We start from the raw sequence: 56,132 nt of genomic DNA, 5'->3' as shown, positions 1-56,132 counted from the left end.
ACGCGGCCAGATGCAGGTAGGTGAACAGGATCTGGTTGCGCCGCAGCAGGTCATACTCGGTCGGTACCGGCTCTTTGACCTTGAGCAGCAGATCGGCATCGCCCCAGACCTGCTCGGCCGTGTCCGCCAGTTCGGCCCCGGCGGCCTTGAACTCGGCATCGGAGATCGCCGACCCCTCCCCGGCGCCGGCCTGCACCAGCACGTCATGGCCGCGGCGGGTCAGCTCGGCGACACCGGCGGGGGTGATGGCCACCCGAAACTCGTTGGTCTTGGTCTCGGTCGGTACGCCGACTCGCATGATTGCCCCTCGGTTGCCGGTTCACCGTCAAGTGTGAAGAAAGTTCGTAAGCGGCGCAAAAGCTGGGTGTTTGCTGGATATGATCGGCGAATGAGTGACCCGTGCGTGACGGCCACCGTGCGGATCGGGGCCCGGCCCGACGAGGTGTACCGGCTCATCACCGACCTGCCCACGCTGGCCGAGCTGGCCGAGGAAGCGGTGGCGATGGAATGGCGCAAAGGTGACGCGGTGCGGCCGGGCGCGGTGTTCGTCGGCCACAACCGCAGCGGCAGCCGGCGCTGGAGCACCAAGTGCACGGTCACCGACGCCGAACCGGGCCGCCGCTTCGCATTCGACGTGAGCCACACCATCTTTCCGGTCGCCCGCTGGCAATACGACATCGTCGCGGCCGACGGCGGATGTGAGGTCACCGAAAGCACCTGGGACCGCAGGCCCGGGTGGTTCCGCAAGGTCGCCGGCAAGGCCACCGGCGTCAGCGATCGGGTGACCGCCAACACTGAGCACATCCGGCTCACGCTGCAGCGCCTCAAGCAGCGCGCCGAAACCGACTAGCCCACGAACCACCGGAGTGTTTCGATGACGCGACGCGACCCAGCCGTAGCCGTCATCGGAGCGGGCATGTCCGGACTGTGCGTCGCAATCACCTTGCTGCGCAACGGTATCAGCGATGTGACCGTTTATGAGAAGGCCGACGAGGTGGGCGGCACCTGGCGGGATAACACCTATCCGGGGCTGGTCTGCGACATCCCCTCGCGCATCTACCAATACAGCTTTGCCCGCAACCCCGACTGGTCGCACCTGTTCTCGCCCGGCGGCGAAATCCAGGCCTATTTCCGTGACATCGCCGACCGTTACGGGTTGCGGAGGCGGATTCGGTTCGGCACCGAGATCGTCCACGCCCGTTTCGACGACGGCCGGTGGGTGGTGCGCACCGCTGCCGGGGAGGAATTCAAGGTCGACTTCTTGATCTCGGCCACCGGCGTGCTGCATCACCCGCGACTGCCAACGATTCCGGGCTTGGATGCCTTCGGCGGCAATGTGTTTCACTCGGCGCGCTGGGATCACGGCGTCGACGTGGGTGGGCTCCGGGTCGCGGTGGTCGGCAACGGGTCGACGGGCGTGCAGCTGGTGTGCGGGCTGGCCGGGGTGGCCGGCCAGGTCACGCTGTTCCAGCGCACGGCGCAATGGGTGCTGCGGCTGGCCAACCCGCGCTACAGCGGCTTCACCGGGATCACCCGGCGCAAGATGCCGTGGCTCGACGGGTTGGCGTACCGCATCTACAGCCTGGGCTACGACTACTTCGCGGTCGGACTGACCAAGCCGGGCCTGCGCCGCAAGATCATGGCGGCGCTGTGCCGCGCCAGCCTCTGGGAAATCCGCGATCCCGATTTGCGGCGGGCCCTGACCCCCGACTACACGCCGGCCTGCAAACGACTGGTGATGTCGAACGGCTTCTACCGGGCGATGCAGCGCGACGACGTCGAGCTGGTGACGGCGGGCATCGACCATGTCGAAGAGCGCGGCATCGTCACCGCCGACGGGGTCCTCCACGAGGTGGACGTCATCGTGCTCGCCACCGGATTCGACACCCACGCGTTCTTCCGGCCGATGGAACTGATCGGGCGTGACGGCATCCGCGCCGACGACGTCTGGCGCGACGGGCCGCGGGCCTACCAGCCCGTGGCGCTGTCCGGCTTCCCCAACTTCTTCATGATGCTGGGGCCGCACAGCCCGGTGGGGAACCTGGCGCTGACGACGGTGGCCGAATCGCAGGCCGACCACATCGTGGGCTGGATCGAGCGCTGGCGCCGCCGTGAATTCGACACGGTGGAGCCGACGGCCGCGGCGACCGAGCGTTTCAACGCGACGCTGCGCGCCGCGATGCCGGACACCGTGTGGACCACCGGCTGCAACAGCTGGTACCTCAACAACGACGGCGTGCCCGAGGTGTGGCCCCTCACGCCGGCCGAACACCGCCGGATGCTGGCGAACCCCGAACCCGGCCAGTACGACCTGCGCCGGCACGCCGCGGCCCGCTGAAGAACCGCGCCAAAGAACCCAGTACCGGCGGTTTCGCATATCTGGGTCGCGTCCCTATACTTGGGACGCGCCGCAAGGCGGGCGGCGCCCACCGCAAGACCGTGGTCGAGGGCTAAACGCCGAGGTAGGGGGCATGATGCTGACCGTCGACGACCAGGCAGCGGGTCCGCACGACGCCTCGCTGGACCACGAGCGACTGGTGCTCGAGGCGCGCGATGTCGACTTCGACTGGTCGCAGCTGCCGTTCCACTACGTGCCGGGTGAGCCGTTCGCCACCCACGTCCTCAACGTGCTGCACCTGCTGCTGCCGGCCGGCGAAGAGTTCTTCGTCGAGGTGTTCAAGCAGACGCTGCCGCTGATCAAGGACGACCAGCTGCGGCTGGATGTGCAGGGCTTCATCGGCCAGGAGGCCGTGCATTCGCAGGCGCACGCGAAGGTGCTCGCCCACTTCGCCGCGCGCGACATCGACCTGACGCCCTACACCGGCCAGATCAAGTGGCTGTTCGACAAGCTGCTGGGGCCCCGGCCGCACTGGAGCGAGCGCCGCCGGCAGAGCTGGCTGCTCGAGCAGGTTTCGCTCGTGTCGGCCATCGAGCACTACACCGCCATCCTGGGGGAGTGGATCCTCGACTCGCCGGCTCACGACCAGATCGGCACCGATCCGTTGATGCTCGACATGCTGCGCTGGCACGGCGCCGAAGAGGTCGAACACAAGGCGGTGGCCTTCGACACCATGAAGCACCTACAGGCCGGCTATTGGCGGCAGGTGCGCGCCCAACTGGTCGTGACGCCCGCCATGCTGCTGCTGTGGATTCGCGGCGTGCGGTTCATGTACTCGCTTGATCCCCAGCTGCCGCCGCGCACCAAGCCGCGCTGGCGCGACTACTTCTCCGCCGCGCGCCGCGGCCTGGTGCCTGGCCCGCTGCGGTTCGTCCGCGCCATCGGCAACTACTACCGGCCCGGCTTCCACCCCTCGCAGCTCGGCGGGCTGGGGCTCGCCGTCGACTACCTGGCCGTCTCACCCGCCGCGCGCGCCTCGCACTGATGACTGTCACCTCGACCATCACTGCCAGCGACGGCGTCACGCTGGCCGTGCACCGGTACACCGACATCGACCCGGCGCGGCCGACCATCCTGGCGATCCACGGATTTCCCGATAACCACCATGTCTGGGACGGCGTGGCGCACGAGCTGGCCGGCAAGCCCTACAACGTCGTGGCCTACGACGTGCGCGGGGCCGGCGAATCCGCCCGTCCCGCAAAGAGATCCGGATACCTCTTCGCGCAACTGGTCTGCGACATCAGTGCGGTGATCGACAGCCTCGGCGTCGGGCCGGTGCACCTGCTGGCCCACGACTGGGGGTCGATCCAAGCATGGGCGGCCGTCACCGACGCCTCGGTGATGGGCAAAGTCGCTTCCTTCACCTCGATCTCGGGCCCGCACCTGACCTATGCCGGCGCGTTCCTGCGCTCGGCGCGCTCCCCGCGCGCGGCGGCCCGTGTCATCCGGCAACTGATCTCGTCGGGCTACATCGCTTTCTTTTTGTGCCCGGGCGTGCCGGAGCTGTCCTTTCGCTCGCGGGTCGGCGTGAAAGTCGTTGAGGCTCTTGAGAGCATCGGCCGGTCGAGCACGCTCAGCCAGCGCCACGACACCAGGCGTTCGATCACCGATTATGTGCACGGGCTCGATCTGTACCGGCAGAACATGCCGGCGCCGATGCTGACGCCCGGCCGCCCGCTCCCCGAGACCTCCGTCGCGGTCCAGACGTTGGTTCCGCGCCGGGACGTCTTCGTGACCCCCGCGCTGCAGCGGTTCACCGGCGCAATCCCCAAGGGCGGCAGGGTGGTCGAGATCGAGGGTGGGCACTGGGTGGTGACGTCACGCCCCGACGTCATCACCCGGCTGACGACCGAGTGGGTCGACCGCAGCGTCGCCGGCGCGACCGGCGCCGGTGCGACCGAGGTGCGTGGCGAGCGGCGCGAGGTGCGCGGCAAACTGGCCCTGGTCACCGGCGGCGGTGCCGGGATCGGCCGGGCCACGGCGGTGGAGCTGGCCCGGCACGGTGCCCGCAAGATCGTGCTCGTCGATCGTGATCTGGCCGCGGCCAACGAGACCGCCGACGCGGTGCGCGCCGCGTGCGCCGACGCTCCGGTATACCAGGTCGACGTCAGCGACGAGGCCGCCGTGAACGACCTTGCAGCGCAGGTGCGCAACGAACACGGCGTGGTCGACATCCTGGTGAACAACGCCGGGATCGGCATGGCGGGCCGGTTCCTGGAGACGAGCTCGGCGAATTGGGAAGACATCATGGGCGTCAACGTCCGCGGCGTCATCTCGGGCAGCCGGGCGTTCGGGGCGCAGATGGTCGAGCGCGGCGAGGGCGGAACGATCATCAACGTGGCATCGGCGGCGGCGTTCCTGCCGTCGAAATCCATGGTCGCCTACAGCACCACCAAGGCGGCCGTGCTGGCGCTCAGCGAATCGTTGCGCGCCGACTTCGCCGACGAGGGGATCGGCGTCACCGCGGTGTGCCCGGGATTCGTCAACACCAACATCGCCAAGAACACCATCTACGCCGGGATGACCGCCGACCAGCAGGAGCGGGCGCGGGGCAAGGCCGACGCCGCCTACCGACGCCGCAACTTCACCCCCGAGGCGACCGCCAAGGCGATCGTCAAGGCCGTCAAGACGGGTCCGGCCGTGTTGCCAATCGCCGCGGAGTCACGCATCGGCTACGCGATGCGGCGCATCAGCCCCGGAGCTATCCGATTGTTCGCGCGCTTGGACATTCGGCAGAAGTAGGGACTGTTTCGGTGCCGGAAAGCATTTGGGCCAGCAGGCCCGCCGACCTGTACGGGCGGCGCGAGCACGACCGCTTCGGGTCGCTGTTGTGGGGCGTGCGGGCGGTGTTCGAAGGGTTCGCCTCGGTGTCCCGGTGGTCGCCGTCGCGGGTGCGGCCCGTGCAGCGCAAGATGACTGCGGTGGTGACCAAGCGCGAACTCGCCGCGCCGGACGTCGTCGCGCTGACCCTGGCCGACCCCGACGGGGGGTTGCTTCCGTCCTGGACGCCCGGCGGACACATCGACATTCTGCTGCCCTCGGGCCGGCGCCGGCAGTACTCGTTGTGCGGTCCTCCCGGCCGCCGCACCGATTACCGGATCGCCGTGCGCCGCATCGCCGACGGCGGAGGCGGATCCATCGAGATGCACGAGTCCTTCGACGTGGGCGACACATGCGAGTTCGAAGGGCCGCGCAATGCGTTCTACTTCGGCACCGCCGAGCGCGAGGTGTTGTTCGTCATCGGTGGCATCGGGGTGACGCCCATCCTGCCGATGATCCGGGTGGCCGCGCAGCGCGGCATCGATTGGCGCGCAGTCTATTCCGGCCGCAGCCGCGAGTACATGCCGCTGCTCGACGAGGTCGTGTCGCAGGGGCCGGATCGCGTGACGGTGTGGGCCGACGACGAGCGCGGCCGCTTCCCCACCGTGGTGGAGCTGCTGGCCGGAGCGGGACCGGCGACCGCCGTCTACGTGTGCGGGCCCAGCGCCATGCTGGAGGCCGTCCGGATCGCCCGCAACGAACATGCCGGTGCCCCACTGCATTACGAGCGGTTCAGTCCGGCACCCGTCGTCGACGGGGCCCCGTTCGAATTGGAGCTTGCGCGATCACGGCAGGTGCTCGCGGTGCCGGCGAATCGGACGGCGCTCGATGTCATGCTGGATCGGGATCCGACCACGCCCTACTCGTGCCGACAGGGATTCTGCGGAACCTGCAGGGTCAAAGTGCTTGCCGGACAGGTGGATCACCGCGGCCGTGCCGCGACGGGCTCGAAAGAAATGCAGGGCGGCATGCTGGTGTGTGTCTCGCGGGCCGACGGCGAGCGAATCGTCATCGACGCCTGAGGCGGCGCTGCCTTACGGCCGGGACTGTTCGAGGTAGGCGGCCAGCGCGTTGGTCAGCCCCCGGCGCGCCATGTCGAGGTCGGCGTAGGAACCCAGCTGACGTTCCGACACCAACCCGCGCATCGCGCCGGGGATCAGGGCGGCGACCTCGCGGACCCGATCCGGATCGACGGCCAAATCGGCGAACGCGTGCTGGCAGGTTTCCAGCCAGCTCTTGCCCCAGGAGAACAGCTCGGCGGCCGTGCGCGGGTAAAGCCGCTCGAGCTCGTCGGGATCACGCGGCAGCGCGGCCCGCAGGTTCTCGATCGCGCGTGAATCCGGCGAGGCCAGGCCGCGGTAGAGGGTTTCGATGATGGCGCCGACACGCTCGCGCAGCGGGGCGTCCGGCGAGACCGGTGTCGACAGCGTGGAGAACGTCGCGGCACGCCGTTCGGCGGTGCGGTGCAGCACCGCGGCCCAGAACCCGTCGGTGTCGCCGAACTGGTACTGCACCGCGCCCCAGGTCGCGCCGATGTCCTTGGCGATGCGGTTGGCCGACACCGAGCCGGGTTCACCGGAGGCCAGCGAGCGCAGCGCGGCCTCGAGCATGCTTTCGCGAGTCGCATGGCCCCGCCGATTCGGGCGCCGGCCCGCGACGCCGGCCGCGCTGTTCTGAGGGGTCATCCGCCGATCTTATCCATTGCGGCCGGGTCCGACGAGGAGTTTCATAGAGGGTACTTTGATTTTGGGGACGGGCGGCTTATCATTCGTACGCGAGGGAGGGCAGTTCACATGGCAGGGCTCGATGGCTAAGCCACCGTTGTCGATGAAACCGACCGGCTGGTTCCAGGTCGCCTGGTCCGACGAGATCGGCGTCGGCGACGTGCACACAATGAAGTACTTCGACCAGGAGATGGTGGCCTGGCGCGCCGCATCCGGCGAGCTCACGGTGATGAACGCCTACTGCGAGCACCTGGGCGCGCACCTGGGGTATGGCGGCAAGGTCGTCGGCGAGGTGCTGCAGTGCCCGTTCCATGGTTGGCAGTGGAGCGCCGAGGGTCGCAACGTCTGCATCCCGTACCAGGACCGGCCCAACCGCGGCCGCCGCATTCGGACCTACCCGGTGGTGGAGCGCAACGCGTCGGTGTACATCTGGCACGACCTGGAGCGCCGCGAACCCTACTTCGACGTGCCGGACGTGTTCACCGCGTTCGGCGACGGCAGCAGCGCGGACGACTACTACCCGCAGCAGCGGCTCTATCGCGAAAGCCTGGAACTGCACCCGCAATACGTGCTGGAGAACGGGGTGGACTTCGCGCACTTCAAGTTCGTGCACAACACCCCGATCGTGCCGGTGTTCACCCGCCACGACTTCGCCGAGCCGGTGTCCTACGTCGACTTCACCATCACGTTCGAGGGCGACGACGGGCAGAAGATCGAGGACGTCAACAGCGGCGTGCAAGCCATCAACGGCGGTCTGGGCATCGCGGTGACCAAGAGCTGGGGCATGATCGACAACCGCACCATTTCGGCGATCACGCCGATCGACGAGTTCACCTCCGATGTGCGCTTCATGGTCTACATCGGCCACACACCGCACAAGGACCCGGACCGCGCCGCCACCAAGGCGGACGAATTCGGGCGCGAGGTCATCCGCCAGTTCGAGCAGGACATCGAGATCTGGCGGCACCAGCGGTATTCGGACCCACCCGCGCTGGCCACCGACGAGTACGAGGGCTTCACCGCAATCCGCAAGTGGGCCAAGCAGTTCTATCCCGAGGCGTTCGCAACGCAGGAAGGCTCAAGGCAATGAGTACAGCACCGGTTCGCGTCTTTCAGGTTGGAAGCGGCAACGTCGGCACCGAGATGATCAAGCGGATCGCCACCCAGCCCGACATCGAACTCATTGGCGTGCACTGCTATTCGCCGGAGAAGGTCGGTAAGGACACCGGCGAGTTCGCCGGCTTGGCGCCCAACGGGGTGGCCTTCACCGGGACGGTCGAGGAGATCATCGCCGCCAAGCCGGACGTGCTGACGTTCCACGGGGTGTTCCCGGACGAGGACCTCTACGTCAAGGTGCTCGAGGCCGGCATCAACATCGTCACCACAGCCGACTGGATCACCGGCTGGCATCGCGACAAGAATCACCCGCATCCCTCGGGCAAGCCGGTGACCCAGCTGTTGGCGGAGGCCGCCGAGAAGGGCGGCGCAACCTTTTACGGGACCGGGATGAACCCCGGGCTGAACCAGATCCTGGGCGTGGTGTGCTCGGCCGACGTCGCCGACATCGAGAACGTGACCACCATCGAGTCCGTCGATGTGTCATGCCACCACTCCAAGGACACCTGGATCGAGGTGGGTTACGGCCAGCCGGTCGACGACCCCGAAATTCCGTCGAAGCTCGAGAAGTACACCCGCGTCTTCGCCGACAGCGTGTACATGATGGCCGACTGTTTCGACCTGACGCTCGACGAGGTCAAGTTCAGCTACGAGCTCGGCGCGTGCACCAAGGACGTCGACCTGGGCTGGTACACGCTGCCCAAGGGTTCGCTGGGTGGTAACTACATCAAGTACCAGGGCATGGTCGACGGCGTGCCGCGGGTCGAGACGCACCTGGAATGGCAGATGACCCCGCACACCGACCCGAGCTGGAACATCAAGGGCTGCTACATCACTCAGATCAAGGGCGATCCGTGCATCTACAACAAGCACATGATCTTCCCCAAGCCCGGCGTCGACCTGTCCAACCCGGACAACTTCGCCTCGATCGGGATGACCGTCACCGGCATGCCCGCGCTGGCCTCGATCAAGTCGGTGGTGGCGGCACCGCCGGGACTGATCACCAGCGCCGACCTGCCGCTGCGCGGATTCGCCGGGCGGTTCAAGAAGTAGGCCCGTCACGGCGACGCACCGTCGTCGAAGAGGCGTTCGGGATGGTGAAAGTCGTTGGTGCGCGCGCCGCGGTCCAGCTGCGGCGGCGGGATCCACCGGGTGCGGCCTCGTGGCGTTTTGCTTGTCCGCCAGCCTCTTCCGGCCAGCTTGTGATGCGGCGCGCAGGCGAAAGTGAGGTTGTTCGCGTCCGTCGTGCCGCCGGCCGCCCACTCAGCGCAATGATGCACCTCGCACCAATAGCCGGGGGCGTCGCAGCCGGGGTAACTGCAGCCGCGGTCGTGCGCGTATAAGACGATGCGCTGATCCGGTGTGGCAATGCGCCGCGACCGGCCGAGATACAGTGGGCGGCTCGAGTGCTCGTCGAATACGGCGAGGTAGTGGTAGGCGTGGCGGGCCATCCGGATCACATCGCGCATCGGTAGCAGCGTTCCGCCGCCGGTCACCGCGCGCCCCACCCCCGCCGTCAGTTCCTGCAGGGTGGTCGACACGATGACGGTCACCGGCAATCCGTTGTGCTGACCCAGTTTCGGATCGCCCAGCTGGCCTCGCACCAGGGCGTTGAGTGCGTCGTGTTGGCGCTGGGCGGGACTGCGCATGTCGCGGCGGGCGCGCTCATCATCGGGTTGGCCTGTAACGCAAGGCGTTTCGTCGTCGGGGTTGCACATCCCCGGAGCCGCAAACCTGGACAGCCATGCGTCGAGGTTGGCGCGCAGCTCGGGTGAGGCGACCAGCTTCCCGATGCTCATCCCATCGGGTCGTTGGCCGCACCAGCTGAACCCGCGCTGGCGTGCACGGTCGGCGTCGGAGAACGTTCCATCCGGGTTGATCCGCAGGGCGCACTGGTGTGCGAGCTTCTGCAACTGATCGGGGCGCAGCCGACGGGCCTGATCGGCCAGGAATCGCTCGGCGTCGTCCACCGTGGCAGCGGGGACCGAGTCCGGGAGATCCCGGACGAACGTCTGGATCACGCGCAGGTGCTGACCGTCGAGCAGCCCGTCGCGCCACGCCACGGCCGTAGCCGGCAATTGTGGCGGCAGCTCCGCGCCGGTGAGGGTCAAGTGCGGAGACAGCTCGGTGGCGTCGCGGAGCCGACGGCACGCCTCGGCATAGCTGATCCGCAGCCGGTCGGCGACGACTTTGTGGACCGGGCCGCCGATGTCGGCGGGATCCGCCGCCGCCAAACCGGCGATCAGGTCGTGGCTCACCGCGATCTGTCGCCGGCGCGAGGCCTCCATCCGTTCGAGCACGCGCAGCCGGACTGCGGGGCTCAGCGCGTCGAAGTCCAGGCCGCGGATCGCCGCATCGGCGGCATCCTGGGCATCCAGCGCGGCGGCCACCTCAGCGGGGACCTCGATCGAATGCATGTTCGAATGCTACGGGCGCGGCGCGACGAGGGAGGCGGATCGCGCCGCGGTTGTGGATGAACCTCGAACTGTGCACAGCGCGCCCCGGACTCGGATTGCGCGTGGGCGTCGGAGCGTTTTTCGCGACGGCGCTGCGGGTAACCACCCGTGGTGCGCGCGAGATTCGTCATTGCGCCAGCCGCGGTCGCCACGGCCATCGCCGCCATCGCCGCATGCTCATCTGCCACCGGTTCGGCCGACTCCACGCCAGACAGTGCACCGTTCCCGATCGGTCAGATGGGCGTGCCCGTGCATGTGCAGGCGGCCAGCGGCGCGACCGCCGACATCACCGTCAACAGCGCGACGTGGTTCCCGCCGGGATGCACCTCGCATTTCGCGAGTCCGACACCTGGCTCCGCATGCAACGTGGTGGAACTGACTATCACCGCGACGTCCCACCGGTTCTTCAAGCTCGACCAGCACTACATGTTCGCCGGATACGGCGGCGGCAATCAGCCATGGACCCATCCCGACGACGCGCCCCAGCCGTCAACGCTTGCGGTCGACTTCCGCAGGCTCGACAAGATGCCCCCGCTGGTCACGGGCGGCCTACACGACGGGCAGACCGCGCACGGATTTGTCGGCTTCGCGATGCCGACGGCCGGCGAGCTGTACCTCACGATCAACGATCCCGAGCAGCCCGCGCCCTACACCGAAGCGGGCTTCATCGTCCACACCTGATCGCGCGAAACGTACGGTCGAGTCGCCACGCAACAACTCGACGCACACCGCGGCGCAGAAAACGTCCCGGTCTAGGGTGAAGGCCATGCGGGTAGGAGTGCTGGGAGCCAAGGGCAAGGTCGGGTCGGCGATGGTGGCGGGCGTGCAGGCCGCCGAGGATCTGAGCTTGTCCGCGGAGGTGGACGCCGGTGATCCGATGAGCCTGCTGACCGGGGGCAACACCGAGGTCGTCATCGACTTCACCCACCCCGACGTGGTGATGGACAATCTGAAGTTCGTCATAGACAACGGAATTCATGCCGTCGTGGGGACCACGGGCTTCACCGCCGAGCGGCTGCAGCAGGTGCAGGATTGGCTCGCCGACAGCCCGGGCACGTCGGTGCTGATTGCGCCGAACTTCGCGATCGGGGCGGTGCTGTCGATGCACTTCGCCAAGCAGGCGGCGCCCTTCTTCGACTCGGCAGAGGTGATCGAGCTGCATCACCCGCACAAGGCCGACGCCCCGTCGGGAACCGCGACGCGCACCGCGAAACTGATCGCCGAGTCGCGAAAAGACTTGCCGCCCAACCCCGATGCCACCAGCACCAGCCTGCCGGGCGCGCGTGGCGCGGACGTCGACGGCATCCCGGTGCACTCGGTGCGGCTGGCCGGGCTGGTCGCCCATCAGGAGATCCTGTTCGGCACCGAGGGGGAGACGCTGAGCATCCGGCACGACAGCATTGACCGGACCTCGTTCGTGCCCGGTGTGCTGCTGGCCGTGCGGCGGATCAAGGAACACCCGGGCCTCACGGTGGGTCTCGAGGCCCTGCTCGATCTGCAATGACCTGAATCTGCCATGACCTCTGCCATGACCAAAGCGCTGCGCACCCAATTGCTCGTCGCCTTCATGTGCGTCGCGCTGTTGGTGTACTTCGTGCTGTTGGGGCGCGTCGCCTTCGCGATGATCGGCTCCGGGCGGGCCGCGGCCGTCGGCCTCGGACTGGCGGTGTTGATCCTGCCGGTGATCGGGCTCTGGGCGATGATCGCCACCCTGCGCGCCGGATTCGCGCACCAGAAGCTGGCCCGGCTGATCGCCGCCGACGGAATGGAACTGGACACCAGCGCGCTGCCGCGCCGGCCGTCGGGCCGCATCCAGCGCGACGCGGCCGACGAACTGTTCGCCGCGGTGCGCACCGAAGTGCAGGACCACCCCGAGGACTGGCGGCGCTGGTATCGGCTGGCCCGCGCGTACGACTACGCCGGCGACCGCCGCCGCGCGCGCGAGGCGATGAGGACCGCGGTCGAGCTGCAGGGCCGCCAGTGAACGAAACACCGCGCAAGACGCTGCTGATCGTGCACCACACGCCGTCGCCGCATACCCACGAGATGTTCGAGGCGGTGGTTTCCGGGGCCACCGACCCCGACATCGAGGGCGTGGACGTGCTGCGGCGCCCGGCGCTGACGGTGTCGCCGGCCGAGATGCTGGCCGCCGACGGTTACCTGCTGGGCACGCCCGCGAACCTCGGATACATCTCGGGCGCCCTCAAGCACGCGTTCGACTGCGCCTATTACCAATTGCTCGACTCCACGCGCGGGCGACCGTTCGGGCTCTACCTGCACGGCAACGAGGGCACCGAGGGCGCCGAGCGTGCCGTCGACACCATCACCACCGGGCTGGGTTGGTCCAAAGCCGCGGCGACCGTGGTGGTTTCGGGCAAGCCGACCAAGGATGAGCTGCAGGCGTGCTGGGAGCTCGGCGCGACCGTCGCCGCACAGTTGATGGAGTGAGTGCCGTCTAAAACCGGTCAGGGCGAGGGTGTCTCACCGTGTTCCCGGAAGCTTGTCGAAGCGCCCGGAGTGGAGAACAGCGACCTCGGGGCGACCTGGGGCGACGCGGAGGGCTCCACGCTGTGCATCGTCCTGAGAAATGCCGAACCGGCCTGTGGCTCGGGAGTTTCCGATAAGACCTGCGAGGCTCTGGGCCGTGCCGATGAGGCGGTCGCGTCCAACCTCTGGATTAGCTCGCGGGGGAGTTCAATTGGTTCGTACTGGGTAGCCCAATCTACATCGGGCGGAATCAGCTGCGACGTTTCTGTCCCACCGCCGATGGGGGTCCCCGCCAGTTCGGATCCGACGCCGCTGATTTGGCTCAGGGTGTAGCTGTCGGGCGCTAATCTCTGCATCGGCGGAGGCCAGGTTGAAGACGAGCCGTTGCCGTCGCCGTCCTGTGGACCGCTCTTGCTGCCGGTATCGCTTATGGGCGGAATCGGCGTATCCGGCGGGCGCTTGGTGCCGGCGTTGCCGCCGCCGTGGGGAACGCCGGTCGGCTGCCCGGTGTTCGATGGCTGCGTTGACGGTGCCATTGTGCCCGCCGCCTGCTCGAGGTATTGCCGCCACGCCTGAAGATAGCTGAACAGTTGCTGGGCATAGTCGGCCGGCGCGGGTGGCGCTGGTGACGTCGCAGCGGCGGACGGCGCCGCCGGCATGAACGGCGCGGTCGGCATCAACGGCATGAAGGGCGCGAACGGCGGCGCGAACTGACCTCCCGGCGGCGCGGTGGGAAACACGTTCGGGGCGTTCGGAAATGGTGACGCGGCTGCCATGGCCGTCCACTGGTCGAGAATCTGTCGCCAAGCCTGGAGGTAGTTGAGCAACTGCTGGTTGGAATCGGCTGTGGGCGTGAACATTTTCTGACCTCCCGTGAAGGTGGGAATAGGGGACGGAGGGGCACCGAACGAAAGCGCGGCCGGGATGTCCAGTGGATGCGGCAGTGACTGCTCGCAGAACTTCGAATCGATGTTGCGTAGCAGGCGCGTGTCGGCCGGCTCACGATTTTCGCAGTCGAACACGTAGCAATAGTCACCGGCTGGGGTCGGGAATCGAATCGGGCTCGACAGACCTTGATCGAGGAAGCCGAAGGGAAACTCCCAAGCGAGCGTGGTCTTCTCCCGGCGATCGCGACCACCCGATGCCACCCAGACGTAGTGGTCGAGGATGGCGTTGACGGCGTGACGTCCCGACTCGCACGCGGCCTCCATTGAGGTCATCCGGGTAAAGGTCTTGTTCCAAGTGCCCCCGAAGACCACCGAATTGTTGTGTACCTGATAGCCGCCGTGGCGGGCTTGCCAGACGTTCCGCAGCTCCAGGTCTTCGAGCCACCAGTCCTCGGGCGGTGCGCTACTCCAAGACGATCCGTGCGGGTTCCACGGGTCGCTGCCGGGCCGATTGTCCCAGTCGCCGATGATGGGAACGAGGTACGGCGTCTCGTTTTGAACCACGCGACCCTGGCCCTGACCGGGTCCGGCGGCCATTTTCAGGCCGCGATCCAGCGCGTACCACGCGGGCCACGGCATCGCCTCCGCCGCAAGGGATTCGTTGTTGCTCGTGAGGGCGGCAACGATCTGGCGCCACACTTCCGCGGCGAGTTCATCAGGAGCGCAGTCGCGGGCCGCCTTGCCCAGGTGCCGGGAGAGGGTATTGAAGTCCCCGACGTCGACGGACAGCACCGAAACGTGGCCGTCGCGGTCCAGAATCGGTTCCTTCTCCCAGAATCCATGCTGATTGATCGACGAGAGCGCCCACTCCGTGCCGGCGTAGAGCATGTGTCCTCGGAGCAGCTGGAATTCCGTGTCGAAGTAATACTGGATGCCGCACAGCGTTTGGAACCGATCCCAGGGCACTCGTCCGAGCTCGTCCATGTTGTAGGGATTCCGTCGCCGCGGGACCCGTGCCGAGGCGGGTTGCAGCGGACCGTCGGGTGGGGGTGCAGACGTAGTAAATCCGTCGAGCCTACCTACGGTGCCGCCTGTGCCCGCCGCGCGCAGCGGCGCGGTGATGGATTCGGCTGCGGGGGCATCGACGGCGACGACGGTGTAGTCCGGAGTCACCCGCGTACCGTCGGCGAACGTGATCTGCACGCGAGGTCGGAGATGGGGCGGCTGGCTCGGGTCGAAGGCGAAAGAATCGAGGCGACTCGCCACACCGCGCACGAAACGTACGCCAAGCGCGACGAGGTGGTGGTACCAGTTGTCGAACCACACCTCGGTGGTGGGACCGTTGAGTACCCCGTCGGCCTTATCGTCGTGGCGGTCCATGTTCAGGTACAGCTGAAGATAAGTGGTGATGTTGGTCCGTGCGTCCCCCCAACGCGAGTCGAAAGCGGCCAGGACCCTTGGCATCTCGCGCAAGAGCGCGTCGAAACTCGGCGAATAGGAGAATTGCTTGGTCCCGGTCGAGCTGTCGTACCCGACGAAGAAGTCGTAGGCGGAGAGGTTCTGCAATTCGATGGCGCGTCGCAAGGGGCTGGTGGCCAGATAGCGGAGTATCCGGCTCTGGAAGATTGCGAGATCTTCGGCGGTGAAGCCCAATCCGGCGATCTGGCTGAGGATGCCGAGAAACTCGGCAGGACTGCGGGGGAGTTCGCGGGGAAAGACGAGGGAGGGCTTGCCGCCAACCGTCATGCCCTGGGTGATCACCCGCCGGACGTTGTCGTACACGGTGCGGGAAGTCGGCGTCCAGCCGGCCGTACCGCTGTATTGGTAGACCGGAATGCGCTGGAACATGTCCCAGGTGTGTAAGTAGTACGCGGGGAAGAAGCGGAAGCCGTGTTCACCCGCAACCGCTCGGCCGGGAGGACGCGGCTGGCCCCGCCGGCCTGGGAAGGGACGCAGCTGGGCTTGGCTTCCGCCTTGCGGGCCCACCGTCGAGTACTGAGACGCGGCGAGGCCGCCAATCTTGACGGGCGGGTATGTTCCGGCCGGCTGGGCTCCCAGTCCATTCCGTTCGTCGGGTCGGCCCTCGTACACCGTGACGACGAAGCCGCGCTCGGCGAGCTCGTGCGCCGCGGTGAGCCCGGCGATGCCCGCCCCGAGGACCGCCACAGTGGGACGAGGTTCGCCCGATCCCGGGGTGCAGATGCTCTCAGTCATGCTGCCCCCGAACGGAGTTCGGACAGCACGCCGGGCTGCGAGGGCGCCCGCACCGCCGCATGGACGTACGCCAGCAGCGAGTCGTGGGCCCGCTGGACGTCATCGAGCGAACCCCACACGCTCACCGCGCCCGCCTCCACGGCCGCCCCGACCGCCACCCGGGCATCCAGCACGTCAAGGATGGCGGCGCGCGAGGTGATGATCCGGACGGATGGAGTCTGCGCCGCACCGTCGAACACCTGAAGTCGATCACCACCACGCAGGGAAAACACCTCACCGTCGACGTCGAGCTCGACCACCATCGGGCCGAGCTCTGCGACCAGCGCCCGGTAACTGTCGGGCACCTCGTCCTCGAGGTGCTCGACTGAACGCCGCAGTAGCGACGAAACCCGTTCAGCCATGGAGGAACTCGAATACTCCGGTACCGACGAAGTCGAAGTCTTCGCCATTCACTGTGCCGCTCGCCCGAACGGCGCCGTCGGCTTCGCAGAGCACAGTCGATCGGTCGAGGTGTACCTCGCTCGGTTGGGCCAGGCGGGTATAAGAACGCGAGCGGAACTCGGCGTGCACCTTGTCGCCAGCCCGCGTGGCGGTGATCTCGATCCGTTCCGGCACCCCCGGCACCTCGCCGTCCAGTAGCAGCCGCATCGGGGGCGGCAAGACGCAATCGGCCGCGCGGTCGAGCAGGCCGTGGGTGCGCGCCTGCACCGCCGCGTGGCGAAATATCGCGGCGGGCTCGTCGTGGTGCCACACGTAGAGCGATCGGGACAGAGAGCGCTGCCGCCTCCCGTCGGTGATATGCACGGATACCATCGACCACGGGTCTCCGGGTCTGGCCGGCAAAATGGTGCCCCACGTCCAACCAAAGTCGTCGCCCCACCGGAACCGGCCCCAGTTGTGGTCGTGATAGGCGAGGTCGTCCTCAAAACGGTGTTCTCGTCCGCCGATGCGCAGCCATCCGTCGGCGCGCAGCCTCGGTACGAAGAGCCAGCTGACGCGGCCTTCACCCGCCGGTTCGTTGCGGACCACGAATGGCCGGCTCGCCGAGATGAAGTGCAGTTCGCCCCGAATACCGTTGTCAGGCAAATCGATTGCCACGCGATAGCCGTCGGGCACGATGGTCATTCGGTTACCGCCGATGGTCAGTTCACCCAGATCGGCCGAGACGTTCAGAGCGCGCCCGTCGAACCGCTCGATGGCGCCGGTCCATGTCTCGTCGTGAGCGATGATGATGACGCGTGGTGCGAGCCGGACTTCGTCTCCGGCGAGCAGTTCATTGTTGAGGCTGAAGTTGATCAAAACCCGCACGTCCAGCCCGTGAATCACGAAGTGCTGCCACTCCTTGAAACCCGCGGGCCGGGCGGTGGCCAGCACCGGGGCGCGGAGGAAGTCGCTGCGGGCCAGGAGCGCGCTCATCGGAGCCACCGCGTACTCGGGTCCGGGGGTGGTGGCGCGGCACTCGGATTCGGCTGTGCGACAGCCGAATTGGCGAATCCCTCGATCGTCGCTCCGAGGCTCGCAAACCCGAGCAGAAGGTACACGAAGTCGTCTGGGGCGCGGGGGTGCCCGGCTCGGCCTTCGCCGTCTGTGGCCAGGCTGTGCACCACCCGGGCGACGCCGGCAAGGCCGACCAGATAGCCGATGAAATCGCTTTGGTCTGCGAGAGCTTCGCGAGGATCGGTGAGCGTCATGCAAACCCCTCGGGCCGCAGGCGATTCAGAATCGAATCGTCGAGGCCACGCCCGACGACGGCGTCTGCCATCAGATCCACCCAGGCGTCGGGAACGGCATCGGGCGCGGCGGGACCGCCGAGAACGTTGAGGCTCACCATCTCCCAGACGCGCCGTAGGTTCTCCACCGCTTCCGAGGCGGCCAACGCGTCGCGTAGCCGTGCCCCGCGGGGTGTGCTTGCGTAACGGCGGCCCTCGGCGACGAGGAGGTCGTGCAGCCGTCGGGCGGCCGCGGGATTGCCGAGGACCGCTCGGCGCGCCCCCAGGAGTAGGTCGAACACCCTGCGCTGCATCTCGGCGGCTTCGTCCGGCGGGGGCGGCTGCAACTGCGGGGCTTGTTGTTCGATGAGGTCAAGAGTGAGCTCGCGGATCCGCTCGAGTTCCGCCAGCATGCCGAGCGTGGCTTCGGGGTTCATCGGGTCCGCCCGTGTACGTAGTCCACCAGGTCGGCCAGCATGTCTCGATGACGACTGTGCGGCAACCAGTCGAGCTTCGCGAGCGCCACGGCAGCCTTCTGGGCATGCCCGGCGGCGACGTCGCGGGCATGCTCGAGCGAGCCCACGCGGTGCATCAATTCATAGAGCCATTGAATGTCCTTGAGGGCCTTGGGCTCCGACGGATGATGCCCCTGCAGCCGGGCCTCGATCTCCGCCCGACCCGACTGGGACAGTTCACCGCGGGCGGTGAGGCGATCGAGCAGGTTGGTCAGCCCCAACTCGCCGTCGGCGCTCGGTCGGCGCTTGGCCAGAATCGCCACCGCCCGAACCTGGTCCTGCGGTTCGGCACTTCGCAAGGTGTGCAGCAGCATCAGGGTCCGCTTGCCCTCCCAGAGGTCGCCGCCGATCTCCTTCCCGTACTCCTGCGGGTCCGCCCGCAAGTTCAGCAGGTCGTCGGTGATCTGGAAGGCCGCTCCCAGGTGGCGGCCGAGGGATTCCAGCGGAGGCAACCGCTCTGCTCCGGCGCCAGCGGCGATCGCGCCGGCGTGTAGCGGCGTGATGAAGGAGTACCAGCTCGTCTTGAGTTCCACCATCTTGAGATAGTCGGCATCCTGGAGCCGCCACGTGTTGGACCGGACCCACTCGAGCTCCAGCGCCTGCCCGTCGACGGTCAGCCGGGTCATCTTGGCGACGGCCCGCAGGATGCGCAGGGCGGGTCCGAGCCCTACCCGCTCGACGTTGTCCAGTAGCGGTTGTAGCGACAGCGAGAGCATGGCGTCGCCGACGTTGACGGCGATCGGCACGCCATGGTCGATGTGCAGCGTGGGCTTGCCGCGCCGCCACCAGGATTCGTCCTCGATGTCGTCGTGGATGAGAAACGCGTTGTGGTACAGCTCGAGGGTCGCGGCGGTGGGCAATATGGCCTCGAGGTGGCCGCCGAGCCCAAGGCACATCGCGATGCTCAGCGCCGGTCGCAGCGCCTTGCCGCCGCGCAGCGGATAATCGAGGATCAGGTCGTAGAGGCCGTTCGACCCGCGTTCACCCGGACCGTAGAGCCGCTCGATCTCGCTGTCGCAGGCGTCCTTGCAGAGGGCGAGATAATCGTCGAGCGCATGCGGTGCTACTGGAGTGATACTGCCGTCAGTTGTGGACAGCGACGAGGCCGGTGGCATCGGTGATCCTTGGTGCGTAGCGGATCCGCACGGTGAATTGGATTTTCCCCGCGTTGTTTTCGCCGTCGACCTCCAGGCTGGGCAGGAGACTGACGGCAACGTCCACCGGCTCCTCACCGGGTGACGCCTCCGGTGCCGCGCCTTGGGGGATCCGCCGCCGACGGCCGATCAAGAGCAACCGAGGGTCGTTATCCGGAGCGTTGAGCGGTATGGTCCGGTGCAGGGCGTTGATGTTCCCCGCGGTGAGCAGTTGTTGAAGGATCGAGTACCCCCCGGCCAGGTGGTTGAGCCTCTTCAGCCCTGCGGTGTTGGTCACCAGGCAGGACGGTGCGCGATATCCTGTGGTTTCGACGTCCGCGCGGGCATCGATGAGCGCGTCCATCAGGGGCTGAGCAGTGAAGCCTGTCGTGATGGAGTTGCCGGCTTTCGTGTAAAGGTTCGGAAGGACGTCGTCGTCGAGGTCCTTCGCGAGGTCCTTGGTCGTCTTCATCACTCCGGTGAGCAGCGCATCGGGTGTCGGCGCAATCGTCTCCGCGAGTGTCAGCTCCAAAGTTCTGGACTTGGTCGTCACGGTTATGAGGTTCGGGGTTGCCACGATGCCGTCGGGGACACTGATCTGACCAGGGTCGCCGGTGTCCCAGTGCGGGATGGCCTGCCAGGCAACGCTGCACTGCCCGAACGTCTCTTTGACTGCTTGATTGGCAAGGGCCAACCGTTCTGCACTCAGGTACATGGCCGCTCCTTGACCGCCCCCGGCTGTCGGTACAAATCATGTGACAAATACCACACGTCGCGCAATCGGTTCGGCAAAGTTCCGAAAGTGGGGTAGTGCGCTACTTGTTCAGGAGTGCGACCTCTTGACCAGGGGTCATTTCACCGCGCACCATCGCGTCGCAGTGCGCCAGATGCAGCGGAGCGACGGGGTCGTCGGGCAGCAGCGCGCGGCATCGTTCGAAGGCGGCGCGCGCCGCATCGACGTCGCCCGCGTCGAAAAGGGCGAAGGCCTCGTCGAACGCGGGCTGCGCCGCGCGTTTCGCGGCGCGAAGTGCAGCCGAATCCTCGTCGTACACTTCGTAAATCGTCACCGGTCGACGTCGGTTGACCACCATGACGCGCTCCATGCGGCGGACGTTGAACCGCTCGGACGCCCCGAGGCGCTGGTACGTGTGATCAGAGATGAGCAAGGCGGAGCCGTAGCGCTTGTTGGTGCTCTCGATGCGCGCGGCCAGGTTCACCGCGTCGCCAATGATGGTGAGCACCATGCGGTTCACCCCGCCGACCAGCCCGACTCCGACCATCCCGGTGTTGATGCCGATTCCGGCCCGTAGTTCTTCGGATCCGGCTGCTTTTCGCTCTTCGTTGTGCGCGCGCAAGGAGCGCAGCATCGCCAGTCCTGCCCGAACGGCGTCGGGCTCGGATTCGAAGACAGCGACGATCTCGTCCCCGCGGACGTCTTGAATCATGCCGTTATAGCCGATGATTGGGAGCTCGACGGCACGCAGAAAACCCATCGCCAGGTTGCTCGCCTCTCCGACGTTCATGTCCTCGATCATGGTGGTGTAGCCCCGGATGTCGCTGATGAGCACCGTCATCTCGCGCTCGACCCGGTAGCCGTTGCGGACGCGGCGAAGGTCGTCGATGTCGAGGATGCGCAGCAGCTCGTTGGGCACGAATCTCGACTGCGCGTCCATGAGGGACTGTCGGTACTCGTCGGCGGCCCGCAGTCGGGCCTCGAGCTGGAAGTTCCACAGCGGCGCGGCGGCCTGGGCGCACAAGAAGGCGACCGCCTCCTGGTGCTCGGCGACAAAGTTGCCGTCCGGTGCGTCCCGCTCGGCGTAAATCACGCCGATTATTGTGTCGTGCAAGGTGATCGGAACGATGAGGACGGGCGGGGTCCGTGCCTGACGGTCGGCCGCGACGATGGCCGGAGAGCCGCCGTCCAGCACGCGGCGCACGATGTTCCTGTCATAAGACACCTCGGTCCATGGCCCGTCCACGATCGAAATCTCGCCGTGATCGTGGATGGCCCGGACGGCCAAGTTCTCCGCGTCGCCGGTGAGGAGCAGGACGCGGCCCGCACCAGTCGTGTCGGCGACCGAGCCCAAAATGATGTTGGCCAAGGCATCCGAAGTTCGCGCTCCCGACAGCGCGCGCAGTAGCTGATGCGCACCGACAGGGTCGATCCCCGCCGAGCCTTTCTGGACGAGGTCGCGCCTGAGCAGCCAGGGGTGCTCGCGCGCCAGCCAGTCGGTGCGCACCGCGAAACCCAAAGTCAGCCAGCGCTGGTACGCCGACCCCAGCATGTGGTCCCGAAGCCGCGCCCGCCCCGTGTCGCCATACAGCGCCGCGGCCTCCTCGTGGGCGTAAGCGCTGATCATCGGCAGCTGGCTTTCCTCGGCGAGTTCAATCGCCTGATGCAAGTAGCGCTCCGCCTTGGCGTGTTGCCCGCGCGCCCGGGCCCAGGCTCCCTGGAGCAGCGCGTGCGACGCCGCGTAGTTCTCCGGCGCGCTCGCCGCCCACTTGCGGTGCGATGCCAGAGTCTGGCGCACGAAGTGGGCCGTCGAGCGGTCCCGCGGCGCCTGTCGAATCATGCTTAGCGCGCCTACCAGGTAGATGAGTTCTGAGATCGCAGTGCCGGCCATCCCACCGATGTGCTCGATTGCCTCCGGCGTCGCGGCGACTGTGCCCTCATAGTCGCCACACCAGAAGTGCAGGCCCTGCTTCATGGTCGCGGCCGCACCCAGGGCTACCTCGTCGCCCTCGCTGCGGGCCGCCGGCAGCACTTCCCGCTCGTCGTAGCCGCTCTCGCCGGCGAGGAGGAAGGGATCGGCGCCGCGGCCCATCAGATTGAGGCAAAGCTGCTGCACGGCCTGGCAAAGCGCGCCGGCAACCGGCTGGGAACGGATGTGTGGGATCAGGGAGCTGGCGAGGGCGTCGATCTCAGGAAGGGGACGACCGGCCCAGAATGACTGGGAGAGCAGGACCGCGACCAGAAGCCCGGCGTTTTCCTGGTCGCCTTGGTCGAGCGCCTCCTCGACGGCGTCGCGAAGCTCGGCTAAGCCCTCGCGGAGGGGGTGGCGCCAATGGTGGATGTAGTCCAGGTGCATGAACACCGTCTGCGGCCGGGCCTCGCGGAATTCCGGCCGCTGGGCGAGCAGCATGGCTACCTCGCCGAAGCGCTGGCCGCCCGCGTGGTCACCGAGCAGCACCCGGACGATCCCGTAACCGGCAATGACCAGCGGCGAAGACGGCGTGTGGCCGTGGGCCAGCGTGAGATCGAGCTGCTTTCGCACGAGCAAGGGCAGAAGGTTGGGCCGGACCCGGACCGCCATGTTGCATAGCTCGGCAAGAATCCGGTGCAGTGCGATGACCCGTTGGTCATCGCAGTGCGGCAGCTGAAGCAGCCGTTCATTGCTCCACCCGCGCATTGTCAACCTCATCCGGACGACCGCGTTGGCCATGCGTGGCGTGCCCGCGTCTGTCGGCACCCGTTCGCCGAGCTCGGCGAGCGCTTGCAGCCCGATTTCGAGCGCCTCCTGCAGACGGTTCTGCGCGACGCGCCCTTTGAGCCGCAGGTAAGCGATGCGCGCGCGGTCCGGCGGGTCGCGCAGGGTCTCCTCGACCTCGTCGAGTAGCGCATTCAGCGCGGGCACGTCACCCACCAGCAACGCGGCGTCGGCGGCGTCGAGCTGCAGCTGCCGGGTCAGATCGAAGTGTGCGGTCCAACGCTGCCCGCCGAGCAGCGTCAGTGCGTCCCGGCAGTAGTTGAGCGCCAACGGGAATGAAGCCTGGGCCCTCGCCTTCTGTGCCGCCCGCCGCAACACCTCGACGAAACAAACGCGCTCGGCGTCGTCGGTGAGCCCACGCCCGCCGATGCCGAGATGGCGCGCGGCCTCGAACAACCGGTCGTCCTCCCGCTCGACCAGCCACCGACCGATTCGCAGGTGTGTCGCGCGGATCTCGTCGTCGGACAGGGCCACCCGCGCCGCCTCGGTCACCCGATCATGGCTGAAGCGGTACCGGGCGTCGCGGCTGATCGCGTTGGCGATCCGCCGGCCGCCGCTGTCGACGGCCTCCAGCAGACGGAGTTCGAGGCACGACCACAGCGCCTGGGCCACCACCTCGGGCGGCTGCGCGGCCGCCGCGGTGGCGTCGTCCAGGTCGAACTCGCCGCCGAAGCACGACAGCGAACCCAACACCTCGCGGTCGATCGGGCGAAGTTGGTCGAGGTAGCGGCTGAGAAACTCGGCGGCCGTGGCGGAAACCTCGATCGAGGTGAGCACGCGCAGGTCCCAGCTCGGGTTGCCGCCGGGGCCGACCGGGGTCAGCGCGCCCTCGCGTTGCGCGCGGTAGAGCAGCTGACGGACCTGCAGCGGATTGCCGCCGGTCCGATGGTGGAATTCGGCGGCCACATCGGCCAGCTCCACACTCCGGCCGCACACGTCGGCCAGCAGCTCCTCGACGTCCTCGGTGGCCAGCGGTTGCAGTTCGATGGTGGTGAGGTTGTCCGATTTGATGCCCCCGGCGTCCGGGTCGAACTCGCCCGCGCGGTGCCCGCCGACCACCAGGACGTTGCGCAGCGACACCGTCAGCAGTTCGGATAACAGCAGCAACGTGTCGCGGTCCGCCCACTGCAGGTCGTCAATCGCCAGCACCACCGGCCGGTAGGACGCCGTGGTCGAGACCAGCAGGATGGCTGCGCGGTGCAACCGGCGGCGAGCGTCCGCCGCGTCGAGATCGGTGTCGGTCGAGGGCTCACCCAGCACCGGCGCCAATTCAGGCACGAGTGGCGAGAGGACACCCGCAAACCCCGACATCTCGCTGACGAGGTCGGCTCGCCAACGGTCACGCTCGGCCGGGCCGGTGGCCTCCATGGTGCGCACGACCGAGCTCAGCGCGTCGGCCAGCGCCGAATACGGAGCCGGGCCGCCGTCGCGGCACCTTCCGTAGGCGAATACGCAGTCGCGGCGGGAGATCTCGACGCCGAACGCCTGGATGAGCGTCGATTTGCCCACCCCGGGGACCCCGCTGAGCAGGACGCACCCTCCGCTGACCCGTTCGGCCGTCGCCACCGCGTTCCGGAGTTCACCGAGTTCCTGCCGCCGGTCGGCCACCCGGCCGTCGAGATCCAGTACCGGAGTCGTCACGGCCCCGGGCGCTCCGTGCTGAGCGCCGTGCGCCGGATGGCGCCGCAAGGGGATCGCGAGTCCGAGCCCATGCGCATGGCGGTTCCCCTCCAAGGGAGATGTCCACCCACCGGAGTGACGGTCCCGCTGCGGGACTGTGCAGCATCCATTCGGCGGGTCGTGCAGAGCAGCATAGCCCAATACCGGGCGCTGTCCGAGGTTTGCAGAGTCGCCTCCCAGCAAATGGAGTGGCGCACACAGCAACGATGATCGACTAGGCGTGGGTCGGCTTGAACGCGCCGGCGGGCTGGGCCACCGCCAGGGCGGAGCTGGTGCCGATCGGGCCGTGTTGGTCGAACAGCGTTGCGGTGCCGGTGGCGACCCCGGCCGTACCGTAGTGGCTCTGTGCGGCCAGCCCGACGAATTCACCGTCGGGCAGCCGGCTGGCGGTGACGGTGTAGTCGGCGTTGATGTAACGCAATCCGCCTGTGCCCCAATGCGTGAGCGAGCTGGTGATGTCACCGACGAACGCCAGGCGGGTGAACGGCGTCAGGGCGTGGCCATGCACCATCGGCCGAAACACCCGCGCCCACGCGAACTTCTGGGCATGGGACTGCTCCCACTCGCCGGCGGCGATACCGGGGCTGCCCTCGAACGTCGCCCCGTATCCCCAGATGTGGAACGGCATGTCGGTCGGAAAGCCGTCGTGGGCCCTGGGCAGCGGCGGCATCTCGACCGGAAACGACCACACCTGGCCTTCGGGATGCTCACCGCGGCGCAGGAACAACGCGCTGGCGCGCGCGACGGTCGCGTCGCGCTGCATGAGGGCGGCGTCGACCAGCCTGATTCGCCGGCCTTCCCGCTGGACCGAGGTCCGGATCTGTACCGGCAGCAGCAGCGCCGGCCGTATCAGGTCGACGGTCAGCCGGGCGGGCTGGAAGTCGGGGTCGATGCCGGATTGCTCTATGCCCCAACCCAACAGCCCGCCGACGATCTGGCCGCCCATCGCCGCGCCCCACGGGCCCTGGGTCATCGGCCCCGGAACATAGGAGTCGCCGTCTACAGTGAAGAACGCCTCGGGCATGATGGCGGAATCCTGGATCGTCACCGCTATCACGATAGGGCAGCAGGATAGTAAGGACCGGGCATGCCTCCAGTGATCGAAATTCCACGCGGCCCCAACCCGTTCCCGATGGCCGGCGTGTCCCGCGGCCCCGACGGCATACCGCGCTACGAGGGGCTCCCGGCCACCCTGCTCGACATGCTCGCCGAGCACGCCGACGCCCGCCCGGATGCCGAAGCCCTGGTCGAGCTGGGCGGCGACCGGCTGACGTACCGGCAGCTGTGGGACCGCGCGGCGCGCGTCGCCGGCGGGCTGCGCGCCGGCGGTCTGCAGCCCGGCGACCGCGTCGCGCTGCGTTACCCCGCCGGCATCGACTGGGCGCTGGCGTTCTGGGGCACGGTGATGGCCGGTGGCGTTGCGGTGGCGGTCAATACGCGTTCGGCGCGCCCGGAGGTCGAGTTCGTTTTGTCCGACTCCGGGGCGCGGGTGGATCTGGCGCCCGACGCGCCGCTGCCGGACGGTCGGCCGTACGTCACCGAGCGACTGGGCCGCGCCGACACCGCCGCGCTGTTCTACACCTCGGGGACCACCGGCCATCCCAAGGGGGTGCCGACCACGCACGAGGCGTTCTTGACCAACACCGAGAACGGGATCCGTTGTCTGCAACAGCCGCGGAACCTCGGCGACGCGATGCGCACGCTGATCTCGGTGCCGCTGTTTCACGTGACCGGTTGCAACACCCAGCTTCTGGCCGCGGCCCGGCTCGGCGGAGCGTCGGTGATCATGCCCGCGCTCAACCTGGACACGCTGCTCGCCACGCTGACCGCCGAGCGCATCTCGGTCATGGTCACCGTCCCGGCGATCTACTCGCTGTTGTTGCGCCACAGGGATTTTGCCGCGCTGGATACGTCGGGCGTGCGGTGGGTGGGCTACGGTGGCGCCCCGATCGCCCCGTCGCTGGTGCGGTCGGTGAAGAACGCGTTCGGCCACGCCACGGTGTTCAACGGCTACGGCATGACGGAGACGGCGTCGCTGATGACCGTGCTGCCCGACGCCGAGGCCGTCGAGCACGCCGACTCCGTCGGGTACGCGGTGCCGTCGGTGGACCTCGGGGTGATCCCGTTCGGCGACGACCCCGCCGTGGGCGAGCTGGTGGCGCGCGGCGCCAACGTGACCAACGGCTACTGGAACCGGCCCGAGGCCACCGCCACCACCTTCGCTGACGGTTGGCTGCACACCGGCGACGTGGTGCGCGTCGACGAGGCGGGCCGGGTGCACATCGTCGACCGGCTCAAGGACATCATCAACCGCGGCGGCGAGAACGTCTCCAGCGTCGAGGTGGAGGCCGTGCTGCTGGCCGCACCCCATGTCGCGGACGTCTGCGTGCTCGGGGTTGCCGACGAGGTCATGGGGGAGAAGGTGGGAGCGGTGCTGTTCGGCGGCGGCGACGAGATCGACGTGCCGGCGGTGCTCGACCACTGCCGCGGCCAGCTGGCCGACTACAAAGTGCCGCAATATGTCACGGTGGTGGACACCGCGCTGCCGCGCAACGCCGGCGGCAAGCTGCTCAAGGCCAGGCTCCGCGAACAGGTCCAGTGGGGCGAGCCGCTGCGATGAACGCGAGCCTGCTGGTCGCCAACCGCGGCGAGATCGCACTGCGAATCATCCGCACCGCAACCGAATTGGGCATGCGCACCATCGCGGTGTATGCCGAAGACGACGCCGAGAGCCCGCACGTGCACGCCGCCGACGAGGCGATCGGCCTGCCAGGCACCGGCCCGCGGGCTTATCTGGACCAGCCCGCCATGCTGGCGGCGGCGAAGAGCGCCGGCGCGGAACTGATTCACCCCGGCTACGGATTCCTCAGCGAGAACGCTGAATTCGCCAACGCCTGCGCGGCCGGTGGCTACACGTTTGTCGGTCCCGATGCCCGGGTGCTCGAAGTCCTCGGCAACAAGACCGCCGCCCGCGGCGCGGCGATCGCCGCCGGGGTGCCGGTGCTGCCCGCGACCGACGGCCCGAGCGGCGTCGAGGACATCAAGGCGTTCTTCGCCGCCCACGGCGGCGGCATCATGATCAAGGCCCTCGCCGGCGGCGGGGGCCGTGGGATGCGCAAGGTGCACAGCGCCGATCAGATCGACGATGCCTACCAGCGCTGCGCCGCCGAAGCCCAACTGGGATTCGGTGATTCCGCGCTGTTCGCCGAGGCGCTGCTCGCCGACGCCCGCCACATCGAGGTGCAGGTGGTCGCCGCACCGGCTGGACACCAGACGCACGCACACGCGGTCGGCGACCGCGACTGCAGCATCCAGCGGCGCTACCAGAAGCTGGTGGAAATCGCCCCCGCCCAAGGCCTTTCGGATGACCTGCGCCGCGCCCTGCACCGGGCGGCGGTGCGGTTATGCGCCCGCGTGGGGCTGCGCGGGCTGGCCACCGTCGAATTCCTGGTCACCGGCGACGAATTCGTCTTTCTGGAGGTCAACCCGCGAATCCAGGTCGAGCACACCGTCACCGAGGAAACCACCGGGCTCGACCTGGTCGCCATGCAACTCGCCATCGCCCGGGGTGCGTCGTTCTACCAGCTGGGGTTGCCCTCCGGAATCGCCTCCGACGGACTGGAAGTCATCGGCGAGCCGGCCGCCCGCCGCGGCATCGCCATCCAGCTCAGGGTGAACATGGAGACGTTCGGGCCCGACTTCTCCGTCGCGCCCTCGGCGGGCACCCTCACCGTGTTCTCCCCGCCCAGTGGTCCCGGCGTGCGCGTCGACACCTATGGCCGGGCGGGATTGGCGATAAGCCCGCAGTACGACTCGCTGTTGGCCAAACTCATCGTCTTTGTGCACGCGTCATCCGCCGGGCACGGGTCATCATGGCGGGCCGCGGTGCGCAAGGCCCGCACCGCCCTGGCCGAATTCAGCATCGAGGGCGTTCACACGAATGTCACCTTCCTGCGCGAGCTGCTGACCGACGACCGGATCGAATCCGGTTGGGTGAGCACCGGTTTCCTCGATGAGAAGCTTCCCGAGCTGGCCCAGGCCGCGCTGTCACACCAGCAAGAACCCCGGGCGGCGACGATCGAACTGTATCCCGGCGAGGATGCGCTGCGCGCCCAGTTGGCCGGCACCGTCATCGAGGTAGCGTCCGAGGACGCCGAATACGCGGCGGGCAGCCAGCTGGTTGTCCTGGAAGCGATGAAGATGCAGCACGTGCTCGTCGCGCCGGACGCGCTGCGGACCGTCCGGATCCTGGTGACACCCGGTCAGGTGGTCGGGACCGGAGATCCGCTGTTGGTCTTCACCCGCACCGCGGCCGCCGGTGACGGCGAATCCGTCTCGGCAACAACGGATCTCGATCGCCCGCGAGCCGATCTCGACGAGGTCGTGCGCCGGCATGCCTTGACCCTCGACGAGGGCCGCGAGGCCGCCGTCGCCAAACGGCACCAGCGGGGACGCCGCACCGCCCGGGAGAACATCGCCGATCTGGTCGATCCCGACAGCTTCGTCGAATACGGTGCGCTGGCGATCGCGGCTCAGCGCAGCCGGCGCTCGGAATCCGACTTGATCGTCAACACCCCGGCCGACGGCCTGGTCGCCGGGCTGGCCACCATCGGCGCGGACCGGTTCGGGCGGGACGCGGCGCAGGCCGTCGTGGTGTCCTACGACTACACGGTGCTGGCCGGCACGCAGGGCATGCGCAACCACGCCAAAACCGACCGCGTGTTCGATCTCGCCGCGCGAAAGCGCTTGCCCGTCGTGCTATTCGCCGAGGGCGGCGGCGGCCGGCCGGGCGACACCGACGTCGGCGGCGCCGCCGGCCTGGACGTGCCGACCTTCCGGATGCTCGCGGCGTTGAGCGGCGAGGTGCCGCTGGTGTCGATCGTCTCGGGCCGTTGCTTCGCCGGCAACGCGGCGCTGGCGGGGGTGTGCGACGTGATCATCGCGACGCCGGACGCCAACATCGGGATGGGCGGTCCGGCGATGATTGAGGGCGGCGGACTGGGCGTGTATCCGCCGGAGGCGATCGGGCCGATCGGCGTGCAGCGCCGCAACGGCGTGGTCAGCCTGGTGGCCCGCGACGAGGCCCATGCGGTCGCGCTGGCCAAGCAATATCTCTCGTACTTCCAGGGCCCGCTGAGTGACTGGTCGGCGCCGGATCCACGGCTGGCCCGGCATGTGGTGCCGCAGAACCGGTTACGCGCATACGACGTGCACCGGGCGATCGAGTCGACCGTCGACATTGGCTCGGTGCTCGAGCTGCGGGCAGACTACGGCGTGGGGATTGTCACCGCCCTGGTTCGCGTGGAGGGGGTACCGTACGGGCTGATCGCCAACAGCACCCACCACCTGGGCGGCGCGATAGACGCCGAGGCGGCCGACAAGGCCGGCGACTTCCTGGCCTTGTGCGAATCGTTCGGGTTGCCGGTGATCTCGCTGTGCGACACACCGGGCTTCATGGTGGGGCCCGACGCGGAGAAGGACGCGGCCGTCCGCCGCTTCGGCCGGATGTTCGTCCTGGGTGCGCGGCTGACGGTACCGCTGGGAATGATCATCCTGCGCAAGGCTTATGGACTCGGCGCGATGGCGATGGCCGGGGGTTCATTCCGGGCGCCGCAGTTCACCATCGCCTGGCCGACCGGCGAGATCGGCGGCATGGGTCTGGAAGGCGCCGTCCGCCTGGGATTCAGCAAGGAGTTGGCGGCGGTCGACGATCCGGCCGAGCGCCAAGTCCTGTTCGACCGCCTGGTGGCCGCGGCCTACGAGCACGGCAAGGCGCTGCGGGCGGCCACCACGTTCGAGTTGGACGACGTCATAGACCCAGCAGCCTCCCGGGCCTGGATCACCAGGCTCTCGGGAGGCTGAGGGGTAGAGCGATCAGGCGTGGCCGGAGCCGCAGCCGACGCCGGGCAGACATCCCTGCCCGCCCGGAATGCCACCGGGTCCCGCGTTCTGCCCGCCGGAGCCGCAGCCGACGCCCGGGACGCAGCCCTGGCCACCAGGTCCGCCGCCCGGACCGTTGAACTGGCCGCCCGAGCCGCAGTTTCCGTTGGCGTCGCAGCCGCCGCCGCCCGGGTCGTCCTTGAAGGTGACGTGGGTCGGGGCGGGGGAGTTGGCCGCCAATCCGGTGACGTACACGTCAGCCGCGGCCACGGGGGCGGCGGCGATAGCCGCAGCAACAGCCCCGGCAACAACCAGCGGTTTCATGAGTGCCAATTTCGATAACATGCGGCTGGCATACCACCTCAACACGTGTCCAAAACATCGCGAATAAAATTCGACAGCACGAAGTTCCCGCTGCCGCACGGCGGCGTCACCGCGACGGAAGGCCTGACCACATGACCTCGCAAGATCTGACCGGCCGCACCGCGATCATCACCGGCGCGTCGCGTGGAATCGGGCTTTCGATCGCCCAGCAGCTGGCGGCCGCGGGGGCCAATGTGGTACTCACCGCGCGCAAGCAGGAGGCCGCCGAGGAGGCCGCCGCCCAGGTGGGCCAGCAGGCCCTCGGCGTCGGCGCGCACGCGGTCGACGAGGACGCCGCGCGGCGCTGCGTGGAGCTCACGCTGGAGCGCTTCGGCAGCGTCGACATCCTGGTCAACAACGCCGGAACCAACCCGGCCTACGGTCCGCTGATCGACCAGGATCACGCCCGTTTCACCAAGATCTTCGACGTCAACCTGTGGGCCCCGCTGTTGTGGACTTCGCTCGTGGTCAAGTCTTGGATGGGCGAGCACGGCGGGTCGATCGTCAACACCGCCTCCATCGGCGGTCTGCATCAATCGCCGGCGATGGGCATGTACAACGCCACCAAGGCCGCGCTGATCCATGTGACCAAGCAACTGGCGCTGGAACTTTCGCCGCGCGTCAGGGTCAACGCCATCGCGCCCGGGGTGGTGCGCACCCGGCTCGCCGAGGCGCTGTGGAAGGACCACGAGGACCCGCTGGCCTCATCGATCGCGCTGGGGCGCATCGGTGAACCCATCGACGTGGCCGGGGCGGTCGCCTTCCTGGTGTCCGACGCGGCCAGCTGGATCACCGGCGAGACCATGGTGATCGACGGCGGCCTGCTGCTCGGCGCCGCGCAGGGCTTCCAGTCCGCGCCGGGCGGCGGTCAATGACCGCCGTCGATACGGCCGACCTGGACGCACGGGTTCAGGCACTGCTCGACGAGCACGATCCGGCGACCAGCGACCCGCGGGATTTCCTTGGCGCGCAATACGATGCGGGGCTGGCCTGGGTGCACCTGCCGCGCGGCTTCGGCGGGCTGGATCTGCCACGCACCGCCCAGGAGCGCGTCGATGCCCGGCTGGCCGCCGCCGGTGCGCCGGTGGGCGGCACGCCGAAGAACTACATCGGGATGGGCATGGCCGCGCCGACCATCGCCGCGTTCGGCACCGACGACCAGAAACGAAAGTTTCTGCGCCCCTTGTTCACCGGCGAGCAGATCTACTGCCAACTGTTCAGCGAGCCGGGCGCGGGATCCGACCTTGCCGGGGTGTCGACCCGCGCGGTGCGCGACGCGGATAACCCTCAAGACTGGATTGTCAACGGCCAGAAGGTGTGGACGTCGCAGGCGCAACACGCGCAGATGGCGATCCTGGTGGCCCGCACCGATCCGGCCGTGCCCAAACACGCCGGCCTGACCTACTTTCTCTGCGACATGACGCAACCCGGCGTCGAGATCCGGCCGTTGCGCCAGATCACCGGCGAGGCCGAGTTCAACGAGGTGTTCCTCACCGACGTCCGGGTGCCCGACGCGAATCGGCTGGGCCCGGAGGGCGGCGGCTGGCGGGTCGCGACCACCACCCTGAACAACGAGCGGGTGGCGATCGGTTCCCGTGCCGGGGCGCCGCGGGAGGGCGGCCACATCGGCAAGGTCACCGCCGCGTGGCGCGACGAGCCGGCGCTGCGCAACCCCGCCATGCACGATCAACTGATGCGGTTGTGGGTGGAGGCGGAGGTCCTTCGGCTCGCCGGCGAGCGGCTGCGGCAGCAGGCCGCCACCGGTCAGCCGGGCCCGGAGGGCGCCGGCATGAAGGTGGCGTTCGCCAAGCTGGCGCAAGCGATTTCGGGCTTCGAGATCGAGCTGCACGGCGAATCCGGCCTCTACTACGACGACTGGACCATGCGCAGGCCCGAGACGGTCGACCTGACCGGCCGCGGGCCCGGATACCGCTACCTGCGGGCGCGCGGCAACTCGATCGAGGGCGGCACCTCAGAAGTCCTGCGCAACACCATCTCCGAGCGGATCCTGGGCCTGCCGGGCGAACACCGCGTCGACAAGGACGTCGCCTGGAAGGACCTGCCCCGATGAGCGCGCACACCACCGACCTGCTGTACTCCGACACCGAGGAGGCGTTGCGGGCCGGCGTGCGCCAGCTGTTCGCCGAGCGGTGTCCACCCGAAGGCGTGGCAAGCCTGTATAACGCCGAACCGCAAAACTTTTCGGGCGTGTGGCGCACGCTGGCCACCGAGCTGGGCGTTGCCGGCCTGCTGGTTCCGGAGTCGCTGGGCGGCGCCGGCGCGAGCGCCCGCGAGGCCGCGGTGGTCATGGAGGAGATCGGCCGGGCCGTCGCGCCGGTGCCGTTTTTGTCCAGCGCGGTGCTCGCCACCATCGCGCTGCTGCGGGCCGGTGACACCGACACGGTGTCGGCGCTGGCGCAGGGCGAGCTGACGGCGGCGCTGGTGGTGCCGCTGTCGAGCGCGCCGGGCGACCCGGTCCCGCTGGTCAGCGGCGACTCGGACGGCCTGAGCGGATCGGTTACCGGCGTGACCGGCGCCGACGCCGCCGACGTGCTGGTGGTCCCGGTCGCCGCGCCCGCCGGGCTCGAGCTGCACACCGTCGCCCGCGGCGCGGCGGGGCTGCGGGTTTCCCCGCTGCTCGCGCTGGATATGACCAGACCCGTTGCCGCCGTGTCGTTTTCGGGGACACCGTCGTCGCGCGCCGGCGCGGGCGACGAGCCCGTCATCGAAGCCATCCGGACCGGGGCTGCGCTGCTCGCGTCCGAGCAACTCGGGGTCGCCCAATGGTGCTTCGAGACCACGCTGGAATACGTCCGGCAACGCCGGCAGTTCGGCCGCACGATCGGCTCCTACCAGGCGATCAAGCACCGGTTGGCGGACCTGTGGTTCGAAATCGGCGCGGCGACCGCAGCGGCCCGCTACGCCGCCGACACCTGCGCCCGGGACGGCGCGGACGCCGACGCCGCGGCGGCCATCGCCCAGGCCTACTGCAGCGACGTCGCCGTGCGTGCCGCCGAGGAGTGCATCCAGCTGCACGGCGGCATCGGCATGACCTGGGAATATCCCGCACACCTGTACCTCAAGCGCGCCAAGAGCGACCAGTTGGCATTCGGCACCGCATACCGTCACCGCGCCCGCCTGGCCGAATTGGTGGACCTGCCGGCGTTCTGACGTTGCCACCCGCGGCGCGGGCGCGCGCCGTGCCTGGGCTCGCGGTGATTCTTACCTGCGGGCCCGCCAATGACGGCAAACGGCCCCTCGTTGCGTGGCCGGACGGCGCGCCGAGGATAGAGTTTTGCGACCACCCGGGTGGAAGTGGGAGCGGTGCGATGCGAGTGTTGCTGTCGGCGTACGACTCGCGCGGGGGCGTCGAGCCGCTTGCCGCGCTCGCGCTGCAGCTGCGGACGCTCGGCGTCGACGCGGGGGTGAGCGCGCCGCCGGACGCGGAATTCGTCGAGCTGCTGGCCCGGGTGGACATGCCGGTGCTGCCCTTCGGCGAATCGCTGCGGGCGATGAAGACCGGGGCGCTGCCGTCGGAGGAGGACCTCCGCCGGCACCTGGACGCGCTGATCGCCGTGCAGTTCGACACCGTGGCCGCCGCGGCCGAAGGGTGCGACGCGCTGGTGGTGGCCGGTTTCCCGCCGGCTGCGGCCGCCGCCCGCTCGGTGGCCGAACGGCTGGGCATCCACTACGTCTATGTCACCTACCAGCCCACCATCCTGCCGTCGCCGCACCACCCGCCGCCCGCCTACGCGAACGGGCCCTTCCCCCCGGGCATGGTCGAGAACCGGGTGCTGTGGCAACTGGATGGCCGGCACATGCAGGAGCTGTTCGGCGCGACGCTCAACGCTCACCGGACCGCCATCGGGCTGGCGCCGCTGGACAACCTGCGCGACTACGCGCTGACTGAATCGCCCTGGCTGGCGACGGACCCGATCCTGGATCCCTGGCGCCAGCCCAGCGACCTCGACGTGGTCCAGACCGGCGCGTGGCTGCTGCCCGACGAACGGCCCCTGCCGGCCGAACTGGTGGCGTTCCTGGACGCGGGAACGCCGCCGGTCTATGTGGGCTTCGGCAGCATGCCCATGCGCGCCTCCCACGACGTCGCCGGGGTCGCCATCGACGCGATCCGCGCGCAGGGCCACCGCGTCCTGGTGTCCCGCGGCTGGGCGGAGCTGACCCCGATCGATGACGGGGCCGATTGCCTGGGCGTCGGCGACGTCAACCACCAGGCGCTGTTCACCCGGGTCGCCGCCGTTGTACACCACGGCGGGGCGGGAACCACCACGACGGCCGCCCGGGCCGGCGCGCCGCAGGTGGTGGTGCCGCAGGGGGCCGATCAGCCCTACTGGGCGGGCCGGGTGCGCGACCTGGCCATCGGCGCCGCCCACGACGGTCCGGCCCCGACCACCGAGTCGCTGTCGGCCGCGCTCAAGGCGGTGCTGACCGAGCGGACCCGCGAGCGGGCGCGCTCCGTGGCGGCGACGATCCGCACGGACGGGGCGGCCGTGGCCGCGACCGTGCTGCGGGCGGCGCTAACGCGGTAGCGCCGAGGCGAACACCTGCGTCATCGCGTCCCAATGCCGCTCGGCTGCGGCGGCGTCATAGGGCCCGTTGTCCGGGACCGCGAATCCGTGGCCGGCCGAATACCACTCGATCGTGTGCTCGACGCCGGCCGCCGTCAGCGCCTTGTCGAGTTGCTCGGCGTGATCGGCGGTGAACGACGCGTCGTTCTGGGCGCCGCCCACGTACACCGTGGCGGTCATCCGGTCGGCGAGCAGGTGTGGGCTGTCCTCGGTGTCGGTCACCAGGCCGCCGCCGTGGAAGGACGCCGCGGCGGCCACCCGGTCGGGCACCCGGCCGGCCACCATGAGCGACGTCCGGCCGCCCATGCAGTAGCCGCACACCCCGAACCGCTCGCCGAGCACCTCGGGGCGGGCGGCCAGGTAGTCGAAGAACGCGGTCGCGTCGGCGGCCATCCGGTCCGGGGTGACGCTGCCGATCATCGAGAACAGGCGCCCGCGTTCCTTCTTGTCGGTGAAGACCGTCGCCATGTCGAACGGCGCCCAGTCCGGGGTGCGGTAGTAGACATCCGGCAGCAGCACGGCGTAACCGAACCCGGCCAGCTTGGCGGCCATCTGCTCGAAGGTGTCACGCACGCCGCCGGCGTCGGGATACATGACCACCCCGGGCCAGGGGACTTGCGATTCGGGGCCGTCGGGGGTGAACAGGTGCACCGTGCAGGTGCCATCGGGTGTGGTGACGACGTCGATGATGTTCGGCATGGCACCCGTTCTACTCCGCGGGCCTAGAGGCGAAACATCCGCGTCGACCCGCCGCGCCCGGCTTCGCCGCGCTCGCGATCGCCGCCAAACATCCGCGTCGACCCGCCGCGCCCGGCTTCGCCGCGCTCGCGATCGCCGCTATTCTGACGGCGTGCCGATCCCGACTCCCTACGAGGACCTGCTTCGCCGGGTGCTCGAGCAGGGAACGGCCAAATCCGACCGGACCGGCACCGGGACCCGCAGCCTGTTCGGTCAGCAGCTGCGCTATGACCTCTCGGCCGGCTTCCCGCTGCTCACCACCAAGAAGGTGCACCTGAAATCGGTGATCTACGAGCTGCTGTGGTTTTTGCGCGGCGACTCCAACGTCGGCTGGCTGCACCAGCACGGGGTCACCATCTGGGACGAATGGGCAAGCGACACAGGCGATCTCGGGCCGATCTACGGCGTGCAGTGGCGATCCTGGCCGACGCCTTCGGGCGAGCACATCGACCAGATCAGCGCCGCCCTCGAGCTGCTGCGCACCGACCCCGACTCGCGGCGCATCATCGTGTCGGCGTGGAACGTCGGCCAGATCCCGCAGATGGCGCTGCCGCCGTGTCACGCGTTCTTCCAGTTCTACGTGGCCGACGGGCGGCTGAGCTGCCAGCTCTACCAGCGCAGCGCCGACCTGTTCTTGGGCGTGCCGTTCAACATCGCCAGCTACGCGCTGCTGACGCACATGATGGCCGCCCAGGCCGGCCTGGCCGTCGGCGAGTTCGTGTGGACGGGTGGGGACTGCCACATCTACGACAACCATGTCGAACAGGTGCGCCTGCAGCTGAGCCGCGATCCCCGGCCGTACCCGGAACTCGTTCTGGCGCAACGGGACTCGATCTTCGACTACGTCTACGAGGACGTCGTCGTGCAGAACTACGACCCGCACCCGGCGATCAAAGCCCCCGTCGCCGTATGACCGCCGCATGACCGAGGTGGGCCTGGTGTGGGCTCAGTCGAGCTCCGGCGTGATCGGGCGCGGTGGTGACATCCCCTGGAACGTGCCGGAAGATCTGTTGCGGTTCAAAGAGGTGACCATGGGTCACCCGGTGATCATGGGCCGGCGGACGTGGGAGTCGTTACCGGCGAGGGTGCGCCCCCTGCCCGGGCGCCGCAACGTCGTGCTATCCCGCGACACCGGCTTCGTCGCCGACGGGGCGCAGGTGGTCGGATCCCTGGAGGCGGCGCTGGCCCAAGCCGAGGGCGATCCGCGGACCTGGGTCATCGGCGGCGAGCAGATCTATTTGCTGGCGCTGCCGCACGCCGCCCGCTGCGAGGTCACCGAGATCGAAATCGATTTGCGCCGCGATGACGACGACGCCCTGGCGCCGACGCTGGACGACACCTGGGTCGGTGAAACGGGGGAGTGGCAGGCCAGCCGCTCGGGGCTGCGGTATCGCTTCCACAGCTACCGGCGGCCCGCCGCGCACCCGGGCGCGCCCCCGGGCTGACCTGACATACTCGGACGCGGGGGTCGGTCGCACAGGGTCAACCAGGCGTTCGAAGAGAGAAGGGGGAATTGGCAGTGATAACCGAACCCGTGAAGACGTTCTCTCGAAAATTCATGGGCTACGACACCGCCGCGGTTGATGCCCACATCGAGATGCTGACCACCAAGCAGCAACTGCTGCTTGACGACGTCGAGAGCCTCCGGGCCCGGCTGCAGGAATCCGCCGATCAGACGGCCGCGCTGCGCAAAGAGGTGGCCGTGCTCACGGATACCTCGCCCTCGCCCCACGCGGTGCAGCAGCGGATGGCGAAAATGCTGAGCCGCGCGGTCGACGAGGTGGCCGAGATGCAGGCCGAGGCGCGCGCCGAAGCGGATGCGGTGATCGCGGCGGCCGAGGCCGAGGCTGAAGCCGCGGAACGAAAGCGCGACGAGGTGCTGGCCGACATGGCCGCGCAGCAAAAAGCCCTGGAAGCCGAGTACGCGGAGACCAAGGAGCGGCTCGACGCGGAACTGGCCGAGATGCGCGCCGAGACCGAATCGGCGATCAAGAAGGCGCGCCAGGAGGCCGAACGCGAGTGCGAGCAGCTGCTCGGCGACGCGAAGAAGGGCGCCGACCATTACCGGGAGAAGGCGCAGCGCGCGGTGGACGAGGCGACGGCGCGGCGCATCAAGATCCTCGAGCAGCTGATGGGCGTCTACCACGACCTCGACGAGGTGCCGAAGGCCCTCGAGGCGGCCTACGCCGAACAAAACGACTCGGGCGACGAGGCCGTGCTGAAACCGCTGGACCGCAAGGTCCGCGCGGGCTGAGTCGCGCTGGCGTGGCCTGCCGGGGTTGTCGCACCCAAGAGGTATTCTCTGCGCCGTGCCAACCCGCAGGCTATCGGCCGACCAAGCCCGCCGGATAGCCGTTGCAGCCCAAGGTTTTACCGAGCCCCGGCCCGGCGGTGAGATCACCCGGGCGCACCTGAAGCGGCTGATCTCCAGAATCCAAGTGCTGCAACTGGATTCGGTCTCGGTAGCGGTGCGGGCGCATTACGCCCCGGTGTTCAGCCGGCTCGGCCCCTACGACCGCGACGTGCTCGACCGCGCCGCCTGGGGCCCGCGGTCCGCACGGCTGCTGGCCGAATACTGGGTCCACGAGGCCGCGCTGATGGCCGTCGAGGACTGGCCGCTGTTGCGCTGGCGGATGCGCCAGTACTCCCACGGCCGCTGGGGCACCCACATCGTCAAGGCCAACCCGCAACTCGCCGACAAGATCGTCGCCGCCGTCGCCGAGCTCGGACCGAGCACCGCCGGACAGATCGAGGCCCACCTCGAGGCCGGACCGCGTGGGCCCAAAGGAAGCTGGTGGGGCAACCGCAGCGACACCAAATGGGTGGCCGAGGCCCTGTTCTCCGCCGGGGTGCTCACCACCGCCACGCGGGTGGGCTTCGCCCGCCACTACGACCTGGTGGAGCGGGTGTTGCCGGCCCGCGTGCTGGCCCGCGAGGTCGACGACGACGAGGCGATCCGCGAGCTCACGCTGCGGGCCGCCACCGCGCTGGGCGTGGGCACCGAGGCCGATATCCGCGACTACTTCCGGCTGTCGGCCGCCCAGGTCAAGCCGGCGATCGCCGCGCTGGTGGCCACCGGTGACCTCGAGCCCGTCGACGTCGACGGCTGGTCGGCGCCGGCCTATCTGCGGGCGGGCCGCGCGGTGCCCCGCACCGACCGCGGCACCGCGCTGCTGTGTCCGTTCGACCCGCTGATCTTCTTCCGTCCGCGCGTCGAGCGCCTGTTCGAATTCCATTACCGCATAGAGATTTACACGCCGGCCGCCAAGCGGCAGTACGGCTATTACGTGTGGCCGCTGCTCATGGACGGGCGACTGGTGGCGCGCGTCGACCTCAAGGCCGACCGCGCCGCCGGCACACTGCGGGTCCTCGGCGCGTTCGGGGAACCGGATGCGCCCAGGGATCGCGTCGCTGCGGCGCTGGCCGGTGAACTGCAGTCCATGGCGGCCTGGCTGGGCCTGGGTGGATTCAGTGTCGCCGGGAACGGTGATCTGTCCGGTGACCTGCGCGCGGCGGCCAAGCGGGCCGGCTGATGGCGGCGTCGACGTCCAGGGAACTCAACGCCACACTGTGGAAGGCGGCCGAGAAGCTGCGCGGCTCCCTGTCGGCCGGCCAGTACAAGGACGTGATCCTGGGGCTGGTGTTCCTGAAGCATGCCTCCGCCTCACACTGGAAAGTGTTGGCGGACAACGTAACCTCCGAAGGCATCGGCCGGCTAGCCGATGAGGCGATGGACGCCGTGATGACGGCGACACCGGCGCTGGCCGGGATGCTGCCCCGGCTGTACGGCAACCTCGACCGGCGTCGCCTCGGTGAGCTGGTGACCGTGCTCGACGGCGCCCGGATCGGTGACCGCGACGGCCGGGCCGGCGACCTGATGGGCGAGGTCTACGAGTACTTCCTGGGCAATTTCGCGCGCGCGGAAGGGCGGCGGGGCGGCGAATTCTTCACCCCGCCCAGCGTCGTGCGGCTGCTAGTCGAGGTGCTCGAACCGACCGGCGGGCGGGTGTATGACCCGTGCTGCGGCTCGGGCGGGATGTTCGTGCAGACCGAGCACTTCGTCGCCGAACGCGACGGTGACCCCGCGAACGTCACCGTCTACGGCCAGGAAAGCGTCGAGCAGACGTGGCGGATGGCGAAACTGAACCTCGCCGTGCACGGCATCGACGGCTCAGATCTGGGCGCCCGGTGCGCCGACACGTTCGTCACCGACCTGCACGCCGGCGTGCAGATGGACTACGTGATGGCCAATCCGCCGTTCAACATCAAGGATTGGGCCCGCGACGAGAAGGACCCGCGCTGGCGCTTCGGCGTTCCGCCCGCCACCAACGCGAATTACGCCTGGATCCAACACATCCTGTCCAAGCTGGCGCCCGGCGGCACGGCCGGTGTGGTGATGGCCAACGGTTCGATGTCGTCGAACGCCATGGGGGAGGGCGACATTCGGGCCCGCATCGTCGAGGCGGATTTGGTGTCGTGTGTGGTCGCATTGCCCGCGCAACTGTTCCGCAGCACCGCGATACCGGTGTGCCTGTGGTTCTTCGCCATGGACAAGGCGCACCGATCCGGGCAGGTGCTGTTCGTCGACGCGCGGGGCATGGGCCAGCTGGTGGATCGCGCCGAGCGCGCACTGACCCGCGACGAGATCGTCCGGATCGCCGATGCCTACCACGGGTGGTCCGGCGCGGCGTCGGCCCTCGCCAAAGGCCTTGCGTATGAGGATGTTCCGGGATTCTGTCGGTCCGTGCCGGTGGACGACATCAGGGCGGCGGGCTACCCGCTGACCCCCGGGCGCTATGTGGATGCGCCGGCCGTGCCGGATGACGGCGAGCCGGCCGCCGACAAGATCGCGCGATTGACCGGCGAGCTGCTGGCCGCGCTGGACGAATCGGCGCGCGCGGACCAAGCGGTGCGCCGTCAGGTGGAGCGGCTGCGGTGAACACCGTCCTGGGCGATCACCTCGATTTTCGCAGCGGAAGCAGCGCGCCCCGGCGGGCGTCCGGCGGCGGGGTCCCCATCTATGGGGCCAACGGCGCGATCGGTTACGCCGCCGAGCACAACGCCAGCGGGCCCGTGATCGTGCTGGGCCGCGTCGGGTCGTACTGCGGCAGCCTGCGCTACTGCGACTCCGATGTCTGGGTCACCGAGAACGCGCTGGTGTGCCGCGCCAAGGACCCCCGAGAGACCCGGTATTGGTACTACGCCCTGCACACCTGCCGGCTGGCCGACCACCGATCCGGGTCGGGGCAGGCCCTGCTCAACCAGAGGATCCTGAACGACGTGTCGGTGCCGACGGTCGCCGCGGGCGAACGGCGTCGGATCGCGGAGGTGCTGGGCGCCCTCGACGACAAGATCGCCGCCAACGACCGGGTGACCGGGGCGGCCGAACGCCTGATGATCGCCCTCGCCGAAGCGGCGCCGGGTCGGGTGCGGCTGTCCAGTTTGGCGAGCCGGTCGACGGTGATCTGCCACGTCAGCGAATTCGACGAGCGCCTCGCCCACTTCAGCCTTCCGGCGTTCGACGACGGCGCGAGACCCCGCCTGGTCGACGCCGCGGCGGTGCGCAGCGCCAAGCTGCTCCTGACGGAGCCCTGTGTGTTGTTCGCCAAGCTGAACCCGAGGATCCCGCGGATCTGGAACGTGCCGAGCCTGCCGTCGCACATGGCGGTGGCCAGCACCGAGTTCGTGGTGCTGCACCCACAGGGCTGCGATTCCTCGGCGCTGTGGTCGGCGCTGCGGCAGCCGGACGTCTCACTGCGGCTGCAGCGGCGGGCCGCGGGGACCTCGGGCAGCCATCAACGGATCCGGCCCGGCGACCTGCTGGACGTGTCGGTCCCCGACGTGCGCCTGCTGAGCCCGGCGGCGTTGCGGACGATCAGCGATCTGGGTGCGCTGTGTCACGCCGGGCGCGCCGAGAGCGCGCGGTTGTCGGCCTTGCGCGATGCGCTGCTGCCGTTGCTGGTCTGCGGGAAGGTGCGGGTCTCCTCGCGCCACTCCGTGGCGCGCATCGTCGCCCGGCTAAGGTGAGCGCCGTGGCCGAGATCGCGCCGCTGCGCGTGCAACTGATCGCCAAGACCGACTTCTTGGCGCCCCCGGACGTGCCATGGGACACCGACGCCGACGGCGGTCCCGCGCTGGTCGAGTTCGCGGGCCGGGCCTGCTACCAGAGCTGGTCGAAGCCCAACCCCAAGACCGCGACCAACGCCGGCTACATCAAACACATCATCGACGTCGGGCACTTTTCGGTGCTCGAGCACGCGAGCGTGTCGTTCTACATCACCGGCATCTCCCGATCGTGCACCCACGAGCTGATCCGGCATCGGCACTTCTCGTATTCGCAGCTGTCGCAGCGCTACGTCCCCGAGAAGGACTCGCACGTGGTCGTGCCCCCGGGACTGCAGGACGACCCGGAACTGCAGCAGATCCTGGCCGCGGCCGCCGACGCCAGCCGTGCCACCTACACCGAGCTGCTGACCAAACTGGAAGCCAAGTTCGCCGATCAACCCAGCGCCGTCTTGCGTCGCAAGCAGGCCCGCCAGGCCGCCCGCGCCGTGCTGCCCAACGCAACCGAGACCCGCATCGTGGTGACCGGCAACTACCGGGCGTGGCGCCACTTCATCGCGATGCGCGCCAGCGAGCACGCCGACGTGGAAATCCGCCGGCTGGCCATCGAATGCCTGCGCCAGCTCTCGGGCGTGGCGCCCGCGGTGTTCGCCGACTTCGAGATCTCCACCCTGGCCGACGGCACGGAGGTCGCGACCAGCCCGCTGGCGACCGAAGCCTGACGCGAAGTCGCGCGACGGCGCGTCTACGCGGGTGCTAAATACCTTGCTGGGGCCAGGTAACCTGAACACCGTGAGCACCGCCGGATTCGACGCCCCAGCGCGGCTGGGAACCGTGCTGACCGCGATGGTCACACCGTTTCGGCCCGACGGCTCCGTCGACACCGCCGCGGCCGCCCAGCTGGCCAATCACCTGATCGACGCGGGCTGCGACGGCCTGGTGATCTCCGGCACCACCGGCGAGTCCCCGACCACCACCGACGACGAGAAGCGAGAGCTGCTGCGCGTCGTGCTGGACGCCGTCGGCGACCGGGCCCGCGTCATCGCCGGCGCCGGCACCTACGACACCGCCCACAGCGTCCGGCTGGCCAAGGCCTGCGCGGCCGAGGGCGCCCACGGGCTGCTGGTGGTCACGCCGTACTACTCCAAGCCGCCGCAGAGCGGGCTGATCGCCCACTTCACCACCGTCGCCGACGCGACCGACCTGCCGGTGCTGCTCTACGACATCCCGCCGCGGTCGGTGATACCGATCCAGCCCGACACCATCCGCGCGCTGGCCGCCCACCCGAACATCGTCGGGATCAAGGACGCGAAGGCCGACCTGCACAGCGGGGGACAGATCATCGCCGAGACGGGCCTGGCCTACTACTCCGGCGACGACGCGCTGAACCTGCCGTGGCTGGCCATGGGTGCGACCGGCTTCATCAGCGTGATCTCGCACGTGGCCGCGGGGCAGCTGCGGGAGATGTTGTCCGCCTTCAGCTCCGGGGACATCGCCACCGCCCGCAAGATCAACGCCACCGTCGCCCCGCTGTGCGACGCGATGGCCCGGCTGGGCGGGGTGACCATGTCCAAGGCCGGCCTGCGCCTGCAGGGCATCGACGTCGGCGATCCGCGGTTGCCCCAAATGCCCGCCACGCCAGAACAACTCGAGGCGTTGGCCGCCCATATGCGTGCGGCGTCAGTGCTGCGGTGACCCGAGGAGTTTCCGAGAAGTGGATGTAGACCTCGCCCCGCCAGGCCCCTTGGCCACGGGAGGGTTGCGGGTCACCGCTCTTGGCGGCATCAGCGAAATCGGCCGCAACATGACGGTTTTCGAGCATTTGGGTCGGCTGCTGATCATCGACTGCGGGGTGATGTTCCCCACCCACGACGAGCCCGGGGTCGATCTGATCCTGCCGGATCTGCGCCACATCGAAGACCGGCTCGACGACATCGAGGCGCTGGTGCTCACCCACGCCCACGAGGACCACATCGGCGGCATTCCCTTCCTGCTCAAGCTGCGCCCCGACATCCCGGTCGTCGGTTCGAAGTTCACGCTGGCGCTGGTCGCGGCGAAATGCCGCGAGCATCGCCTCAAGCCGGTGTTCGTCGAGGTGGCCGAGGGCCAGAAGAGCAGTCACGGCGTATTCGAATGCCAGTACTTCGCCGTCAACCACTCCATCCCCGACGCGCTGGCGATCGCCGTACACACCGGTGCCGGAACCGTCCTGCACACCGGTGACATCAAGCTCGACCAGCTTCCCCTGGACGGCCGCCCCACCGACCTGCCCGGCATGTCCCGGCTCGGTGACGCCGGGGTGGACCTGTTCCTGTGTGATTCGACCAATGCCGAGCACCCGGGCGTCGGCCCGTCGGAAAGCGAAGTGGGCCCGACGCTGCACCGGCTGATCCGTGGCGCCGACGGCCGCGTCATCGTGGCATGCTTTGCCTCCAACGTCGACCGCGTGCAGCAAATCATCGACGCCGCAGTCGCATTGGGCCGGCGGGTCTCGTTCGTCGGCCGATCCATGGTGCGCAACATGGGCATCGCCCGCGAACTCGGGTTCCTGCGGGTGGCCGACTCGGACGTGATCGACATCGGCGCCGCCGAGATGATGCCGCCCGAGCAGGTGGTGCTGATCACCACCGGCACGCAGGGCGAACCGATGTCGGCGTTGTCGCGGATGTCGCGCGGCGAGCACCGCAGCATCACCCTGACCGCCGGTGACCTGGTGGTGCTGGCGTCGTCGCTGATCCCGGGCAACGAGGAGGCGGTCTACGGCGTCATCGACGAGCTCGCCAAGATCGGTGCCCGCGTCGTCACCAATGCCCAAGCGCGCGTGCATGTTTCGGGGCACGCCTACGCCGGGGAATTGCTGTTCCTGTACAACGGGATTCGGCCGCGCCACGTCATGCCCGTGCACGGGACCTGGCGCATGCTGCGCGCCAACTCCAAACTCGCGGCCCGCACCGGCGTGCCGGAGGAGTCGATCCTGCTGGCCGAGAACGGCGTGAGCGTCGACCTGGTGGCGGGCAAGGCCTCCATCGCCGGCGCGGTGCCGGTGGGCAAGATGTTCGTCGACGGCCTGATCAACGGCGACGTCGGCGACATCACCCTGGGCGAGCGGCTCATCCTGTCGTCGGGCTTCGTGGCGGTGACCGTCATCGTCACCCGCGGCACCGGTCGCCCGGTCGCCCCGCCGCACCTGCAATCGCGCGGATTCTCCGAGGACCCCAAGGCGCTCGAACCCGCCGTGCGCCGGGTCGAGGCCGAACTGGAAGCGCTTGCGGCCGAGAACATCACCGATCCGGGCCGCATCGCTCAGGGCGTGCGGCGCACCGTCGGCAAGTGGGTGGGCGAGACCTACCGCCGCCAGCCGATGATCGTGCCGACCGTCATCGAGGTCTGAACTCGGCGTCTGGGCCGCGAAACTTAACTCATTGCGGTGATGACCGGCGTGTCGTCGCAGACGTTTAAGTGTCGCGCAGGGACGCTGCACTCAGATCTTCTCGGCGTAGGCCGACCACTCCAGTTGCGAGGCCTTGAGTTTGCGGCCGGTGGGCTCGACGTAGCGCTGCACGAGCTCGTCGGGACCGGCCTGCTCCACCAGCCGCCAGCCGTATTCGCCGAGGAACGCGGCCACCTCGTCGGGCTGCAGACCGAAATGCCACAGTTGCCGCCGCTGGCGCACGGTGCGGTACAGGGTGCGGGTGCCATACCGGTTGGTGCCGTCGATGAAATCCCTACGCACATAGGTGAACACCAACCGGCTGCCGGGCGCGGTCGCTCGCAGCCCGTCCAGGGTGCGCCGCACGGTCGCCTCGGTGAGGTACTGGGTGACGCCCTCGCAGATGAAGAACACCCGGTAGTCGGTGCGATAACCGTGCTCGGCCAGCGCGGTGAGCAGGTCGTCATGCTCGAGGTTCAACGCCACCAACCGAACCGACAGCGGCAGCTCGCCGAGCACCCGGCGGACCGTCTTGAACTTGCGCGCGACGTTCACCGGCAGATCGACCTCGAACACCGGGATGCGGACCCGCCGCGTCAGCAGGTAGGCGCGGGTGTCCAGGCCCGCGCCGAGGATGACGACGGCGTTGATGTCGTCGAGCGACTCCTTGAGCTTGTCGGCGATAAAACGCTTGCGGCAGGCCAGGTTTGCCCACAAGCCCGGACCGGTGAACTCCGAGCCGCGGATCAGCGCCCGGCGCACCGGGGCGAACCGGGTGGCTCCGACCAGCCACCGCAGCGGGGCGGGCAAGAACAGCTCCGCGAAGTCGTCGTCGACCAGGCGGCGGCCGGGCGCCTCGTTCTGCTCGACGGCGGCCAGCACCATCGGACCAAATGCCGTCTGCGCAACCAGGTTTCGGGCCATGGCGGCTACTTGTTCAGGAATCCCGCGTCGACGGGCAGGGTCACGCCGGTGATGTAGCGAGCCTGGTCGGACACCAGCCACGCCACCGCGTTGGCGACGTCCTCGACGTCGAGCACCTCCACCGGCATGGCGTTGCCCATGGCGCCCGGCGTGTCGGTCGCGGCGGCCATCTTCGCCAGCCACTCGCGGGTGAACTCGTTGTTGATCATCGGCGTCTCGACCCCGGACGGATGGATCGAGTTGACCCGAATCATCTGTCCCGCAAGCAGATTCGCATAGACCCGCATCAACCCGACCACCCCGTGCTTGGCGGCGGCATAGCCGACGGAACCGGCGTCGGGGCCGCTGACCCCGGCCAGCCCCGCGCTCGAGCTGATCAGCACGATCGACCCGCCGGTGCCCTGCTTGACCATCGTGGGTATCGCGACCTTGATGGTGTGGTAGACGCCGGTCAGGTTGACGTTGATGACGTCGTGCCAGCCGTCGTCGCCGGACTGCATGGGGGCGATGCCGGCGTTGGCCACCACGATGTCCAGCCGGCCGAACTCGTCCAGGCCGGCCTGCAGTGCCGCCGACAGCGATTCGCGGTCGCGGACGTCGCCACGAGAGGCCACGATCCGGGAGCCGGTGTCTTCCACCAGCTTCACGGTGGCCGCCAGGTCTTCGGGCGTGGCCAGGGCGTAGGGCACGCTGGCGATCTGGTCGCACAGGTCGACGGCGATGATGTCCGCGCCGTCGGCGGCCAGCCGCACCGCGTGCGCGCGGCCCTGCCCGCGCGCCGCGCCGGTGATGAAGGCGACCTTGCCCGTCAGGGGCCCTTCCGACGACCTGGCCATCAGGGCCGCAACTGTCCTTTGGCCGGATCGCCCGCCGGGACCGGTTGCAGCATCTTGATGTCGGGCGCCCCGTCCAGGTGCTCGCCGGCCGCGGTGAACATCTTGGTGACCGCCGGGGCGGTGCTGTGCGCCTTGAGCGCCTCGGCGTCGGCCCACTGCTCGACGAAGACGAAGGTCTCGCCCGATTCGTGCACGGCATACAGCTGGCAGCCCGGCTCCTCGTGCACCTCCACGGCCGCGGTTTTGAGGATGTCGCGAACGGTGTCGACCGACTCGGGTTTGACGGTCAAGGTGGCGACGACGACGACGGGCATTGATGGCCTCCTGGGCGCTCCGGGTGGGTGACGAGCACGACTTCTCGCAACCGGATGTCACCCTACTCACGCGATGTGAGGGCCGATTCGGGCCATGCCGGACAAGCCGGGCCGTTACCAGTGTGGCGGGTGGTGTAGATGATGCCGTTGCGACTACGCTTGCCGGCATGCCCAGTAAGACCGCCGCCCGCTCCGGAAGCCGAACGAGCAGGTCAAAGGCCACATCGCGGCCCAGCCGGTCCCGGGGAGCGCGCCCGGCGGCGCCCCGCAAGAAGTCCGGCAAGCCCGCCAGGCGGCGTAACCAGGCCCCGCTGGTTTCCGCCGGGCTGACCTGCGGTCGCGCCATGCGCGCCATCTGGATGATGGCCGCGCGGGGAACGGGCGGCGCGGCCCGGTCGATCGGGCGCGCCCACGACATCGACCCGGGGCATCGCCGCGATGGCATCGCGCTGCTGCTGCTGGGCTTTTCGGTGGTGGTGGCCGCCAGTTCGTGGTTCCACGCCGCCGGGCCGGTCGGGACGTGGGTCGACACGGCGCTGCGGACCTTCATCGGCGCGGGTGTGCTCGCGCTGCCGGTCGTCACCGCCGCGGTGGCGGTGACGCTGATGCGCACCGAGCCGAACCCCGACGTGCGGCCCCGGCTGATCCTGGGCGCCAGCCTGATCGCCCTGTCGGTGCTCGGGTTGCGCCACCTGTGGTCCGGTTCGCCGGGCGACCCCGAAGCGCGCCGCCGCGCGGCCGGTTTCATCGGCTTCGCCATCGGCGGGCCGCTCTCGGACGGGCTCACCCCGTGGATCGCGGCGCCGCTGTTGTTCATCGGCTTCATGTTCGGCCTGCTGCTGCTGACCGGCACCACGATCCGCGAGGTGCCCGTGGTGATGCGCAAGCTGTTCCACACCCGGTTCGTCGACGAGGACTACGACGACGAGCCGTACGACTACGCCGACGAGTTCGACGACTTTAAGGACGCTGCCGCGGCGGACCGCGACGACTACCACGACGAGGCGCCTGCCGTCCCCGACGAGGCGCCGCCGCCGGCCTGGTCACCCGACGACGACGCCCAGGCCGCGCTGCAGGACGACATTCCCACCGTGCCCGAGCCCGCGGTCCAGCCCTCGTCGCGGGGCCGCAAGCGCGGGCGGTCGGCGGACAAGCACGACACCGTCGAGCTGGACCGGGTCGTCGAGGGCCCCTACACGCTGCCCTCGCTGAACCTGCTGGTCGCCGGGGACCCACCCAAGAAGCGCAGCGCCGCCAACAACGTCATGGCCGACGCCATCACCGAGGTGCTGACCCAGTTCAAGGTGGACGCCGCCGTCACCGGCTGCACCCGCGGACCGACCGTCACCCGCTACGAGGTCGAGCTGGGGCCGGGCGTGAAGGTCGAGAAGATCACCGCGCTGCAGAAGAACATCGCCTATGCGGTGGCCACCGAGAGCGTGCGCATGCTGGCCCCGATCCCGGGCAAGTCCGCGGTCGGCATCGAGGTGCCCAACACCGACCGAGAGATGGTGCGGCTGGCCGACGTGCTCACCGCGCCGTCGACCCGGCGCGACCACCACCCGCTGGTGATCGGGCTGGGCAAGGACATCGAGGGCGACTTCATCTCGGCCAACCTGGCCAAGATGCCGCACCTGCTGGTCGCCGGTTCCACGGGATCCGGTAAGTCCAGCTTCGTCAACTCGATGCTGATCTCGCTGCTGGCCCGGGCCACCCCCGAGGAGGTCAGGATGATCCTGATCGACCCGAAGATGGTGGAACTCACGCCTTACGAAGGCATTCCGCACCTGATCACTCCGATCATCACCCAGCCCAAGAAGGCGGCGGCCGCGCTGGCGTGGCTGGTCGAGGAGATGGAGCAGCGCTACCAGGACATGCAGGCCTCCCGGGTGCGCCACATCGACGACTTCAACGAGAAGGTGCGCTCCGGCGCAATCACCGCGCCGCTGGGCAGTCAGCGCGAGTACCGGCCCTACCCGTATGTGGTGGCGATCGTCGACGAGCTGGCCGACCTGATGATGACCGCCCCGCGCGACGTCGAGGACGCCATCGTGCGGATCACCCAGAAGGCCCGCGCCGCCGGCATTCACCTGGTGCTGGCCACCCAGCGGCCGTCGGTGGACGTGGTCACCGGGCTGATCAAGACCAACGTGCCGTCGCGGCTGGCGTTTGCGACGTCGTCGCTGACCGACAGCCGCGTCATCCTGGACCAAGCAGGCGCGGAAAAGCTGATCGGCATGGGCGACGGCCTGTTCCTGCCGATGGGCGCGGGCAAGCCGATCCGGCTGCAGGGCGCATACATCACCGACGAGGAGATCCACGCCGTCGTCACCGCCTGCAAGGACCAGGCCGAACCGGAGTACACCGAGGGCGTCACCGCCGCCAAGCCCACCGGCGAACGCACCGACGTCGACCCCGACATCGGCGACGACATGGACGTGTTCCTGCAGGCAGTCGAGCTGGTGGTGTCCAGCCAGTTCGGTTCGACGTCGATGCTGCAGCGCAAGCTGCGCGTCGGCTTCGCCAAGGCCGGCCGGCTGATGGACCTGATGGAGACCCGCGGGATCGTCGGGCCGTCGGAGGGCTCCAAGGCGCGTGAGGTGCTGATCAAGCCCGACGAACTGGCCGGAACGCTGGCGCTGATCCGCGGCGGCAGCGATGCCAACGGATCCGACGAAGACGAGTAGCGGCGATCGCGAGGGCGGCGCAGCCGGGCGATGCGGGTCGCCGCCATCGAGCTAGAGCACCAGCAGCATCCGGGAGTTGCCGAGGATGTTGGGCTTGACGTAGCTGAGGTCCAGGAACTCGGCGACACCGATGTCATACGACCGGCACATCTCCTCGAACACCTCGGCGGTCACGGGCGTGCCCTCGATCTCGGTGAACCCGTGCCGGGCGAAGAACTCGGTTTCGAACGTCAACACGAACAGCCGCTTCAGGGCCAGCTCGCGAGCGACCTCGAGCAGCCGGTCGACGATCGCGTGGCCGATGCCGTGGCCGGTCATCGCCGGATCCACCGCGACGGTGCGGATCTCGCCGAGGTCGGACCACATCACGTGCAGGGCGCCGCAACCGACCACCCGGCCCTCGTGCTCGGCCACCCAGAACTCCTGCACGGCCTCGTACAGCGTCACCAAATTCTTCTCGAGCAGGATCTTTCCGGCGTAGGTGTCGACCAGGTGCTTGATGGCCGGAACATCGGATGTTCGCGCGCGCCGAACCAGCGGCCGATAACGCTCTGGACTTCTGCTCACGGCTAACAGTATCGACATCTCGGACGGCTGTGCTGGTCAACCGTTATTCTGTTGCCGTGTCGGGGCAGCCGCAGACGGGTCCGTTAACCGGACCGCCGGGCCGCGCAAACATCGCCAATCTCGCCAATACGCTGACCCTGTTGCGGCTGGTGCTGGTGCCGGTCTTCCTGCTCGCCCTGTTCGCCGGCGACGGCCGCGAAAGCGGCTTCCGCGTAATCGCTTTCGTCATCTTCGCGATCGCCTGCATCACCGATCGGCTGGACGGCCTGCTGGCCCGCAACTACGGCATGGCGACCGAATTCGGCGCGTTCGTCGATCCGATCGCCGACAAGACGCTGGTGGGCTCGGCGCTGATCGGGCTTTCGATGCTCGGGGAGCTGCCCTGGTGGGTCACGGTGCTGATCCTGACGCGCGAATTCGGGGTGACCGTGCTGCGGCTGGCCGTGATTCGCCGCGGCGTCATCCCGGCCAGCTGGGGCGGCAAACTCAAGACCGTCGTGCAGGTGCTGGCCATCGGCTTGTTCGTGCTGCCCTGGACGGGAACCCCGGGGCCGTTCCGGGTGGTCGCGGCGGTGGTGATGGGCGCGGCGATCGTGCTGACGGTGATCACCGGCATCGACTACGTCGTGTCGACGGTGCGGGAAGTCCGCCGCACGCCCGGTTGATTCTCCGGCCCCGACCGGGAACCAGACCACCGCTCTCGGCGTTCACCTAGTGAGCACCTGCCGCAGCAGTGCGTGCCGCGCAGGGCCGACCGGACGAAGGAGGGCGGGATGGCGCCATTGGTGCGCGAGGTCATCGGCGACGTGCTGCGCGAGGCCCGCACGACACAGGGCCGCACGTTGCGCGAGGTCTCCGATTCGGCGCGGGTGAGCCTCGGCTACCTGTCCGAGGTGGAGCGCGGCCGCAAGGAGCCCTCCAGCGAGCTGCTGAACGCGATCTGCGACGCGCTGGACGTGCCGTTGTCGTCGGTTCTCATCCACGCCGGCGAGCGGATGGCCAGCGAGGAGCGCACGGCCGTCGGCGCGCCCGCGGACGGCGCGAGCGGCACCAGCATCAAGGTCGTCATCCCACCGGTGGCCTCGTTGGCGTTGGCCTGAGCGCCGGGCACCGATCCCGCGTAAGGGGTGGGGCGATCGGCGCCGACCCACTAAATTGAGCGACAGGCGCAGAGCCCTCAGGCCCACCCGGGGATCCTCAAGAAGCGAAGGCGGAGCTAACTCATGGCCAATCCGTTCGTCAAGGCGTGGAAGTACCTCACGGCGCTGTTCAACGCCAAGATCGACGAGCACGCCGACCCCAAAGTGCAGATCCAGCAGGCCATCGAGGAAGCGCAACGCACGCACCAGGCGCTGACCCAGCAGGCCGCGCAGGTCATCGGCAACCAGCGGCAGCTGGAGATGCGGCTCAACCGTCAGCTGGCGGACGTGGAGAAGCTGCAGGTCAACGTGCGTCAGGCGTTGACGCTGGCCGACCAGGCCACCGCGGCCGGGGACGCCGCCAAGGCGACCGAGTACAACAACGCCGCCGAGGCGTTCGCCGCCCAGCTGGTAACCGCCGAGCAGAGCGTCGAAGACCTCAAGACGCTGCACGACCAGGCGCTGGGCGCGGCCGCGCAGGCCAAGAAGGCCGTCGAGCAGAACGCCATGGTGCTGCAGCAGAAGATCGCCGAGCGCACCAAGCTGCTCAGCCAGCTCGAGCAGGCCAAGATGCAGGAGCAGGTGAGCGCCTCGCTGCAGTCGATGAGCGATCTCGCCGCCCCCGGCAACGTGCCCAGCCTCGACGAGGTGCGCGACAAGATCGAGCGACGGTACGCCAACGCGATCGGGGCCGCCGAGCTCGCGCAGGGGTCGGTGCAGGGCCGGATGCTCGAGGTCGAGCAGGCCGGGGTGCAGATGGCCGGTCATTCCCGGCTCGAGCAGATTCGCGCCTCGATGCGCGGGGAGGCCCTGCCGACCGGCGGGACGCCGGCCGCGGGGACGACGCCCGCGCCCGCGGAGAGCGCCGGCGGCTCGGTGACCGAGAAGCCACTTGGCCAGTAGCCGAAGCGTCATGGCGGTGAAGGCGTCGCGGCCCGGTCCGTGGCGCGCGTTCCTGCACCGCGGACTGGCCACCGCCGCCGACCTGTCCGACCTGGTGGCCCGCAAGCTCAGCGCGGCCGCGGACCCGCGCGCACGCCAGTTGCGGCGCCGTCGTCGCGCGCTGCGCTGGGGCCTGATCTTCAGCGCGGGCTGTGTGTTCTGGGCGGCGGTGACGATGCTGCTGGCGGCCTGGGGCTGGTTCGCGCTGCTACTCGAAATCACCGGCGGCGTCGCGGTGTTCATGGCGATCCCGGCGACGCTGTTGCTGCTTCGCTATCGCTGGCTGCGCTCCGAGCCGCTGCCGGTGCCGCGGGCCACCACTGTGCGCCGGCTGCCGCCGCCGGGTTCGGCGGCGCGCCCGGCGATGTACGCGCTGGGCGCCTCCGAGCGTGGATTTTCCTCCCTGGTGGCGGTGATCGAGCGGGGCGCGATGTTGCCGGCCGCCGAGATCCGCGACCTGACCGCCGCCGCCACCAGAACCTCGGCCGCCATGGCGTCCACCGCCGCGCAGGTGGTGTCGATGGAGCGGGCGGCCGAAGCCAGCGCGGAATCGCGGACGTATCTGGTGCCCACCATCAACGCGTTCACCGCCCAGCTGTCTGCGGGCGTTCGCCAATACAACGAAATGGTCACCGCGGCAGCGCAATTGGTGTCCTCGGCGAACGGCGACGGATCGGCCGCGTCGCAGCACTACCGCGCGGAGCTGGCCGGGGCGACGGACCGGCTGCTCGGTTGGGCGCAGGCCTTCGACGAACTCGGCGGGCTGCGGGGAACCGGCTAGTCGCCGAGAAGCGTTGTCAGAACGTCGCTTTCAGCGACGGCACCAACAGCGCCGCCAGGCCGCGCGCGGTGGCCTTGAGCATGTCGAAGAAGTCAAAGTAATCCCGCCACAACGTGATTCGCCCGTTCTGGACCTCGAACACGCCGCACACCCAGAACTGCAGACGCAGCGGGCCGAAGATCAGCGCGTCGGTGCGTTCGGTCAGCACCGCGCCGCCGTCGGCCGCGATGCGGTGGATCTTCACCTCGAAGGCCGCGCGGCCCTCCATCTGGCGAAACAGTTTGATGGCCCTGGCCCGGCCATGGATGGTGGGCAGGCCGACGTTCTCGTAGACGAGGTCGTCGGCCAGCGCGGCGCCCGCGGCGTCGTAATCCGCCTCCTGCAGCGCGTTCAGGAAGCCTTCGACCGTACGGGTGTTCGCAACGGTTGTCCCAGTCAGCTCGGTCATCTTGTCAGCGTAGGCGCGTGGCCGCGGGGCGCTATGGCAGGGTGAGCACGATGCGCGTCGCCGTGGTCGCCGGGCCGGATCCCGGGCATTCGTTCCCGGCGATTGCGCTGTGCCAACGCTTCGCCGAAGCCGGTGACGAACCCACGATCTTCACCGGCGCCGAATGGCTCGACGCCGCCCGCGGCGCCGGCATCGACGCCGTCGCGCTGGACGGGCTGGCCGCCACCGACGGCGACGTCGACGCCGGCGCCAGGATTCACCGGCGCGCCGCGCGGATGGCGGTACTCAACGTGCCCGCGCTGCGCGAACTCGCGCCCGACCTGGTGGTGTCCGACGTCATCACCGCCGGCGGCGGCATGGCCGCCGAACTGCTGGGCATCCCGTGGATCGAGCTCAACCCGCACCCGCTGTACCTGCCGTCGAAAGGTCTGCCGCCGATAGGCAGTGGGCTGGCGCCGGGCACCGGCATCCGGGGCCGGCTGCGCGACGCCACCATGCGCGCGCTGACGGCGCGGTCCTGGCGGGCCGGGCTGCGGCAACGGTCGGCTTCCCGCGTCGAGATCGGCCTGCCGGCCCGCGATCCCGGGCCGCTGCGGCGGCTGATCGCGACGCTGCCCGCGCTGGAGGTCCCCCGCCCGGACTGGCCGGCCGAGGCCGTCCTGGTCGGGCCGTTGCACTTCGAACCGACCGACCGCGTCCTCGAGGTTCCGGCCGGCTCCGGGCCGGTGGTGGTCATCGCGCCGTCGACCGCACTGATCGGGACGGAAGGCCTGGCCGAAGTCGCGTTGGAGTGCTTGACGCCGGGGGAGACGATGCCGGCGGGCTCGCGCCTGCTGGTGTCGCGGCTGGACGGACCGGAGCTCGCGGTGCCGCCGTGGGCGGCGGTCGGGCTGGGGCGTCAGGACGAGCTGCTCGCGCACGCCGACCTGGTGATCTGCGGCGGCGGCCACGGCATGGTGGCCAAGACGCTGCTGGCCGGCGTGCCGCTGGTGGTGGTGCCCGGCGGCGGCGACCAGTGGGAGATCGCCAACCGGGTGCTGCGCCAGGGCAGCGCGCGGCTGATCCGCCCGCTGACCGCCGACGCGTTGGTGGCCGCGGTCAACGAGGTGCTGTCGTCGCCCCGCTACCGGGCCGCGGCGCAGGCCGCGGCCGCCGGCATCGCCGACGTCGCCGATCCGGTCCGGGTGTGCCGCGACGCGCTTGCGGTGGCCGGATGAACCGCGGCGCCCCGGGCCGGTGGCCCTATGCTTCGGCGGGAGGCACTCGATGAGGACCATCACGACAATCGCCGCCGGCACCCTGCTGGCCGGCTCGCTGGGCGGCGCCGCCGTCGCGCACGCCGACAGTCCCGAGGAACAGCAGGCCTGCCAGTTGCTGGACGATCCGGCCGCCGCGCAACAGGGACTCGCTCCGGCCGAATACACCTTCATGCAATTGCGGGCCACCATGTCGGCCCAACGCGCGCGCGACATCATGTCGATTGCGGTCCAGGAGGACTGCCCGAATCACATCGTCGATCTGCCGGCCAGCTGGAGGTAGGCGGGCCGCCCGCTCAGGTGTCCGATCCATGTGCGCTGGGTATGTTGACTGGCGTGCGGCTAACGGAGTTTCACGAGCGGGTGGTGCTGCGCTTCGGCACCACGTACGGGTCTTCGGTCCTGGTGGATCACGTGCTGAGCGGCTTTGGCGGGCGCACCGCCGCCCAGGCCATCGAGGCCGGCATCGAGCCGCGCGACGTGTGGCGGGCGTTGTGCGTCGACTTCGACGTGCCGCGCGAACAGTGGTGATCGCCACGCGCTATTCGTAG

General features: G+C 69.0%; 53 protein-coding genes (1 of these 53 cut by a window edge). 34 read left to right on the top strand and 19 right to left on the bottom strand.

Translation table 11 applies throughout. The features are described 5' to 3' along the window. Positions 1 to 298, bottom strand: the 5' end (the start) of a protein-coding gene (gene ald, locus A5624_RS02445) for an alanine dehydrogenase (RefSeq protein ID WP_066860906.1). The gene continues 818 nt to the left of window position 1, outside the view; the window shows 298 of its 1,116 coding nt (coding positions 1–298); it begins with the start codon at positions 296 to 298; its stop codon lies beyond the left edge, outside the window. Between the two features lie 90 nt (positions 299 to 388). On the opposite strand from ald, the gene A5624_RS02440 reads away from it, so the two are divergent. From A5624_RS02440 to A5624_RS02420, 5 genes are all read left to right on the top strand, one after another. Continuing rightward, entirely contained in the window at positions 389 to 850 is a 462-nt protein-coding gene (locus A5624_RS02440) for an SRPBCC family protein (RefSeq protein ID WP_066860903.1), read from the top strand. Between the two features lie 24 nt (positions 851 to 874). Continuing rightward, a complete protein-coding gene (locus tag A5624_RS02435; protein ID WP_066860900.1) occupies positions 875 to 2,338 on the top strand; it encodes an NAD(P)/FAD-dependent oxidoreductase in 1,464 nt (487 codons plus the stop codon). Between the two features lie 133 nt (positions 2,339 to 2,471). Continuing rightward, a complete protein-coding gene (locus tag A5624_RS02430; RefSeq protein WP_369827430.1) occupies positions 2,472 to 3,383 on the top strand; it encodes a metal-dependent hydrolase in 912 nt (303 codons plus the stop codon). Continuing rightward, complete coding sequence (locus tag A5624_RS02425; protein ID WP_066860897.1) at positions 3,383 to 5,140, top strand: SDR family oxidoreductase; 1,758 nt, start codon at positions 3,383 to 3,385, stop codon at positions 5,138 to 5,140. The genes A5624_RS02430 and A5624_RS02425 overlap by 1 nt, the downstream gene beginning before the upstream one ends. Before the next feature lie 11 nt (positions 5,141 to 5,151). Next, positions 5,152 to 6,240 carry a PDR/VanB family oxidoreductase gene (locus A5624_RS02420; RefSeq protein WP_197518902.1) on the top strand — a complete coding sequence of 363 codons (1,089 nt, stop codon included), beginning with the start codon at positions 5,152 to 5,154 and terminating at the stop codon, positions 6,238 to 6,240. A gap of 12 nt (positions 6,241 to 6,252) precedes the next feature. On the opposite strand, the gene A5624_RS02415 is transcribed toward A5624_RS02420, so the two are convergent. Next, the gene (locus A5624_RS02415) at positions 6,253 to 6,903 is read right to left on the bottom strand and encodes a TetR/AcrR family transcriptional regulator (RefSeq protein ID WP_066860894.1); all 651 of its coding nucleotides are present in this window, start codon (positions 6,901 to 6,903) and stop codon (positions 6,253 to 6,255) included. A gap of 121 nt (positions 6,904 to 7,024) precedes the next feature. On the opposite strand from A5624_RS02415, the gene A5624_RS02410 reads away from it, so the two are divergent. Beyond that, complete coding sequence (locus A5624_RS02410; protein WP_066860890.1) at positions 7,025 to 8,032, top strand: Rieske 2Fe-2S domain-containing protein; 1,008 nt, start codon at positions 7,025 to 7,027, stop codon at positions 8,030 to 8,032. Further along, entirely contained in the window at positions 8,029 to 9,111 is a 1,083-nt protein-coding gene (locus A5624_RS02405) for a dihydrodipicolinate reductase (protein WP_066860887.1), read from the top strand. The genes A5624_RS02410 and A5624_RS02405 overlap by 4 nt, the downstream gene beginning before the upstream one ends. A gap of 5 nt (positions 9,112 to 9,116) precedes the next feature. On the opposite strand, the gene A5624_RS02400 is transcribed toward A5624_RS02405, so the two are convergent. Next, positions 9,117 to 10,475: an HNH endonuclease signature motif containing protein gene (locus A5624_RS02400; RefSeq protein WP_066860884.1), complete on the bottom strand. Its 1,359-nt coding sequence runs from the start codon at positions 10,473 to 10,475 to the stop codon at positions 9,117 to 9,119. 150 nt (positions 10,476 to 10,625) lie between these two features. On the opposite strand from A5624_RS02400, the gene A5624_RS02395 reads away from it, so the two are divergent. The 4 genes from A5624_RS02395 (at position 10,626) to A5624_RS02380 (ending at position 12,962) form a co-directional block, all read left to right on the top strand. Beyond that, a complete protein-coding gene (locus A5624_RS02395) occupies positions 10,626 to 11,195 on the top strand; it encodes a hypothetical protein (protein WP_066860970.1) in 570 nt (189 codons plus the stop codon). Between the two features lie 85 nt (positions 11,196 to 11,280). Continuing rightward, the gene (gene dapB, locus A5624_RS02390) at positions 11,281 to 12,018 is read left to right on the top strand and encodes a 4-hydroxy-tetrahydrodipicolinate reductase (RefSeq protein ID WP_066860967.1); all 738 of its coding nucleotides are present in this window, start codon (positions 11,281 to 11,283) and stop codon (positions 12,016 to 12,018) included. A gap of 24 nt (positions 12,019 to 12,042) precedes the next feature. Continuing rightward, on the top strand, positions 12,043 to 12,498 hold the full coding sequence (locus tag A5624_RS02385; protein ID WP_066860881.1) for a hypothetical protein: 456 nt from the start codon (positions 12,043 to 12,045) through the stop codon (positions 12,496 to 12,498). A gap of 62 nt (positions 12,499 to 12,560) precedes the next feature. After that, complete coding sequence (locus tag A5624_RS02380) at positions 12,561 to 12,962, top strand: flavodoxin family protein (protein ID WP_066860964.1); 402 nt, start codon at positions 12,561 to 12,563, stop codon at positions 12,960 to 12,962. A 17-nt stretch (positions 12,963 to 12,979) separates the two neighbouring features. Here the strand turns inward: A5624_RS02380 and A5624_RS02375 are convergent, their stop codons facing one another. The 9 genes from A5624_RS02375 to A5624_RS02335 form a co-directional block, all read right to left on the bottom strand. Beyond that, positions 12,980 to 16,102, bottom strand: a complete 3,123-nt coding sequence (locus A5624_RS02375; protein ID WP_066860878.1) for an NAD(P)-binding protein — start codon at positions 16,100 to 16,102, stop codon at positions 12,980 to 12,982. Then, positions 16,099 to 16,503 carry an SCP-2 sterol transfer family protein gene (locus A5624_RS02370; RefSeq protein WP_066860876.1) on the bottom strand — a complete coding sequence of 135 codons (405 nt, stop codon included), beginning with the start codon at positions 16,501 to 16,503 and terminating at the stop codon, positions 16,099 to 16,101. The genes A5624_RS02375 and A5624_RS02370 overlap by 4 nt, the downstream gene beginning before the upstream one ends. Continuing rightward, positions 16,496 to 17,518 carry a hypothetical protein gene (locus A5624_RS02365; RefSeq protein ID WP_066860872.1) on the bottom strand — a complete coding sequence of 341 codons (1,023 nt, stop codon included), beginning with the start codon at positions 17,516 to 17,518 and terminating at the stop codon, positions 16,496 to 16,498. Before A5624_RS02365 ends, A5624_RS02370 begins: the two co-directional genes overlap by 8 nt. Further along, positions 17,515 to 17,793, bottom strand: a complete 279-nt coding sequence (locus A5624_RS02360) for a hypothetical protein (protein ID WP_066860869.1) — start codon at positions 17,791 to 17,793, stop codon at positions 17,515 to 17,517. The genes A5624_RS02365 and A5624_RS02360 overlap by 4 nt, the downstream gene beginning before the upstream one ends. Further along, positions 17,790 to 18,248: a hypothetical protein gene (locus A5624_RS02355; protein WP_066860866.1), complete on the bottom strand. Its 459-nt coding sequence runs from the start codon at positions 18,246 to 18,248 to the stop codon at positions 17,790 to 17,792. Before A5624_RS02355 ends, A5624_RS02360 begins: the two co-directional genes overlap by 4 nt. After that, the gene (locus A5624_RS02350) at positions 18,245 to 19,441 is read right to left on the bottom strand and encodes a polyprenyl synthetase family protein (protein WP_066860863.1); all 1,197 of its coding nucleotides are present in this window, start codon (positions 19,439 to 19,441) and stop codon (positions 18,245 to 18,247) included. The genes A5624_RS02355 and A5624_RS02350 overlap by 4 nt, the downstream gene beginning before the upstream one ends. Continuing rightward, the gene (locus A5624_RS02345; protein WP_066860860.1) at positions 19,410 to 20,174 is read right to left on the bottom strand and encodes a hypothetical protein; all 765 of its coding nucleotides are present in this window, start codon (positions 20,172 to 20,174) and stop codon (positions 19,410 to 19,412) included. The genes A5624_RS02350 and A5624_RS02345 overlap by 32 nt, the downstream gene beginning before the upstream one ends. A gap of 100 nt (positions 20,175 to 20,274) precedes the next feature. Next, entirely contained in the window at positions 20,275 to 24,588 is a 4,314-nt protein-coding gene (locus A5624_RS02340) for an AAA family ATPase (protein WP_197518901.1), read from the bottom strand. Between the two features lie 253 nt (positions 24,589 to 24,841). Further along, positions 24,842 to 25,675, bottom strand: a complete 834-nt coding sequence (locus tag A5624_RS02335) for a thioesterase family protein (RefSeq protein WP_197508025.1) — start codon at positions 25,673 to 25,675, stop codon at positions 24,842 to 24,844. A gap of 39 nt (positions 25,676 to 25,714) precedes the next feature. Here A5624_RS02335 and A5624_RS02330 point away from each other — a divergent pair, with 39 nt between their 5' ends. Beyond that, positions 25,715 to 27,247 (top strand): class I adenylate-forming enzyme family protein, encoded by a 1,533-nt coding sequence (locus tag A5624_RS02330; protein ID WP_197518900.1) that lies wholly within the window; start codon positions 25,715 to 25,717, stop codon positions 27,245 to 27,247. Beyond that, entirely contained in the window at positions 27,244 to 30,489 is a 3,246-nt protein-coding gene (locus A5624_RS02325; RefSeq protein ID WP_066860854.1) for a carboxyl transferase domain-containing protein, read from the top strand. The genes A5624_RS02330 and A5624_RS02325 overlap by 4 nt, the downstream gene beginning before the upstream one ends. 12 nt (positions 30,490 to 30,501) lie before the next feature. On the opposite strand, the gene A5624_RS02320 is transcribed toward A5624_RS02325, so the two are convergent. Further along, on the bottom strand, positions 30,502 to 30,831 hold the full coding sequence (locus A5624_RS02320; protein WP_066860851.1) for a PE-PGRS family protein: 330 nt from the start codon (positions 30,829 to 30,831) through the stop codon (positions 30,502 to 30,504). Between the two features lie 131 nt (positions 30,832 to 30,962). Between A5624_RS02320 and A5624_RS02315 the strand changes: the two genes are divergently transcribed. The 4 genes from A5624_RS02315 (at position 30,963) to A5624_RS02300 (ending at position 35,417) form a co-directional block, all read left to right on the top strand. Continuing rightward, positions 30,963 to 31,745, top strand: coding sequence for an SDR family oxidoreductase (locus A5624_RS02315; RefSeq protein WP_066860848.1), 783 nt, complete (start codon positions 30,963 to 30,965; stop codon positions 31,743 to 31,745). Continuing rightward, complete coding sequence (locus A5624_RS02310) at positions 31,742 to 32,941, top strand: acyl-CoA dehydrogenase family protein (protein ID WP_066860844.1); 1,200 nt, start codon at positions 31,742 to 31,744, stop codon at positions 32,939 to 32,941. Before A5624_RS02315 ends, A5624_RS02310 begins: the two co-directional genes overlap by 4 nt. After that, a complete protein-coding gene (locus tag A5624_RS02305; RefSeq protein ID WP_066860838.1) occupies positions 32,938 to 34,041 on the top strand; it encodes an acyl-CoA dehydrogenase family protein in 1,104 nt (367 codons plus the stop codon). Before A5624_RS02310 ends, A5624_RS02305 begins: the two co-directional genes overlap by 4 nt. A gap of 158 nt (positions 34,042 to 34,199) precedes the next feature. Beyond that, entirely contained in the window at positions 34,200 to 35,417 is a 1,218-nt protein-coding gene (locus tag A5624_RS02300; protein WP_066860835.1) for a glycosyltransferase, read from the top strand. Here A5624_RS02300 and A5624_RS02295 read toward each other — a convergent pair. Further along, the gene (locus tag A5624_RS02295; protein ID WP_066860832.1) at positions 35,406 to 36,155 is read right to left on the bottom strand and encodes a dienelactone hydrolase family protein; all 750 of its coding nucleotides are present in this window, start codon (positions 36,153 to 36,155) and stop codon (positions 35,406 to 35,408) included. The genes A5624_RS02300 and A5624_RS02295 overlap by 12 nt on opposite strands. Before the next feature lie 151 nt (positions 36,156 to 36,306). On the opposite strand from A5624_RS02295, the gene A5624_RS02290 reads away from it, so the two are divergent. The 9 genes from A5624_RS02290 to A5624_RS02250 all read left to right on the top strand — a co-directional run bounded on the left by A5624_RS02290 (position 36,307) and on the right by A5624_RS02250 (position 45,648). Beyond that, the gene (locus tag A5624_RS02290; RefSeq protein WP_066860829.1) at positions 36,307 to 37,107 is read left to right on the top strand and encodes a thymidylate synthase; all 801 of its coding nucleotides are present in this window, start codon (positions 36,307 to 36,309) and stop codon (positions 37,105 to 37,107) included. Positions 37,108 to 37,114: 7 nt separating this feature from the next. Beyond that, positions 37,115 to 37,639: a dihydrofolate reductase gene (locus tag A5624_RS02285; RefSeq protein WP_066860826.1), complete on the top strand. Its 525-nt coding sequence runs from the start codon at positions 37,115 to 37,117 to the stop codon at positions 37,637 to 37,639. 74 nt (positions 37,640 to 37,713) lie between these two features. After that, a complete protein-coding gene (locus A5624_RS02280; RefSeq protein ID WP_066860823.1) occupies positions 37,714 to 38,448 on the top strand; it encodes a cell division protein DivIVA in 735 nt (244 codons plus the stop codon). 55 nt (positions 38,449 to 38,503) lie between these two features. Continuing rightward, positions 38,504 to 39,727 carry a winged helix-turn-helix domain-containing protein gene (locus A5624_RS02275; RefSeq protein WP_066860820.1) on the top strand — a complete coding sequence of 408 codons (1,224 nt, stop codon included), beginning with the start codon at positions 38,504 to 38,506 and terminating at the stop codon, positions 39,725 to 39,727. Further along, positions 39,727 to 41,133 (top strand): type I restriction-modification system subunit M, encoded by a 1,407-nt coding sequence (locus tag A5624_RS02270; RefSeq protein WP_066860817.1) that lies wholly within the window; start codon positions 39,727 to 39,729, stop codon positions 41,131 to 41,133. Before A5624_RS02275 ends, A5624_RS02270 begins: the two co-directional genes overlap by 1 nt. Then, positions 41,130 to 42,221 (top strand): restriction endonuclease subunit S, encoded by a 1,092-nt coding sequence (locus tag A5624_RS02265; protein WP_066860814.1) that lies wholly within the window; start codon positions 41,130 to 41,132, stop codon positions 42,219 to 42,221. The genes A5624_RS02270 and A5624_RS02265 overlap by 4 nt, the downstream gene beginning before the upstream one ends. A 5-nt stretch (positions 42,222 to 42,226) precedes the next feature. After that, positions 42,227 to 42,979: an FAD-dependent thymidylate synthase gene (gene thyX / locus A5624_RS02260; protein WP_066860954.1), complete on the top strand. Its 753-nt coding sequence runs from the start codon at positions 42,227 to 42,229 to the stop codon at positions 42,977 to 42,979. A 70-nt stretch (positions 42,980 to 43,049) separates the two neighbouring features. Continuing rightward, positions 43,050 to 43,952: a 4-hydroxy-tetrahydrodipicolinate synthase gene (gene dapA / locus A5624_RS02255; RefSeq protein WP_066860811.1), complete on the top strand. Its 903-nt coding sequence runs from the start codon at positions 43,050 to 43,052 to the stop codon at positions 43,950 to 43,952. A gap of 19 nt (positions 43,953 to 43,971) precedes the next feature. After that, positions 43,972 to 45,648 (top strand): ribonuclease J, encoded by a 1,677-nt coding sequence (locus A5624_RS02250; RefSeq protein ID WP_066860808.1) that lies wholly within the window; start codon positions 43,972 to 43,974, stop codon positions 45,646 to 45,648. Positions 45,649 to 45,738: 90 nt separating this feature from the next. Here A5624_RS02250 and A5624_RS02245 read toward each other — a convergent pair whose 3' ends face one another. Genes A5624_RS02245 through A5624_RS02235 form a run of 3 tightly spaced genes read right to left on the bottom strand, consistent with a single transcriptional unit; the run spans position 45,739 to position 47,761 of the window. Continuing rightward, entirely contained in the window at positions 45,739 to 46,611 is an 873-nt protein-coding gene (locus A5624_RS02245) for an SAM-dependent methyltransferase (protein ID WP_082976065.1), read from the bottom strand. A 5-nt stretch (positions 46,612 to 46,616) separates the two neighbouring features. Further along, complete coding sequence (locus A5624_RS02240; RefSeq protein WP_066860805.1) at positions 46,617 to 47,447, bottom strand: mycofactocin-coupled SDR family oxidoreductase; 831 nt, start codon at positions 47,445 to 47,447, stop codon at positions 46,617 to 46,619. Continuing rightward, positions 47,447 to 47,761, bottom strand: a complete 315-nt coding sequence (locus A5624_RS02235) for a putative quinol monooxygenase (RefSeq protein WP_066860802.1) — start codon at positions 47,759 to 47,761, stop codon at positions 47,447 to 47,449. The genes A5624_RS02240 and A5624_RS02235 overlap by 1 nt, the downstream gene beginning before the upstream one ends. Before the next feature lie 2 nt (positions 47,762 to 47,763). On the opposite strand from A5624_RS02235, the gene A5624_RS02230 reads away from it, so the two are divergent. Further along, positions 47,764 to 50,448 (top strand): DNA translocase FtsK, encoded by a 2,685-nt coding sequence (locus A5624_RS02230; protein WP_156748753.1) that lies wholly within the window; start codon positions 47,764 to 47,766, stop codon positions 50,446 to 50,448. 51 nt (positions 50,449 to 50,499) lie between these two features. Here the strand turns inward: A5624_RS02230 and A5624_RS02225 are convergent, their stop codons facing one another. After that, a complete protein-coding gene (locus A5624_RS02225) occupies positions 50,500 to 51,033 on the bottom strand; it encodes an amino-acid N-acetyltransferase (protein ID WP_066860799.1) in 534 nt (177 codons plus the stop codon). Positions 51,034 to 51,071: 38 nt separating this feature from the next. On the opposite strand from A5624_RS02225, the gene pgsA reads away from it, so the two are divergent. The 4 genes from pgsA to A5624_RS02205 all read left to right on the top strand — a co-directional run bounded on the left by pgsA (position 51,072) and on the right by A5624_RS02205 (position 53,877). After that, positions 51,072 to 51,680, top strand: coding sequence for a CDP-diacylglycerol--glycerol-3-phosphate 3-phosphatidyltransferase (gene pgsA / locus A5624_RS02220; RefSeq protein WP_066860946.1), 609 nt, complete (start codon positions 51,072 to 51,074; stop codon positions 51,678 to 51,680). Positions 51,681 to 51,788: 108 nt separating this feature from the next. Continuing rightward, complete coding sequence (gene clgR / locus A5624_RS02215; RefSeq protein WP_066860796.1) at positions 51,789 to 52,115, top strand: transcriptional regulator ClgR; 327 nt, start codon at positions 51,789 to 51,791, stop codon at positions 52,113 to 52,115. Positions 52,116 to 52,238: 123 nt separating this feature from the next. Further along, the gene (gene pspA / locus A5624_RS02210) at positions 52,239 to 53,057 is read left to right on the top strand and encodes a phage shock protein PspA (RefSeq protein ID WP_066860793.1); all 819 of its coding nucleotides are present in this window, start codon (positions 52,239 to 52,241) and stop codon (positions 53,055 to 53,057) included. Positions 53,058 to 53,067: 10 nt separating this feature from the next. After that, complete coding sequence (locus tag A5624_RS02205) at positions 53,068 to 53,877, top strand: hypothetical protein (RefSeq protein WP_066860790.1); 810 nt, start codon at positions 53,068 to 53,070, stop codon at positions 53,875 to 53,877. A 16-nt stretch (positions 53,878 to 53,893) separates the two neighbouring features. Here the strand turns inward: A5624_RS02205 and A5624_RS02200 are convergent, their stop codons facing one another. Next, positions 53,894 to 54,325 (bottom strand): limonene-1,2-epoxide hydrolase, encoded by a 432-nt coding sequence (locus A5624_RS02200; RefSeq protein ID WP_066860787.1) that lies wholly within the window; start codon positions 54,323 to 54,325, stop codon positions 53,894 to 53,896. A gap of 50 nt (positions 54,326 to 54,375) precedes the next feature. On the opposite strand from A5624_RS02200, the gene A5624_RS02195 reads away from it, so the two are divergent. Genes A5624_RS02195 through A5624_RS02185 form a run of 3 tightly spaced genes read left to right on the top strand, consistent with a single transcriptional unit; the run spans position 54,376 to position 56,112 of the window. Continuing rightward, positions 54,376 to 55,542 (top strand): glycosyltransferase, encoded by a 1,167-nt coding sequence (locus tag A5624_RS02195; RefSeq protein WP_066860943.1) that lies wholly within the window; start codon positions 54,376 to 54,378, stop codon positions 55,540 to 55,542. Between the two features lie 49 nt (positions 55,543 to 55,591). Next, positions 55,592 to 55,864 carry a hypothetical protein gene (locus A5624_RS02190; protein WP_066860784.1) on the top strand — a complete coding sequence of 91 codons (273 nt, stop codon included), beginning with the start codon at positions 55,592 to 55,594 and terminating at the stop codon, positions 55,862 to 55,864. A 41-nt stretch (positions 55,865 to 55,905) separates the two neighbouring features. Then, a complete protein-coding gene (locus tag A5624_RS02185; protein WP_067023057.1) occupies positions 55,906 to 56,112 on the top strand; it encodes a DUF3046 domain-containing protein in 207 nt (68 codons plus the stop codon). The last annotated feature ends 20 nt before the right edge of the window (positions 56,113 to 56,132 follow it).

Origin of the sequence: Mycobacterium sp. 1482292.6, from assembly GCF_001672995.1 — a bacterium.
Classification (GTDB): domain Bacteria; phylum Actinomycetota; class Actinomycetes; order Mycobacteriales; family Mycobacteriaceae; genus Mycobacterium; species Mycobacterium europaeum_A.
The sequence above is the reverse complement of the archived record's forward strand: the minus strand, read 5'-3'. Positions and strand labels throughout refer to the sequence as shown.

What these genes read in the sequence shown, in the direction of transcription:
- A5624_RS02200 (WP_066860787.1), bottom strand. Translation starts at nt 54,325, where the DNA reads ATGACCGAGCTGACTGGGACAACCGTTGCGAACACCCGTACGGTCGAA.
- A5624_RS02370 (WP_066860876.1), bottom strand. Translation starts at nt 16,503, where the DNA reads ATGGCTGAACGGGTTTCGTCGCTACTGCGGCGTTCAGTCGAGCACCTC.
- A5624_RS02300 (WP_066860835.1), top strand. Translation starts at nt 34,200, where the DNA reads ATGCGAGTGTTGCTGTCGGCGTACGACTCGCGCGGGGGCGTCGAGCCG.
- A5624_RS02325 (WP_066860854.1), top strand. Translation starts at nt 27,244, where the DNA reads ATGAACGCGAGCCTGCTGGTCGCCAACCGCGGCGAGATCGCACTGCGA.
- A5624_RS02440 (WP_066860903.1), top strand. Translation starts at nt 389, where the DNA reads ATGAGTGACCCGTGCGTGACGGCCACCGTGCGGATCGGGGCCCGGCCC.
- A5624_RS02400 (WP_066860884.1), bottom strand. Translation starts at nt 10,475, where the DNA reads ATGCATTCGATCGAGGTCCCCGCTGAGGTGGCCGCCGCGCTGGATGCC.
- A5624_RS02270 (WP_066860817.1), top strand. Translation starts at nt 39,727, where the DNA reads ATGGCGGCGTCGACGTCCAGGGAACTCAACGCCACACTGTGGAAGGCG.
- A5624_RS02365 (WP_066860872.1), bottom strand. Translation starts at nt 17,518, where the DNA reads ATGAGCGCGCTCCTGGCCCGCAGCGACTTCCTCCGCGCCCCGGTGCTG.
- A5624_RS02230 (WP_156748753.1), top strand. Translation starts at nt 47,764, where the DNA reads ATGGCCTCCTGGGCGCTCCGGGTGGGTGACGAGCACGACTTCTCGCAA.
- A5624_RS02405 (WP_066860887.1), top strand. Translation starts at nt 8,029, where the DNA reads ATGAGTACAGCACCGGTTCGCGTCTTTCAGGTTGGAAGCGGCAACGTC.
- A5624_RS02430 (WP_369827430.1), top strand. Translation starts at nt 2,472, where the DNA reads ATGATGCTGACCGTCGACGACCAGGCAGCGGGTCCGCACGACGCCTCG.
- A5624_RS02235 (WP_066860802.1), bottom strand. Translation starts at nt 47,761, where the DNA reads ATGCCCGTCGTCGTCGTCGCCACCTTGACCGTCAAACCCGAGTCGGTC.
- A5624_RS02205 (WP_066860790.1), top strand. Translation starts at nt 53,068, where the DNA reads ATGGCGGTGAAGGCGTCGCGGCCCGGTCCGTGGCGCGCGTTCCTGCAC.
- A5624_RS02240 (WP_066860805.1), bottom strand. Translation starts at nt 47,447, where the DNA reads ATGGCCAGGTCGTCGGAAGGGCCCCTGACGGGCAAGGTCGCCTTCATC.
- A5624_RS02360 (WP_066860869.1), bottom strand. Translation starts at nt 17,793, where the DNA reads ATGACGCTCACCGATCCTCGCGAAGCTCTCGCAGACCAAAGCGATTTC.
- A5624_RS02190 (WP_066860784.1), top strand. Translation starts at nt 55,592, where the DNA reads ATGAGGACCATCACGACAATCGCCGCCGGCACCCTGCTGGCCGGCTCG.
- A5624_RS02375 (WP_066860878.1), bottom strand. Translation starts at nt 16,102, where the DNA reads ATGACTGAGAGCATCTGCACCCCGGGATCGGGCGAACCTCGTCCCACT.
- A5624_RS02345 (WP_066860860.1), bottom strand. Translation starts at nt 20,174, where the DNA reads ATGTACCTGAGTGCAGAACGGTTGGCCCTTGCCAATCAAGCAGTCAAA.
- A5624_RS02245 (WP_082976065.1), bottom strand. Translation starts at nt 46,611, where the DNA reads ATGGCCCGAAACCTGGTTGCGCAGACGGCATTTGGTCCGATGGTGCTG.
- clgR (WP_066860796.1), top strand. Translation starts at nt 51,789, where the DNA reads ATGGCGCCATTGGTGCGCGAGGTCATCGGCGACGTGCTGCGCGAGGCC.
- A5624_RS02315 (WP_066860848.1), top strand. Translation starts at nt 30,963, where the DNA reads ATGACCTCGCAAGATCTGACCGGCCGCACCGCGATCATCACCGGCGCG.
- A5624_RS02350 (WP_066860863.1), bottom strand. Translation starts at nt 19,441, where the DNA reads ATGCCACCGGCCTCGTCGCTGTCCACAACTGACGGCAGTATCACTCCA.
- A5624_RS02295 (WP_066860832.1), bottom strand. Translation starts at nt 36,155, where the DNA reads ATGCCGAACATCATCGACGTCGTCACCACACCCGATGGCACCTGCACG.
- pspA (WP_066860793.1), top strand. Translation starts at nt 52,239, where the DNA reads ATGGCCAATCCGTTCGTCAAGGCGTGGAAGTACCTCACGGCGCTGTTC.
- A5624_RS02185 (WP_067023057.1), top strand. Translation starts at nt 55,906, where the DNA reads ATGTTGACTGGCGTGCGGCTAACGGAGTTTCACGAGCGGGTGGTGCTG.
- A5624_RS02225 (WP_066860799.1), bottom strand. Translation starts at nt 51,033, where the DNA reads ATGTCGATACTGTTAGCCGTGAGCAGAAGTCCAGAGCGTTATCGGCCG.
- A5624_RS02285 (WP_066860826.1), top strand. Translation starts at nt 37,115, where the DNA reads ATGACCGAGGTGGGCCTGGTGTGGGCTCAGTCGAGCTCCGGCGTGATC.
- A5624_RS02195 (WP_066860943.1), top strand. Translation starts at nt 54,376, where the DNA reads ATGCGCGTCGCCGTGGTCGCCGGGCCGGATCCCGGGCATTCGTTCCCG.
- A5624_RS02330 (WP_197518900.1), top strand. Translation starts at nt 25,715, where the DNA reads ATGCCTCCAGTGATCGAAATTCCACGCGGCCCCAACCCGTTCCCGATG.
- dapB (WP_066860967.1), top strand. Translation starts at nt 11,281, where the DNA reads ATGCGGGTAGGAGTGCTGGGAGCCAAGGGCAAGGTCGGGTCGGCGATG.
- A5624_RS02425 (WP_066860897.1), top strand. Translation starts at nt 3,383, where the DNA reads ATGACTGTCACCTCGACCATCACTGCCAGCGACGGCGTCACGCTGGCC.
- A5624_RS02310 (WP_066860844.1), top strand. Translation starts at nt 31,742, where the DNA reads ATGACCGCCGTCGATACGGCCGACCTGGACGCACGGGTTCAGGCACTG.
- A5624_RS02410 (WP_066860890.1), top strand. Translation starts at nt 7,025, where the DNA reads ATGGCTAAGCCACCGTTGTCGATGAAACCGACCGGCTGGTTCCAGGTC.
- A5624_RS02320 (WP_066860851.1), bottom strand. Translation starts at nt 30,831, where the DNA reads ATGAAACCGCTGGTTGTTGCCGGGGCTGTTGCTGCGGCTATCGCCGCC.
- A5624_RS02305 (WP_066860838.1), top strand. Translation starts at nt 32,938, where the DNA reads ATGAGCGCGCACACCACCGACCTGCTGTACTCCGACACCGAGGAGGCG.
- A5624_RS02385 (WP_066860881.1), top strand. Translation starts at nt 12,043, where the DNA reads ATGACCAAAGCGCTGCGCACCCAATTGCTCGTCGCCTTCATGTGCGTC.
- A5624_RS02355 (WP_066860866.1), bottom strand. Translation starts at nt 18,248, where the DNA reads ATGAACCCCGAAGCCACGCTCGGCATGCTGGCGGAACTCGAGCGGATC.
- A5624_RS02435 (WP_066860900.1), top strand. Translation starts at nt 875, where the DNA reads ATGACGCGACGCGACCCAGCCGTAGCCGTCATCGGAGCGGGCATGTCC.
- A5624_RS02415 (WP_066860894.1), bottom strand. Translation starts at nt 6,903, where the DNA reads ATGACCCCTCAGAACAGCGCGGCCGGCGTCGCGGGCCGGCGCCCGAAT.
- A5624_RS02380 (WP_066860964.1), top strand. Translation starts at nt 12,561, where the DNA reads ATGTTCGAGGCGGTGGTTTCCGGGGCCACCGACCCCGACATCGAGGGC.